This window comes from Acidovorax kalamii, assembly GCF_002245625.1.
GTDB classification, from domain to species: domain Bacteria; phylum Pseudomonadota; class Gammaproteobacteria; order Burkholderiales; family Burkholderiaceae_C; genus Acidovorax; species Acidovorax kalamii.
The window spans coordinates 113,892-169,634 of record NZ_NOIG01000011.1 but is presented as its reverse complement, the minus strand read 5'-3'; the positions used below and the strand labels follow the sequence as shown (position 1 = coordinate 169,634).

Genomic DNA, 55,743 nt, shown 5'->3' with positions numbered 1-55,743 from the left:
GCTGCGGCACCGGCAGATTTACCGACTGGTCGTCCATGGGTCCGCACACTGTTTCTGGCGTGCCACAGATGTCAATCACCAACTGGGTGATGCGCTCGATGTGCTCCACCGTCAGGCTCGGGTCCACACCGCGCTCAAAGCGGTGCCCAGCATCAGTCGAGAAGTTGAAACGGCGCGAGCGCCCTGCCACGGCTTTGGGCCACCAGAAGGCCGCCTCGATATAGATGTGCTTGGTGTCGTCGGACACGGCGGTGGCGTCGCCGCCCATGATGCCTGCGAGCGACTCGACCTGCTGCTCGTCAGCGATCACGCCGACCTTGTCGTCCACGGTGATGGTGTTGCCGTTGAGCAGCTTGAGCTGCTCACCCGGCTTGCCCCAGCGCACGTCCAGGCCGCCGTGGATCTTGTCAAGATCAAAAATGTGCGACGGCCGGCCCAGTTCGAACATCACATAGTTGGAGATGTCCACCAGCGGCGACACGCCACGCTGGCCGCAGCGCGCCAGGCGGTCCAGCATCCACTGGGGCGTGGCGGCGCGCGTGTTCACATTGCGCACGATGCGGCCCGAAAAGCGGCCACACAGGTCGGGCGCGCTCACCTTGACGGCGAGCTTGTCGGACAGTTTTGCCGCCACTGCGGGGAACGAAGGCTGCTGCAGCGGCACGCCGGTGAGGGCCGACACTTCGCGCGCAATGCCGTACACACTGAGGCAGTGCGCCAGGTTGGGCGTGAGCTTGAGCGTGAACAGCGTGTCGTCCAGGTTCAGGTGGGTGCGGATGTCCTGGCCCACGGGCGCAGCGGCATCAAGCTCCAGCAGACCACCATGGTCCTCAGACAGCTTGAGTTCGCGGGCCGAGCACAGCATGCCCTGGCTTTCTACGCCGCGCAGCTTGCCGACCTTGATGAGAAATGGCTTGCCATCGTCGCCAGGCGGCAGCTCGGCGCCCACCAGCGCGCAAGGCACCTTGATGCCCACGCGGGCGTTGGGCGCGCCGCACACGATGTTGAGCAAGGCGCCCTGCCCCACATCCACCTGGCACACGCGCAGGCGGTCGGCATCTGGGTGCTGCACGGCTTCTTTGATCTCACCCACCACGATCTTGGTGAAGGGCGGCGCCACGGGGCGCAGCTCTTCCACCTCCAGGCCGGCCATGGTCAGCGTCTCGGCCAGCTCGGCCGTCGAAAGGGGTGGGTTGCAGAACTCGCGCAACCAGGATTCAGGAAATTGCATAGTCGGACTCTTGTTCTAAAGGATCGGCGCGCTGCCGCCTGGCGTGCGCGCGTCGCTAAATCGGCGGGCTTTACTGAAACTGCGACAGGAAGCGGATGTCGCCGTCAAAGAACAAGCGCAGGTCATTCACGCCGTAGCGCAGCATGGTCAGGCGGTCGGGGCCCATGCCGAAGGCAAAGCCGATGTACTTTTCCGGATCGAGGCCCATGTTGCGCACCACGTTCGGGTGCACCTGGCCGGAGCCCGCCACCTCCAGCCAACGACCGGCCAGCGGGCCGGTCTGGAACTGGATGTCGATCTCGGCGCTGGGCTCGGTGAAGGGGAAGAAGCTCGGGCGGAAGCGCAGCACTAGGTCGTCGCTCTCGAAGAAGGTGCGGCAGAAGGCCGTGAAGATCACCTTCAGGTCCTTGAAGCTCACGTTCTCCCCCACCCACAAGCCTTCACACTGGTGGAACATGGGCGAGTGCGTGGCATCGCTGTCCACACGGTAGGTGCGGCCGGGGGCAATCACCCGGATCTCGGGCATGGTCTGGCCCGCGTCGAGCAGCGCACGGTGTTTTTTCACGTGCTGCACCGCGTGGCGGATCTGCATGGGGCTGGTGTGGGTGCGCAGCAGGTTGGGCGCCTCTGGCGTGCCGCCTTCCACGTAAAAAGTGTCGTGCATGGAACGCGCAGGATGGTCTTCCGGCGTGTTCAATGCGGTGAAGTTGAACCAGTCGGTTTCGATCTCGGGCCCTTCGGCCACATCAAAACCCATAGAGCCAAAGATGCCCTGGATGCGCTCGAGCGTGAGGGAAACCGGGTGCAAACCGCCCTGCCCGCGCTGGCGGCCCGGCAGGCTCACATCCAGCGCTTCGGCCTTGAGCTGCACCTGCAACTCCGCGTCGGCCAGCGCCTGGCGGCGTGCCGTAAGCGCCGCCTCGATGGCCTGCTTGGCCAGGTTGATGGCTGCGCCACGAGACTTCTTTTCCTCGACGGAAAGCTGCGCCATGCCCTTCATGAGCTCCGTCACACGGCCCGACTTGCCCAGGAACTGCGCCTTGGCATTTTCCAGATCAGCGGGAGTGGCGCTTTGGGCAAACAGTTGCGTCGCGCTTTCAACCAGGGAATCCAACTCGTTCATATCGACTCTTGAAAATGAACAAGGGCTAGTGCCTTTTCAAGCCCTAGCCCTTGCTGTTATTGCGCAAGCAGCTATCAGAACGATAGCCGCTCATCGTGAACTCAAGCAGCCAGCTTGGCCTTGACTTGCTCCACGATGCTGCCAAAGGCAGCCTTGTCGTGCACTGCGAGGTCGGCCAGCATCTTGCGGTCGATCTCGATGGAAGCCTTCTTCAGGCCGTTGGCGAACTGGCTGTAGGTCAGACCCAGTTCACGGGCAGCGGCATTGATACGGGCGATCCACAGTTGGCGGAACACGCGCTTCTTGGTGCGGCGGTCACGGTAGGCATATTGCCCAGCCTTCATTACCGCCTGTTTGGCGATACGGAAGACGTTACCGCGGCGACCACGGAAGCCCTTGGCAAGGGCGAGAACTTTCTTGTGACGGGCACGGGCCGTTACACCACGTTTGACGCGAGGCATGTATGTACTCCTTGTTCGTCAGTTATTAAAGGCCAGCGCTGGGCAGCATTTGTGCGATCGAGCCCATGTTGGTCTCATGCACATTCACTGCACCACGCAGGTGGCGCTTGTTCTTGGTGGTCTTCTTGGTCAAGATGTGACGCTTGAAGGCTTGACCGCGCTTGACGGTACCACCGGGACGAACGCGGAAACGTTTTTTCGCGCTGCTCTTGGTCTTCATTTTGGGCATGTGAATGCTCCTTCTTCGTTGTGCTCGTGAGGCGTTTGCAAACCGATCTGCAAACTTGTTGGCCCCGAGCCACTTTTTCGAAAGGCTCTCGCCTTTCGTTTGGCAGTGCTTGCACACCACCTTCAAGCACTACACCCTTTCAGGCGCAGCGCTCAAATCTCGACAATCACCCCACTACCGATCAGGCAGCAGCACCAGGCGCTGGCGCACCTTCTGCGGCAGGCTTGGCAGCAGGCTTCTTGCGGCCTGGTGCAATCATCATGATCATCTGGCGGCCTTCCAGCTTGGGAAACTGCTCGATGATGATGCTGTCAGCCAGTTCGTCACGAATCCGGTTCAGCAAAGCCAGACCGAGTTCCTGGTGCGTGATCTCGCGGCCGCGGAAACGCAGCGTGATCTTGCATTTGTCGCCATCCGCCAGAAAACGGCGGATATTGCGCATCTTGATGTTGTAGTCGCCATCGTCTGTTCCGGGACGGAACTTGACTTCCTTGATCTCAATGACCGTCTGCTTGGCTTTGGCTTCCGCCGCACGCTTTTGCTCTTGGTACTTGAACTTGCCGTAGTCCATGAGGCGGCACACTGGCGGATTAGCCGTAGCGGCAATTTCCACCAGATCCACATCCAGCTCGCCCGCCATGCGCAGGGCTTCCATCAGGCTGACAACACCCAAAGGCTCGTTGTCAGGCCCGGACAGGCGGACTTCCGGGGCCATGATTTCACGGTTCAGGCGATGCTTGCGCTCTTCCCGGTGGCGACGATCACGAAATTCAGTAGCGATGGCTATCTTCCTTGAATCAAAACACTACAATTTTTGTAGCAACAACCGCACAATTGGCATGCGCCAAAGCATGTTTTAAAGCAAAAATCAGGCTTTGGTGGCGATGTCTTGGGCGATCAGCTCAGCGAACGCTTCAACAGACATCACGCCGAGGTCACGATTGCCCCGGCCGCGCACTGCGACGGCTCCTGCGGCCTTCTCCTTGTCGCCCGCGACAAGGATGTACGGCAGCTTTTGCAACGAATGCTCACGTATTTTATACGTAATCTTCTCGTTGCGCAGATCGACCGCCACTCTAAGGTCTTGATTCGGCAGTGCTTTTTGCAGTTTTGCTGCAATTTCGCGACAGTAATCGGCCTGCGCATCGGTGATGTTGAGCACCGCCACCTGCACCGGCGCGAGCCACACAGGGAAGGCGCCGGCGTAGTGTTCGATCAGCATGCCGATGAAGCGCTCCATGCTGCCCACCGTCGCGCGGTGCAGCATCAGGGGGCGCTTGCGGCTGCCGTCTTCGGCCACGTACTCGGCGTCCAGGCGCTCAGGCAGGTTGGGGTCGATCTGCATCGTGCCGCACTGCCACTGGCGGCCCAGCGCGTCCTTGAGCGTGTACTCGATCTTGGGACCGTAGAAGGCACCCTCACCTTCCGCGATTTCGAATTCGCAGCCCGAATAGCGCAGGCCATCCATCAGCGCCTTTTCGGCACGGTCCCAGGCTTCTTCAGTGCCGATGCGCGCCTCTGGCCGCGTCGCCACCTTGTAAATGATGTCCGTGAAGCCGAAGTCCTTGTACACCTTCTGCACCAGCGCCGTGTAGTTGGCGCATTCTTCCTGCACCTGCTCTTCGGTGCAGAAGATGTGGCCGTCGTCCTGCGTGAAACCGCGCACGCGCATGATGCCGTGCAGGCCGCCCGTGGGTTCGTTGCGGTGGCAGGCGCCAAACTCACCGTAGCGCAACGGCAGGTCGCGGTAGCTCTTGATGCCCTGCTTGTAGATCAGGATGTGGCCGGGGCAGTTCATCGGCTTGAGTGCGTAGTCGCGCTTTTCCGACTCGGTCGTGAACATGTTGTCGCGGTACTTGTCCCAGTGGCCCGTCTTCTCCCACAGGCTCTTGTCCAGGATCTGCGGCCCCTTCACTTCCTGGTAGCCGTTGTTGCGGTACACGCGGCGCATGTACTGCTCCACCTCCTGCCACAGCGCCCAGCCCTTGGGGTGCCAGAACACGGTGCCGGGCGAGTGCTCGTCCATATGGAACAGGTCCAGTTCACGCCCCAGCTTGCGGTGGTCGCGCTTTTCGGCCTCTTCCAGCATCGTGAGGTACTGTTGCAACTCGTCCTTCGTGGACCAGGCAGTGCCATAGATGCGCTGCAGCATCTCGTTGCGGTGATCACCGCGCCAGTAGGCGCCCGCCACCTTCATGAGCTTGAAGAACTTGAGCTTGCCCGTGCTGGGCACGTGGGGGCCACGGCACAGGTCTTCGAAGTTGCCTTCACGGTACAGACTCACATCCTCGTTGCTCGGGATGCTGGCGATGATCTCGGCCTTGTAGTGCTCGCCCAGGCTCTTGAAATAGGCCACGGCCTCGTCGCGCGGCAGCACGCGGCGCACCACAGGCTCGTCCTTGGCCGCCAGTTCGGTCATGCGCTTTTCGATGGCCACCAGGTCTTCGGGCGTGAAGGGGCGCTTGTACGAGAAGTCATAGAAAAAGCCGTTCTCGATCACGGGCCCGATGGTCACCTGGGCCTCTGGAAACAGCTCCTTGACAGCATAGGCCAGCAAGTGGGCCGTGGAGTGACGGATGACCTCCAGCCCATCGGCATCCTTGGCCGTGACGATGGACAGCGGGCTGTCGGCCGTGATCTGGTAGCTGGTGTCCACCACCTTGTCGCCGATCTTGCCAGCCAGGGCTGCCTTGGCCAGACCAGAACCAATAGAGGCCGCCACCTCGGCCACCGTGACAGGGCCCGGGAATTCGCGCTGCGAGCCATCAGGAAGCGTGATGTGAATCATGGGAGTAACTCTTTCTTTTCAATCAGTGCAATGGGTGCGGGCACGCGCCAGGCCCAGAAAACAAAAAAGCGCGGAACAGGTCCGCGCTTTTTGGAGGTGTGTGCAATCTCGTGCAGGCGCGAACAGCCAGCCTTAACGGCCGGTCAACATCTCCGATGTAGTTCGCGGTGTCATAACCAGATTGCCTTTCTCGCTCTTGTGCAGTGAATTTGTTGGCATTTTAACCTTGCCACCAACAAAAAAGCCCGAAGCAGGTGCTTCGGGCCTTCAATCGGTGCATTTTGCGCCACACGCAGGCAGCGCATCTGCCCCTCAGATCAGTGGAACTGCTCTTCTTCGGTCGAACCCGTCAGCGCCTTCACGCTGGACGATCCGCCCTGGATCACCGTGGTCACGTCGTCGAAGTAGCCTGCGCCCACTTCCTGCTGGTGCGACACGAAGGTGTAGCCCTTTTCGCGTGCTGCGAACTCGGGTTCCTGCACCATTTCGGTGTAGTGCTTCATGCCTTCGCCGCGGGCGTATGCATGGGCGAACTGGAAGGTGTTAAACCAGTTGATGTGGATACCGGCCAGCGTGATGAACTGGTACTTGTAGCCCAGCGCCGACAGGTCTTCCTGGAACGAAGCGATCTGCTTATCGTTGAGGTTCTTCTTCCAGTTGAAGGATGGCGAGCAGTTGTACGACAGCAGCTTGCCAGGGCAGGCGGCGTGCACGGCTTGTGCGAATTCACGGGCGAAGCCGATATCTGGCACGCCGGTTTCGCACCACACCAGATCGGCGTAGGGGGCGTAGGCCACACCACGGCTGATGGCTTGTTCCAGACCGTTCTTCACGCGGTAGAAGCCTTCTTGCGTGCGCTCACCGGTCAGGAAGGGCTTGTCGTTGGCGTCGTGGTCGGACGTGATCAGGTTGGCTGCTTCAGCGTCGGTGCGGGCCAGAACGATGGTGGACACCCCCATCACGTCAGCGGCAAAACGTGCAGCGATCAGCTTTTCGCAGGCTTCTTGCGTAGGCACCAGCACCTTGCCACCCATGTGGCCGCACTTCTTCACAGCAGCCAGTTGGTCTTCAAAGTGAACGCCAGCAGCGCCTGCCTGGATCATGTTCTTCATCAGTTCGAACGCGTTCAGCACGCCGCCGAAGCCGGCTTCTGCATCGGCCACGATGGGCAGGAAGTAGTCGATGAATTCCTTGTCGCCAGGGTTGATGCCACGGCCCCACTGGATTTCGTCGGCGCGCTTGAAGGTGTTGTTGATGCGGCGAACCATGGTGGGCACCGAGTCATACGCATACAGCGACTGGTCGGGGTACATGGTTTCGGACGTGTTGCCGTCGGCGGCCACTTGCCAGCCCGACAGGTACACGGCTTCGAGGCCAGCCTTGGCTTGCTGCATGGCTTGACCGGCAGAGATGGCGCCGAAAGCGTTCACGTAGCCCTTCTTGGCACCGCCGTTGATCTTGTCCCACAGCTTTTCGGCACCGCGCTTGGCCAGGGTGTGCTCGATGGGGAGCGAGCCGCGCAGGCGCACCACGTCGGCAGCGCTGTAACCGCGCTTCACACCCTTCCAGCGGGGGTTGGTCGCCCAGTCTTTTTCCAGGGCGGCAATTTGCTGTTCGCGGCTCAGTTGTTCGTTGAGGGATTGGGGCATGAGATCACTCCAGGGGTTGGTTGAAAACGCCGGGCTGCTGTGTGCCGCCCTTGAAGACAACTTTAAGTCTTCTATAAGACCTGCGCAAGCTCTTATGTCTTATAGAAGAGATAAATTTTCTCCTTCCAAAACAACAACTTAACCATGAGATTTCTCAATACAGAAATTGATTTCTCATATCGAGAAAAATTGCGGCAATGCAACATCTATTGCATTTTGCATTGAGAAAAATAACTTTCACATTACGGGAAACTTATTGGCCTTCACGATCCACCGCCTGGAGCCAGTCGCCAGAGGCAATCACCGGGGCCGCCGCCACGTACGGTGGATTGATTTCGTACACCAGGCACGCCAGCGGCCGCCCCTCGACCAGCGCCACCACCTCCCGCCGGATGTATTCATCGCCCGGTTGGCCCGCCACGCCCTCAATGGCATCCAGGATGGCCTCCAGCGCTGGCTCGATGGCATAGACCTCACCCACCACCCACCGCTCACCTCCCAGCAACATGCCCGGGTAGGCCCCCAGGTGGTACAGCACCCCGGCCACTTGTGAAGGCCCTACATAGCGGGGCGAGGGCTTGAGCCGCGTGATGTCGTTGCTGCCGCCACGGCGCAGCGTGCCGTAGACAAAAACGCAGCGGGGCTGCCGGGCGGGCGTGGATTCGTCGGGCATGATGCGCACTCTTTTTTGAGGACTTACGCCAACAAGGCTGCAAAGCAGGCCTCGCCCAGTGGCGAGCGCTGTGCTTGAACCCATTTGCGTAAGCCGTTTTTTTGAACAGCGCCCAGTCTAGTGAACACGCCCAACCGCCCCTTCGCCTATCTGTGCCTGGCACTCAGCATGTCGCTGGTGGGCAGCTACGTGGCGCTGTCCAAGCCGCTGGCGGCCGTGCTGCCGGTGTTTTTGCTGGCCTGGATGCGTTTTGGCATCGGCGGTGTGGCCATGCTGCACTGGCTCAAGAAACCGGCGGATGAGCCCCCGCTGACACCGCAAACCCGACGGCTGCTGTTCCTGGAGTCGTTCCTGGGCAACTTCCTGTTCACCATCTGCATGATTTATGGCGTGAGCCTGACCGATGCGGTGTCGGCTGGTGTGACCATGGCCGCTATCCCGGCGGCCGTGGCGCTGATGGGCTGGGCGTTCCTGCGCGAGCGGGTGGCGCCACGCACCTGGCTGGCGGTGGTCTGCGCCGTGGCAGGCATTGCGCTGTTTTCACTATCAAAACCAGAGCACTCAGCCCATGCGGGACAGGCGGTAGCAGCCAAAAATCCTCAAAACCTGGCCTGGCTGGGGCAGTTGCTGCTGGTGGGGGCCGTGGTCTGCGAGGCGGCCTACACCGTGATCGGCAAAAAACTCACGGGCAGCCTGGGGCCCAAACGCATCACCGCGCTCATCAACCTGTGGGGCTTTGTGCTGACCACACCGTTCGGGCTGTACCTCGCGCTGGGCTTCGACTTCGGCGCCGTCGGCTGGGGCACCTGGGCGCTGCTGCTGTTCTATGCCCTGGCGGCCTGCATGTGGACCGTCTGGCTCTGGATGACGGGGCTCAAGGCGGTGCCTGCGGCACAGGGCGGTGTGTTCTCGGTGCTGCTGCCGGTGAGTGCGGCCCTGGTGGGTGTGCTGGTATTGGGAGAGTCACTCTCGGGCATGCAGTTGTTTGCCTTCGCGATTGCGCTGGCCAGTGTGCTGATGGCCACCCTGCCCTCACGCGCTGCCCTGCGCGTGGGCCGGGGCGATCACCCCGACCGATCCTGACCCGCGCAACGACCGTCAAGCCGTCAGCGCCTGCGCGCTGACAACGATGCCGTCGGCATCGGCATACAGCCAGTCACCCGGCCGCACCCACACGCCCTGGATCGACACCGCCACATCGCGTTGGCCTTCGCCCCGCCGCTCGGTGGGCAGAGGCATGAGCGCCAGCGCCCGGATGCCCACGGCGGCGGCGTTCAGCTCGGCCACGTCGCGCACGCAGCCATCCACCACCACACCCGCCCAGCCATTGCGCGCCGCTGCGGCCGCCAGGTTGCCCCCCACCAGCGCGCGGCGCAGCGAGCCCCCGCCATCCACCACCAGCACGCGGCCCTCGCCCGGCGACTCCACGGCGGCTTTGACCAGGGAGTTGTCTTCGTGGCATTTGACGGTGGTGACCGGACCCGCAAACACCAGCTTGCCGCCATAGCTCTGAAAAACGGGCGGCAAGACGCGGAAAGCGCCGCTCACATCCGCCTTGTGCACGTCGCAGAAGTCACAGGTGGAGAAGGGAGGGTTGGAAGCTGCGGACATAGGGACAAATTCTTTCAAAGAGTGGGGCAGTGAAACGGGCCAAGCCAGGATTGTCCGCGCAACACAAGCCCTTGCAGCGACAGCCCCATACAGGCCCATGCCAGGCAAACCAGCCGCAGGCTTTTGTCAAGGCTGGCGCTGCCCTGCGGCGAATTGCTGCGCGCTGCGCGGCGCCACCGCTACAAATCGAGGCAAAAAAAGCCGTTTCTCCCTTGGAAACGCGTTTTTTTCCCATTAGCATCGCTCTGCCAGTGGGAAAGCGTCGTTTTCGCTGGTGAAAATTTACTTCCAACAAGGAAAACCCAACATGGCAACTGCAAAAAAAGCTCCGGCAACCACAGCCCCAGCAGCCAAGAAGGCCGCTGCCCCCGCCAAGAAGCGCACCCCCAACGCCGCCTTCATGAAGGCGCTCACGCCCAGCCCCGCGCTGGCCGCCGTGGTGGGCTCGGCACCGCTGCCACGCACGGAGATCATCAGCAAGCTGTGGGTCTACATCAAGGCCAACAACCTGCAGGACGCCACCAACAAGCGCAACATCAACGCCGATGCCAAGCTCAAGGAGCTGTTCGGCAAGCCCCAGGTGTCCATGTTTGAACTGGCTGGCCTGATTGGCAAGCACGTCAAGTAAACCGACGCACTGCACCCGCAGCATCCGAAAAAAGCCGGCTCAGCCGGCTTTTTTCATTTCCGCCGCCCTGAAAGTGTGGCATGCGAACATCAACACAAATGAGAATGACCCGCATTTGATGTAACATAAAGCAGCACGACGACGCACAGCCATATTGACCTAGCCACTGCCTCTCGCTGCATTTGGCGCTCCGCGCGCCATCCGCACATCGTCCCCCCTGCACCCCATCGATGGAGGCCATCTTGGCAAAATCACGCGCACAGCGCCGCAGCTCCGCGCTGCGTAAAACCGCATCTCCCACGTCCTTCGCCCCCGTCTCCTCGTCCGACAAGGCCCTGCTGCCCCTGGGCGCCCTGATGCTGGCCGCCTCCATGGGCGCCATGGCACAGACCGCCACCAAGGAAGCCACCCTGTCCACCGTGACGGTGAAAGAAGCTGCCGAAGTGCAAGGCAAGGACACCCTGCTGCTCAAGAAGACCACGGTCGGCAAGGGCAACCAGGACATCAAGGACATCCCCCAGTCCGTGACGGTATTCACCGAAAAGCAGATGAACGACCGCAACATGGACGACTTCCGCGAGGTGCTGCGCAACACCGCGGGCGTGACCTTCCAGTCGGGCGAAACGGGTGAAGAAGACGTGCGCCTGCGCGGCTTCTCGCTGGGCCAGGCGGGCGACATCTATGTGGACGGCATGAAGGACGCTCCGCTGATCGAGCGCGACACCTTCAACCTGGACCGCGTCGAAGTGCTCAAGGGCTCGGCATCGATGCTGTTCGGCAAGGGCTCGACCGGCGGTGTGGTCAACCAGGTCAACAAGGCCCCGTTGCTCATCGACCAGCACGAAGCCTCCTACACCTACGGCACCGGCCAATACCACCGCGCCACGGGCGACTTCAACTTCAAGACCGGCGAAAACGCGGCCTTCCGCCTGAACGCCATGGTGCAGGAGTTCGACAACTACGGCGCCAAGCAGGACAAGCGCGGCATTGCGCCCACGTTCGCCTGGGGCATCGGCACGCGCGATGAGTTCTCCATCGGCCTGTACTACCTCGAATCCAAGGGCCGCCCGCTGTACAACCACCCCTGGCGCGTGGTGGACGGCAAGATCAACACGCCGCTGGAAGCCCGCAACTACTATGGCCTGGCCAGCGACCACAACAACACCTCGGCACAGCATGTCACGCTGGGCCACATCCACCGTTTTGACAACAACGGCGAGCTGAACACGCGCCTGCGCTACGGCACCTACGAGCGCGACCTGCTGGCCAGCACCATCGGTTTCCAGAACAGCGCCATCACGCTCGACCAGATCAACGGCAACACCGTGCTGACCCGTGGCTCCAAGGGCCGCCTGGGCGAGAGCGACGTGCTGCAGGTGCAAAGCGACTACAGCAACACCTTCAACTGGGGCGGCAAGAAGCACGCCGTGCTGGCGGGCGTCGATTACTTCGACGACGATGCCAAGCGCAACCAGAACTACCCCAACACCACCACCCGCCCCACCACCACCGTCGGCTCGCCCAACGATGGCGCCTGGGTGGCCGATGGCCGCGCGCCCGTGCAGTGGAACACCTTCAAGTCGCGCAACCTCGGCCTGTACTTCCAGGACACGATGGCGCTGAACGACACCCTGAAGCTGGTGGGTGGCCTGCGTTATGACAACTTCAAGGCCTCCTACAAGAACGCCACCGGCGCACTGAGCAACTCGCGCTCCGACAGCCTGGTCAGCCCCCGCGTGGGCCTGCTGTTCCAGCCCAGCGAGCTAGTCTCGTACTACGCGTCGTTCGGCACTTCGTACAACACCTCGGGTGACACCTACCAGTTCGGCAACCCCGGCGCCAACACGGCCCGCACCGCCAACACCGACCCAGAGAAGAGCCGCAATTTCGAGATCGGCAGCAAGTTCGAGCTGTTCGAGCGCCGCGCGCTGCTGGGTGTGGCCGTGTTCCGCAGCGAGAAGTACAACGAGCGCAACACCGACCCCGACACCGCTGCCCAGCAAGAGCTGCTGTCCGGCAAGCGCCACGCCACCGGCATGGAATTCAACCTGGCAGGCCGTCTTACGCCCCAGTGGGAAGTGTTCGCCAACCACACCTGGATTCCTTCGGCCAAGATCGACCGCAGCAACGTGGCACTGGCCGCCAACGGTGGTGGCGCGCAGGTGCAGGGCGACCGCCCCGGCCTCACGCCCAAGCACAGCGGCAGCGTGTGGAGCACCTACGCCGTCACGTCCAAGCTGCGCGTGGGCGCTGGCCTGACCTACCGCAGCAAGCAGAACCCCGAGGGTTCGCGTGCGGTGTACGCCAGCGGCTTTGCCGTGATGGACGCCATGGCCGAGTACGCGTTTGACGACAAGACCACGCTCAAGCTGAACGTGAGCAACCTGTTCGACCGCACCTACGCCGACGGCCTGTACCGTGGCTTCTACACGCCGGGTGCACCCCGCGCCGTGCAGGTGTCCATCAAGACGCGCTTCTGACATTCGATGCGCTGATGCGCTGATGTTCTGACGAAACGACGCCGCCCCTTCACTGGGGCGGCGTCACAATCGGCCTCCATGTTCCTGCACATCCCCCACGTTCTCACCGCCGAAGAAGTCGCTTTCTTCCGGCAGCAGCTCTGGGCCCCCGATGCCCCCTGGGTGGACGGCGCCCGCAGCGCAGGCGGCCAGGCCGTGCACCAGAAGAACAACCTGCAGCTGGCACAGGGCAGCGAGCTGTCGGCCCAGCTGCAGGGCCTGGTCAAGGCCGCCCTGGCACGCAACGCACTGTTCTTCTCAGCCGCCCTGCCCCGGCGCATCTACAACCCGTTGTTCAACCGCTACGGCGATGGCGCCAACTTCTACGGCAAGCATGTGGACAGCGCCGTCATGCACTCCGCAGCCGACAACGCCTGGGTGCGCAGCGACCTGTCGTGCACGCTGTTCCTCACCCCGGCGGACGAATACGACGGCGGCGAACTGGTGGCCACCGAAGCCTGGGGCGAAAAACGCATCAAGCTGCCGGCGGGCGACATGGTTTTGTACCCCAGCAGCACCGTGCACCAGGTGTCGCCCGTCACACGCGGGCAGCGCATCAGCAGCTTCTTCTGGGTCGAAAGCATGGTGCGCGGACTGGAGCAGCGGCAGCTGCTGTTCGACATGGACATGTCGCTGCTGCGGCTGCGCCAGAGCGTGGGCGAGACGGAGCCGTCGGTCATTGCGCTCTCGGGCACGTACCACAACCTGCTGCGCATGTGGGCCGACGTGTGAGCCCCCTCCCTTGGCACCCAGGCAGCACGGCCCCTTCGCGCCGTGGCCCCCTGCCTTGCCAGATTTACTCCTATTTCAATAGCACCTTGCGCATACTGAACGCGCGCAAGGTGCTTTTTTCATTGGTATGACTGACACCCCCGCCCGCCACCGGCTGCCGCCCGAGATCGCCAGCCTGGCAGACCACGAACTGCATGCGCGCCAGCAGCTGGACGACAACGCCTGGGCCTACTTCAGCGGCGGCGCGGGCGACGAGATCACGCTGCGCGCCAACCGCAGCGCCTGGGATGCGCTGCCCCTGTGGCCCCGCGTGCTGCGGCCGCTGGCGGGCGGGCACACCCGGGTGCAGCTGCTGGGGCGCACGCTGGCCCACCCCATCCTGCTGGCCCCGGTCGCCTTCCAGCGCCTGGCCCACCCCGATGGCGAACTGGCCATGGCCTATGCGGCGGCCGCGCTGGGCGCGGGTGTGGTGCTCAGCACCCAGGCCAGCGTATCGCTCGAAGCCGTTGCCGAGGCCGTGCACCCCGACCCGGGGCGCGGCCCGCTGTGGTTCCAGCTCTACCTCCAGCATGACCGAGGCTTTACCCAGGCGTTGGTGCAACGGGCCGAGGCGGCGGGCTACGAAGCCCTGGTGCTCACGGTGGATGCGCCCACCAGCGGCGTGCGCGACCGCGAGCGGCGCGCAGGCTTTCGGCTGCCGCCCGGCGTGGGCCCGGTCAACCTGGCGGGCCTGCCCCCATCGGCACCACCCGACCTGCGCCCCGGACAGAGCGCGCTGTTTGACGGCCTGCTGCACCAGGCGCCCACCTGGGACGACGTGGCCTGGCTGCAGTCCATCACCCGCCTGCCTGTGCTGCTCAAGGGCGTGCTGCACCCGGCCGACGCGCGCCAGGCCGTGGCAGCGGGCGCGGCAGGCCTGATCGTCTCCAACCACGGCGGCCGCACGCTGGACACCGCCCCTGCCACTGCCACCGCCCTGCCCCGCGTGGTGCAGGCCGTGGGCGGGGCGGTGCCGGTGCTGGTGGACGGCGGCATCCGGCGCGGCACCGATGTGCTCAAGGCCATGGCGCTGGGCGCATCGGCCGTGCTGGTGGGGCGCCCCGCCGTGTGGGGACTGGCCAATGCCGGGGCCGCAGGCGTGGCCCATGTGCTGCGCCTGCTGCGCGACGAACTGGAGGTTGCCATGGCACTCACCGGCTGCGCCACGCTGGCGGACGCCACCCCAGCGCTGCTGGATGCCGCAGAAGACCCGGCCTTGCGCTCCGGCAGGTAACAGCCACCGATGGCCGGAGTTGGCGGCCGGTGAGGGGTGCGGACGCCGACCAAAGCCCTTCCCCCTGTCGGCAGGAATGATTTATTGCAAATGCGATAGATTCGTATTTATAATACAGCCATCCCTTCAACAGCCAGCCACACTGCCTGCTCCCCATGATCGTCTGTGTTTGCCGCCGGGTTTCCGACCGTGAGATTGCCCGCCATGCGCGCGCTGGCATGAGCTTCGATGAAATCCAGTTCGAGCTGGGCGTGGCCACCCAATGCGGTTGCTGCGAAAGCTGCGCCCGCGATGTGGTGGCGCAGTGCAGTGTTTCGAATCCTGTGGCCGCCCTGCACAATGACGTGGCACCGCAGCCGATCCAGCTTGCCAGCTCCATCCTGGAAAGCAAGTCATGGAACTCCTCTCAACACTCGCTGGCAGCCTGATCCTCGTGGCAGGCTCTGCCTGGTGGATCTTCCGCAAGTAATATCGGTCTTTTAGGCACCTGGCGCCTGATACACAGGCGCGGGTTGCTATCATTTTTATGTCTCACCCTGATCGTTTTGCCACTCCCGGGGGTGTCAGCCGCAACACCGTGATCGTGGGCTCCGTGATTGCCCTGCACGTGGTAGGCATCTGGGCCCTGCAGTCGGGCCTGCTGCGCCGCGCGGCCGAGGTCATCGTGCCGGCCGAGCTGCTGAGCGAATTCATCGCCCCGCCCGCGCCCCCCAAGGTCACACCGCCGCCCCCGGCGCCGCCACCACCACCGCGCCCGGCCCCCAAGGTCGCGCCGCGCCCGGCCCCCATGCCCGTGGCGATTGCCGACCCGACTCCCGCGCCCAATGCGCCCACGGGCATCACCACGCCCCAGCCGCCCGCGCCCCCCATCGAGGCACCTGTTGCCCCCCCGGCGCCGCCCGCCCCACCGGCACCGCCTGCACCGCCCAAGATCGAACTGCCCTCCAGCGACGCCGCCTACCTCAACAACCCCAAGCCCAGCTACCCCGCCATCAGCAAGCGCATGGGCGAGCAGGGCAAGGTGGTGCTGCGCGTGCTGATCGGCACCGACGGCACGCCGCAGAAGGTGGAAGTCAACAAGTCCAGCGGCTTCGACCGCCTGGACCGACAGGCCCAGGAGGCCGTCATGCGCTGGCGCTTTGTGCCCGGCAAACGCAACGGCGTGCCCGAGACCATGTGGAACCTGGTCCCGGTCAACTTCGTTCTCGAATAACCAGTTCACAGTTTCAGATCACCGCTTCAGGGAGTTTTTTCATGGAATCGCAATTCGGCATCGCCAACGTATGGATTCAGGGCGACTTCGTCACCCGCGCCGTCGCCATCATCCTGCTGGCCATGTCGCTGGCCTCGTGGGTCGTCATCCTCATCAAGGCGCTGGACATCATCAAGTTCAAGAAGCACACCCGTGCCGCCCAGGACTTCTGGCACAGCGAAGACTTTGCTGCGGGCCTGACCAAGCTGGGCGCTGACCCCACCAACCCCTTCCGCCACCTAGCCCTGGAAGGCCGTGAAGCCACCGCCCACCACCGCAATACCAAGGCCCACCTGCACGACAGCCTGGACGTGAGCGACTGGGTCACACGCTGCCTGCGCAACTGCATCGACGAATTCACCGCCCGCCTGCAGTCGGGCCTGGCCATCCTGGCCTCGGTGGGCTCCACGGCCCCCTTCATCGGCCTGTTCGGCACCGTGTGGGGCATCTACCATGCGCTGGTGGCCATCGGCACGTCCGGCCAGTCCACCATCGACAAGGTGGCCGGGCCTATCGGGGAGGCACTGATCATGACGGCTCTGGGTCTGGCGGTGGCCATCCCTGCCGTGCTGGGCTACAACGCGCTGGTGCGCGGCAACAAGTCCATCCTGGGTGGCCTCAACAGCTTTGCACACGACCTGCACGCCTACTTCGTGACCGGTGCCCGCGTGAATGCCGGTGGCGAACAGGCCAAGGTGCTGCCCATCAAGAAAGGCAACTAAGCCATGGCTTTCGGAACGCAAGACGATGCCGATGACGTGATGAACGAGATCAACATGACGCCCCTGGTGGACGTCATGCTGGTGCTGCTCATCATCTTCATCATCACCGTGCCGGTGATGAAACACTCGGTCAACGTGGACCTGCCGCGCGCCACCAACCAGCCCGAGAACATCAAGCCCGAGACCGTGCGCCTGTCAGTGGCGGCCGATGGCAAGTTCTACTGGAACGAATCGCAGGTGACGGAAGAAGAACTCTTCCCCCGCCTGCAGGCCGAGGCCGCCAAGGAGCCCCAGCCGGACCTGCACATCCGGGGCGACAAGAACGTGCGCTACGAATACGTGGCCCAGGCCATGGCCGCCGCGCAGCGCGCCGGGGTGCGCAAGATCGGGTTTGTGACCGACCCGCAGTAGATAGCAACAGCCCCGCTTCTCGTTGCTCCAGCCCGGCCAGCCTTGCTTGCCGGGCTTTTTTACTGCTCGCCGCCGTGTCCCACCGCGCCTGTGCCAACGGGGCTGCACAAGCTGGATCAGCGCCAATCCCACCCGACAAAAAAAGAACAAAAAGAAACACGCAATTGGCTTGACTCGCAATTGCGAATCGTTATCATTAGCAAAACGCAATGCAATGACACAGGAAAAAACCTCCATGCAAGCCACCTTGACCGCCGCCTCGCTCCTGCGTTCCGCCGCATCCGACAAAGCGGCTTCGCTCGCCGCCCCGGCTGAGGGCGCCCACAGCGCCGAGTCCGTATCGGCGGCGGTAGACAGCAGCGCCCTGCTGCAAGGCCAGAAAGCCGTGGCCATCAGCCACAACGGCTCGGTGTACCGCCTGCAGGCCACCAAGCTGGGCAAGCTGATCCTGACCAAGTAACGCAGCCCCCAGCCCCCCATCCCCCTCGGCAGCACAGCCAGACCGCTGCCAGCCCCCAACAGTTTCATCGTGGGGCGACTCCCGGGCTTGCCACAAGCTCGCAAGGGTCGTTTTTGCCAGCCAACGGGTTCGCCCGCGTAGCCAGGCTTTTTTTCTCCCCCGATGGCGATTCCTGCTCCTCGCCTGCCGCTCCCAGAACCCGCAGCGGCTGCACACAAAAAAACCGGCTCTTCAGCCGGTTTTTTTGTGTGCGACGGGCTGGATATGCCCATCCGTCCACGCCACCCTTACAGGCCCAGGGCTGCAATCCCGGCGCGGGCAATCTGCGCGTCTTCGGTGGACTTCACACCGCTCACACCCACGGCACCCAAGCATTGGCCGTCCTTCATGATCGGCACACCGCCTTCGAGCAGGCCGTCGATGGTGGGCGCGCTCAGGAAGGACGTGCGGCCGCCGTTGATGACGTCTTCATACACCTTGCTCTCGCGGCGGCCCAGCGCGGCCGTGCGGGCCTTGGAGGGGGCAATGTGCGAAGACACGGCCGCGGCACCGTCCAGGCGCTGCAGCCACAGCAGATGGCCGCCATCGTCCACGATGGCGATGGTCACGGGCCAGCTGTTCTTGAGGGCCTCGGCTTCGGCGGCGGCGGCGATGGCCTTGACGTCGGCCAGTTCGAGTTCATGCTTGGTTTTCATGGAGGTATCCGGATAGGAAAAAGAAGAAGGAAAAATCGCGCGGGCCCGCCCTGTTGGAGCGCCCGGACCGAGGGAGCCGCAAGCATAGCGGCATCACGCGGCGCGCTCACCCCCATGCAGGGTGAAAGTACCCTTACCAAAAGTAGGTGACCGGATGCGGTTATTGCGCGGCCAAAAACCGGCAACGCCTAAAATTTGGGGCGTCTGCGTTGTGCAGGCCAACAAGGAGAGACACAAGATGATGAACGACCAAGTCACCACCCTGGGCCACTCTGCGGGCTATGGCATCTCGCAGGAAGAGCGCCACAAGGTGCTGCGCAATACCTACTGGCTGCTGGCCCTGAGCATGATCCCCACGGTGCTGGGCGCCTGGATCGGCGTGGCCACCGGCATCACCCAGTCGCTGCGTGGCGGCGTGGGCCTGATCGTGTTCCTGGGCGGCGCGTTCGCCTTCATGTTCGCAATCGAAAAGACCAAGCGCTCGGCCGCTGGCGTGCCCGTGCTGCTCGCCTTCACCTTCTTCATGGGCTTGATGCTCTCGCGCCTGATCGGCATGGTGCTGGGTTTCAAGAATGGCACCGACCTGATCATGACGGCGTTTGCCGGCACCGCAGGCGTGTTTGTGGTCATGGCCAGCCTGGCCAGCGTGATCAAGCGCGACCTCTCGGGCATGGGCAAGTGGCTGATGGTGGGCGCGCTGGTGCTCATGGTCGGCGGCATCATCAACGTGTTTGTGGGCTCCACCGTGGGCATGATGGTGATCTCGATGCTGGCCATCGGCATCTTCAGCGCCTACATGCTGTATGACCTCAAGCAGATCCTCGATGGCGGCGAAACCAACTACATCAGCGCCACGCTGGCCCTATACCTGGACATCTTCAACGTGTTCCAGAGCCTGTTGGCCCTGCTGGGCATCATGGGCGGCGAGCGCGAGTAAGCCGCGCAGGCTGCGGCCCCACCCAAAGAACAAAAGGCTCCCTCGGGAGCCTTTTGCTTTTTTGTTGAGCCCGCACCAAGGTCAAGCCTCAATAGCGGCGCAGTCCTGCCGATAATGCAATTACATGTATGTCAACCAGCCCTCCACCCCGCTGCGCCTGCTGGCTGCCACAGCCCTGGTGCTGTTGCTGAGCGGCTGCGACAAGATCCCCGGCCTGGGCCCTGACCCCCGTGTTGCGCAGCGCGACGCCGAAGCCAAAGCCATCGGCGGTGCCTGCCGCCACGCGCTGCGCGGCCTGGAAGACTGCTACACCCTCAATCCCAAGGCTGCCAAGGCCTCGGTGTTTGCAGGCTGGAAAGAGATGGACGCCTATATGCGCGAGAACAAGATCGAGGGCACCCCCTCGGTATTGACCAAGGCCGAGAAGCCCGAGCCGCGCAAGGGCGGTAGCAGCAGCAACACCGAGATCGAAACCGAAACCCGCGACCCCGCAGCCAGCCGCAGCCGCAGCTGAGCGGCCGGAGTCACCCGGGGGCCAGGCCAGCCCCTTTCATTCCCGTCTTCTTCCCTTGGCTGCCAGCGGGCGTGCGCGCCAGGGCCCCAAGCCCCAGCCGCGGCGCCCCGCCCTTACGCCCGCTCGAACACCGCCATGCTCTCCACGTGTGCGGTGTGCGGGAACATGTTGACCATGCCTGCAGCCGTGCACTTGTAGCCCGCCAGATGCACCAGCAGGCCCGCATCGCGCGCCAGGGTGGCAGGGTTGCAGCTCACGTAAACGATGCGCTTTGGCGGTGTCCAGCCCTCGGCCCCGGCGGGCAGCGGGCCCGCCCCTTCGGCGCCAATGCGCGACTGCTCGATGTCGGCCAATGCCTTGGCCAGTGCAAAGGCGCCTTCGCGCGGCGGGTCCACCAGCCACTTGTCGGCAGCGCCATCCGCCACCAGCATCTCGGGGGTCATCTCAAACAGGTTGCGCGCTACAAATTCAGTAGCTGAAAGCGCTTTATGGCCGAGCGCAAGAGCCTGATTCAATGCATAGTTTTCGCGCGAGCGTGCCACTAGGGCCTCGCTGCCCTCGATGCCCAGCACCTCACGGGCCTGTGTGGCCAGCGGCAGCGTGAAGTTGCCCAGGCCGCAGAACCAGTCGATCACGCGCTCGTGCGGCTGCACATCCAGCAGGCGCAGCGCCCGGGTCACCAGCACCTGGTTGATGTGCGGATTCACCTGGGTGAAGTCGGTCGGCTTGAAGGGCATGGTGATGCCGAAATCCGGCAGCGCATACGACAGCTGCTCGCCGCCCTCGTCCAGCAGTTTCACTGTGTCGGGGCCCTTGGGCTGCAGCCACCATTGCACGCCATGCTCGGCGCCAAAGGCACGCAGCCGCGCAAGGTCGTCGGCGCTCAGCGGCTCCAGGTGGCGCAGCACCATGGCGGTCACGTTGTCGCCGCAGGCCAGTTCGATCTGCGGACAGGTGTCGCGCGCGTCCAGGCTGGCGATCAGCGCGCGCAACGGCATCAGCATCGCATCCACATGCGGGGGCAAGATCTTGCAGGTCTGCATGTCGGCGATGTAGCGGCTCTTGCGCTCATGGAAGCCCACCAGCACCTGGCCCTTCTTGATCACATGGCGCACGGCCAGGCGGGCACGGAAGCGGTAACCCCAGGCGGGCCCTTCGATGGGGCGCATCACCGTCTCGGCCTTGACCTTGCCCAGGTGCCAGAGGTTGTCCTCCAGCACCCGCTGCTTGACAGCCACCTGGGCACCGACGTGCAAATGCTGCATCTTGCAGCCACCGCAGGCACCGGCATGCAGGCCAAAATGGGGGCAACCAGGGCGCACGCGCTGCGACGATTCGCGGTGAATCGCCACCAGACTGGCCTGCTCCCAGTTGTTCTTCTTGCGGTGGGTGTTGGCGGTGACCAGCTCGGACGTGAGGGCACCATCGATAAAGACGACCTTGCCATCGGGCTTGCGGGCAACGCCCTGGGCATCGAGGTCCATGGACTGCACCTGCAGCCAGCCCTCGGGCAAGTCAGTGGCGTCCTGGGCCACGGGTTCAAACGAGGGGGATAATTCTTTCGGTTCGCTCATCCCCCGATTGTCTCAGGCCCGGGACTCGAGCCCCCCCCGGGGGCCCTCGCAACAAGCGCAGGGGTTCAGCCCCGGTCTGCACGCGCGGGGCGCACGCCGCCTGGCGCCGATGCTGCCGAGGCCAGCGGCAGCTTGTTGATGGTGAGTTCGCAGCCAAAATCGTCGGGAGAAAAGACCAGCGTGCCCCCCGGAGCGACTCGGGGCAGGGTTTCGTGGATCTGGCGTGACATATCGACCGGTGGCTCGGGGGCGCGGTAGACGATGTCCTTGTCGGGGCCGTACACCACATAGCACCCGGCGGCGGCCGACTGGCTGAACAGGGCGGCCAACAGGGCGGCGGCAGCGGTTGGAATGGCTCGCATGGTTCTTCTCCTCAGTCTGACGGTTGCTGCAGCGCATTATGCGGGCTTTGCCCTGCAGAGCCAATCGACCCCGGACGGCGGCCTGCCAGACCTCCTGCCCTCTTAGCGCAGGTGCAGATGGTTGGTGTGCTTGACCTCTTCCATCACCGCATAGGTACGCGTCTCGCGCACGCCCGGCAGTTGCCACAGCACGTTCCCCGCAAACACGCGGTAGGCATTCATGTCGGCCGAGCGGGTTTTGAGCAGGTAGTCGAACCCGCCCGCCACCATGTGGCATTCCATGATCTCGGGGTGCACCTGCACAGCGGCCTTGAATTGGTCGAACACGTTGGGCGTGGTGCGGTCCAGCAGCACCTCCACAAACACCAGCATGCCCGCACCCAGCTTCAGGGGGTTCAGCCGCGCCTCGTAGCCCAGGATAAAACCATCGCGCGTGAGGCGCTGCACCCGCGCCAGAACGGCGGTGGGCGACAAGGCCACGGCCTCGGCCAGCTTGAGGTTGGCAATACGGCCATCCTCCTGCAGGATTGACAGGATCTTGCGGTCAATGCGGTCCAGATCAGTTTCTGTTTGCATGTTGATTAGCGATTTATTCGGTACTGCAAACCATTTTCGAACATTTATTCACCCACAACACAAGGATCATCGCCAGTAACGCACCCAAACCCTCGTTTGGCCCTCCAAACCACCGAAAGACACCGCCATGACGCAGCAGCTCAACGCTCAGCCCTCCGCTCCGTTCGCCGACTTCGCCCCCCGCACGCCGCTGAACAACTCGTTGCGCGCCGCCATCACCGCCGCCTACCGCCGCCCCGAGCCCGAGGCCCTGGCCCCGCTGCTGGCCCAGGCCCGCCTGCCTGCTGACCAGGCGGCGCCGGCCCAGCAACTGGCGCTGCGTATTGCCAAGGCGCTGCGCGAACGCAAGGCCAGCGCCGGGCGCGCAGGCATCGTCCAGGGCCTGTTGCAGGAGTTCTCGCTGTCGTCACAAGAAGGCGTGGCGCTGATGTGCCTAGCCGAGGCGCTGCTGCGCATCCCCGACAAGGCCACACGCGACGCACTCATCCGCGACAAGATCAGCCACGGCCAGTGGGATACCCACCTGGGCAAGAGCCCCTCGCTGTTCGTCAACGCCGCCACCTGGGGCCTGCTGATTACCGGCAAGCTGGTGGCCACGCACAGCGAAGGCAGCCTGGGTAACTCGCTCAGCCGCCTGATCGGCAAGGGCGGCGAGCCGCTGATCCGCAAGAGTGTGGACATGGCCATGCGCATGATGGGCGAGCAGTTTGTGACCGGCGAGACCATTGACGAAGCCCTGCGCAACGCCCGCACGATGGAGGCTGAGGGCTTTCGCTATTCGTACGACATGCTGGGTGAGGCCGCGCTGACCAGCGAAGACGCCAAGCTCTACTACCAGTCCTACGAGCAGGCCATCCACGCGATTGGCAAGGCCTCGGCCGGGCGTGGCATCTACGAGGGCCCAGGCATCTCCATCAAGCTCTCGGCCCTGCACCCGCGCTACAGCCGCGCACAGTTTGGCCGGGTGATGGACGAGCTGTACCCGCAGGTGCTGCGCCTCACGGCGCTTGCCAAGCAGTACGACATTGGCCTGAACATCGACGCGGAGGAAACCGACCGGCTGGAGCTGTCGCTGGACCTGCTGGAGCGCCTGTGCCACGAGCCGACCCTGGCGGGCTGGAACGGCATTGGTTTTGTCATTCAGGCCTACCAAAAGCGCTGCCCCTTCGTGATCGACTACGTGGTGGATTTGGCGCGCCGCACCCAGCGTCGCCTGATGGTGCGCCTAGTCAAGGGCGCTTACTGGGACAGCGAAATCAAGCGCGCCCAGGTCGATGGCCTGGAGGACTACCCCGTCTACACCCGCAAGGTGCACACCGACATTTCGTACATCGCCTGCGCCAAGAAGCTGCTGGGCGCGCCCGAGGCCGTGTACCCCCAGTTCGCCACCCACAACGCCGAGACGGTGGCCACCATCTACCAACTGGCAGGCAGCAACTACTACGCCGGGCAGTACGAGTTTCAGTGCCTGCACGGCATGGGCGAGCCGCTGTATGAGCAGGTGGTGGGCGCCGTCACTGCGGGCAAGCTCGGCCGCCCCTGCCGCATCTACGCCCCCGTGGGCACGCATGAGACGCTGCTGGCCTACCTGGTGCGCCGCCTGCTGGAAAACGGCGCCAACACCTCGTTTGTGAACCGCATTGCCGATGAAACGATTGCGCTGGATGAGCTGGTGAAAAGCCCCGTGCAGCTAGTGGACCAACAAGCCGCCACCGAAGGCACCGCTGGCCTGCCCCACCCGCGCATTGCCACGCCCCAGTGCCTGTACCGCGCCCACCGCGCCAACTCGCGCGGGCTGGACCTGTCGAACGAGAACACGCTGACCGAACTGACCGCCGCCCTGCAAGCCACGGCGGCCCATGCCTGGACGGCGACTCCCTTGCTGGGCACCGATGCCCCTGCAGGTCCCAACCAGCCCGTGCGCAACCCCGCCGACCACAGCGACGTGGTGGGTAACGTGCAAGAGGCCACCACTGCCGACGTGGACCAGGCCCTGGCCCACGCCGAGGCCGCAGCAGCCCCGTGGGCCGCCACGCCACCCGCCGAGCGCGCCGCGACCCTGCTGCGCACGGCCGACTTGCTGGAAGAGCGCATCCAGCCCCTCATGGGCCTGCTGATGCGCGAAGCGGGCAAAAGCGCCAGCAACGCCGTGGCCGAAGTGCGCGAGGCCGTGGACTTCTTGCGCTACTACGCCGCGCAGGTGCAAAGCACCTTCGACAACGCTACCCACATCCCGCTGGGCCCGGTGGCCTGCATCAGCCCCTGGAACTTCCCGCTCGCCATCTTCATGGGCCAAGTGGCCGCAGCACTGGCCGCAGGCAATCCGGTGCTGGCCAAGCCGGCCGAGCAAACCCCGCTGATCGCAGCTGAGGCCGTGCGCGTGCTGTGGCAGGCCGGTGTGCCGCGCGCTGCTGTGCAGCTGCTGCCCGGCCAGGGCGAGACCGTGGGCGCGCGCCTGATTGGCGATGAGCGCGTGATGGGCGTGATGTTTACCGGCTCCACAGAAGTCGCGCGCATCCTGCAGCGCACTGTGGCCGGGCGGTTGGATGCAGCAGGCCGCCCCATCCCGCTGATCGCAGAGACCGGCGGGCAGAACGCGATGATCGTGGACTCATCCGCCTTGGTGGAACAGGTGGTGGGCGACGCCGTGTCGTCCGCCTTTGACAGCGCAGGCCAGCGCTGCTCCGCGCTGCGTGTGCTGTGCGTGCAGGAAGAAGCCGCCGACCGCGTGGTCGAGATGCTGCAAGGCGCCATGGGCGAACTGCGCGTCGGCAACCCCGCCGAGTTGCGTGTGGACGTGGGCCCCGTCATTGATGCCGAGGCACAGGCAGGCATCGCCCAGCACATCGACAAATTCAAGGCCCAAGGCCACCGCGTGTTCCAGCACCCGAATCACGTTTCTGCAGTCAGCGCACCGGGCACCTTTGTGCCCCCTACCCTGATCGAACTGAACCACATCGGCGAGCTGCAGCGCGAAGTGTTCGGCCCGGTACTGCACCTGGTGCGCTACGCCCGCAACGACCTGGATCGCCTGCTCGACCAGATCAATGCCACCGGCTACGGCCTGACGCAGGGCGTGCACACCCGCATCGACGAAACCATTGCCCGCGTGGTCAACCGCGCCCATGCGGGCAACGTATACGTGAACCGGAATATGGTCGGCGCCGTGGTGGGCGTGCAGCCGTTTGGCGGCGAAGGCCTGTCGGGCACGGGGCCCAAGGCTGGCGGACCGTTGTACCTGCTGCGCCTGCTGTCGCAGCGCCCGGCCGATACGCTGGCGCGCACCTTTGCCGAGGCCGACCGCACCAGCCCACCCGACACCGAGCGGCGCGAACGTCAGCTGGCCCCGCTGGGCTCCTTGCAGCATTGGGCGCACAACCAGGGCAACCTGGCCCTGGCAGGCCACTGCCAGCGTTTTGCGCAAGAAACGCAGAGCGGCACCGCCCGCACCCTGCCCGGCCCCACGGGCGAGCGCAACGTCTACACCCTGGCTCCCCGCGCCCGTGTGCTGTGCCTGGCCCCCAACGCGGACGACCTGCTGGTGCAGACGGCGGCCGTGCTCGCCAGCGGCGGCACAGCCCTGTGGCCCAGCACCCAAGCAGGACTGCGCACAACGCTGCCCACCCACGTGCAGGCTCAGGTCACGCTGCAAGACAACGCCGTGAGCGATGGCTCCGTGGCCTTGGACTCCGTGCTGCACCATGGCGACGCTGAATCCCTGCGGACGGTGTGCGCCGCACTCGCCCGCCGCCCCGGCCCCATCGTGGGCGTGACCGCACTGCAGCCCGGCGCCACCGACATCCCGCTGGAGCGCCTGTTGATCGAACGTGCGCTGAGCGTGAACACAGCAGCAGCTGGCGGAAACGCAAGCCTGATGACGATTGGATAAGGGCCAGTTGCCGGGCTACCAACCGAGGAAAGAATTTTTGAATCCAATGGGCTGCTAGCGCCGGTTCATCATGCGCCAGCAGCTATCGATTCAATAGCAATCAAGATGCCGATGCCAACGGCAGATTGAGCAACAGGTTCTGCGGCTTGATGCGCACCACGCCCTCGGCGTTGGTGGCCAGCCCCAGGTACACCGGCTTGCCTGCCACATCGGCCCGCATCTCGGCCGGGTTGGCAAAGGTCAGCGTGAACAGGCTCACCAGGCGCTGCATGCGCTCGGCCTCCACCGGGCGGTCCTGGTACAGGTCGTTGAGGATGGCAGTGGACTCCACATCCAGCCCCACATGCCAGCGCCAGGCGCTGTCGGTGACCTGGTGCACAGGCTCGATCAACACCTGCACACCCAGCAGGTGGGCGACCCAGCGCTCCAGCACCCGCGCCAACGCCTTCAGGCCCGATCGGGCTCGGGTCATCTTGAAGGTCAGGCCATGGCTCAGGTCCTGTGTCAGCTCGTGGGTCAGGTCGAGCAGAAAGTGGTGGCGGTCGCTCTCCTGCCAATATTGCGCCGCGTTGTCGGCCGACAGCACTTTGACCTGCGCCGTGGGCTGCAGTGCGCCGCTTTGCAGCAACAAGCGTCCCACCTCGCCCAGACCCGCAGTCTCGTTAAGCATGTCGAGCGTCTCCCGGTCGCCGGCCAGCATTTGCCCGTCTTGCAAGGTGATGCGCTGGGGCCGAAACAGCATCTCTGCAGCGCGGGCTTCGAAGGCGTCGTTACAGTCATCCAGCACATTGCGCAGCAGGGCCTGTACCACCGCGTCAATGAACACGGTGGGCACGTTCACCGCTCCACTGCGCATGAGTTGTAAGTAGTACACCTCCAGCGTGCCCGCGGCCAGCAGGCCATCGCGAAAGCGGAGGAATACGGTGTAGTTTTCGCGGGCGTCCGCGTCCTGCAAAGCAGCCAGCTCCGCAGAGGCAACCACCCGCGCGGGCGACACCTTCAGCGATTCATGCAGTGCGATCTCAGCAGCGCACGACTCCGGCACCAGCGCCAGCTCTGGTCGGGCCAGCAGCCAACGCAGGTATCCATCGGAGGGAGCCAGCCAGCCACGAACATCGTGCTCCAGTGTTTGGAAACCACAATGGGGCCAGAAATCGTGAAGTGTTGTCATGAAGAAACGAGAAGTCGAATGGCTTCAGGGGAAGGTAGCCGCGGAAGCTTTCGGACGACGATGCCGGACTGCGAGTGCGCATGGGCATCCACATGCTTCGCAACATCACCAATCAAGAAAGGCCTGCTGCCGTGCCTGCAAGGACCAGCGCGCGAGCACATCATGCCTGCTCAGGCCGTAGAGGCTGTCTACCAAGGCAAACTGCGTCACGGTCCACGCCACGGGAGCAACCACCATTGGGTCAATGCGTTCGTGCTTGTAGTGCAAAGTCATGTGCGGGTGGAAATGGCTGCGGATCTGAGTTTCTGCAAACCCCATGCGGCGCATCGTGTTGCCAAGCGCATGTTGAAATCCTCGCAATTCACGCGCAGCGCCCGCTTGTGGCGCCAACTCGACGGTGCCGAAAGTCCCCTTTTCAAAGCCGCCCCGGGACTGCAGCACGTCGAGGCGGACCCCAAACGGTTCGTAGTCCATGGCGCTACCCGCCGCCAGCGCCAAGTCGATTACCTCTCGGGGGATGCTGTTCAGAAAGCGCCCCAGGTAATGGAGCGTGATGTGCAGCCGATCCAAGGACATTGGCTCGCCTCTGCCCGCCCCACAGGGTCCTTGGAGGCGCTGCAGTAACCTCTTGGCCGTCTCGGCGGCAAGCGGCGTAGGGAAAAGAAAATAGTAGAGATCGTGAAGCTGGGACATGGCACACAAAGCTCCGGAAGATCCGTCGCATTGTGCGTCAATACTGTTTAAATAACCAGTATTTTGATTTACACCCCACTCACTCCCACTCAATCGTCGCTGGCGGCTTGCTGCTCACGTCGTACGTCACGCGGTTGATGCCACGCACTTCGTTGATGATGCGGCCCGACACCTTCTTGAGCAGCGCGTACGGCAGCTCGGCCCAGTCGGCGGTCATGAAGTCGCTGGTCTGCACGGCGCGCAGTGCCACCACGTAGTCATACGTGCGGCCATCGCCCATCACGCCCACGCTCTTGACGGGGAGGAACACGGTGAAGGCCTGGCTGGTGAGGTCGTACCAAGTCTTTTGCGTGGCTTCGTCGCGGAAGTTGCGCAGCTCTTCGATAAAGATCGCGTCGGCACGGCGCAGCAGGTCGGCGTATTCCTTCTTCACCTCGCCCAGAATGCGCACGCCCAGGCCGGGGCCGGGGAAGGGGTGGCGGTAGACCATGTCGGGCGGCAGGCCCAAGGCCACGCCCAGTTCGCGCACTTCGTCCTTGAACAGATCGCGCAGAGGTTCCAGCAGCTTCAGGCCCAGCTGCTCGGGCAGGCCGCCCACGTTGTGGTGGCTCTTGATGGTGACGGCCTTCTTGCTCTTGGCGCCGCCGGATTCGATCACGTCGGGGTAGATCGTGCCCTGGGCCAGGAAGGTGGCGCCCTTGTGGCCGCCGGTGCCCGCCTTGAGCTTGGCGGCTTCGGCCTTGAACACGTCCACAAACAGGCCGCCGATGATCTTGCGCTTTTGCTCAGGTTCGCTCACCCCGGCCAGCTTGCCCAAGAACAGCTCGCTAGCGTCCACGCGGATGACCTTGGCGTGCAGCTTGCCCTCGAACATGTCCATGACCATGTCGCCTTCGTTCAGGCGCAGCAGGCCGTGGTCCACGAACACGCAGGTGAGCTGGTCGCCGATGGCGCGGTGAATCAGCGCCGCAGCCACGGACGAATCCACACCACCCGACAGGCCGAGGATCACTTCCTCATCGCCCACCTGTTCGCGGATTTTCTGCACGGCTTCTTCGATGTAGTCGCCCATGACCCAGTCGGCACGGGTGCCGCAGATGCCCAGCACAAAACGCTCCAGCAAGGCGCGGCCCTGAACGGTGTGCGTGACTTCGGGGTGGAACTGCACGGCGTAGTAGTGGCGGCTTTCGTCGGCCATGCCAGCAATGGGGCACGAGGGTGTAGAGCACATCACTTTGAAGCCCGGGGGCAGCGCCGTGACCTTGTCGCCGTGGCTCATCCACACCTTGAGCATGCCGTGGCCCTCGGGCGTGGCGAAGTCTTCGATGCCCTTGAGCAGCTCGGTGTGGCTATGGGCGCGCACTTCGGCGTAGCCGAATTCACGGGTGTTGGAGCCCTCGACCTTGCCGCCCAGCTGCTGGGCCATGGTCTGCATGCCGTAGCAGATGCCCAGCACGGGGATGCCCAGCTCAAACACTGCATTCGGCGCCTTGTCGTCCACCTCGTACACGCTGGCGTGGCTGCCCGACAGGATCACGCCCTTGAGCGAACCGTCCTTGGCGTAGTCACGGATCCACTCGTCGGTCACGTCGCAGGGGTGCACTTCGCAATACACATGGGCCTCGCGCACACGGCGGGCGATGAGCTGGGTGACTTGCGAGCCGAAATCGAGGATGAGGATTTTCTGGTGTTGCATGGTGGTGGTCCGTCAGAGGCTGGAGAGATCAAGAAGCGGGACGCCGCTGCGCTGGGCGGCAGCGATCTGCTGGGGGTCGAAAGTGGCCAGCGGCAAGCGCAGCGAACGCGCCAGCCACAGGTAGGCCGCATCAAAGGTGGGCAGGCCGGTGTCGAGCGCCACGTCCATCACGGCCTTGTGCTGTGCGGGAGCCAGGTCGTGCAGCTCCACACGGTGGCGAATCGCTTCGAGCACGCCCCACAGGCCTTCAACCGATGCGGATGGAATGCGGCCGCTGTGCACGCCGCTGCTGATGAGGTTGCTGCATTCCCACTGCCAGAGGTTAGGCGCCTGCGGCTCAACCTCGTCGCGGCGGATCAGGGTGTAGAGGCGGCGGGTGTGTTCGCTGGCTGTGTCGGGCAGCAGCCAGGCGGCGGTGACGGAGGCGTCGAGGACGAAGGCGGTCATGCAGCGCTCCGGCCTTTGCGGCGCAAAGCATCCGGCGCTTCGCCTGCGGGGCGCAAAGTATCGGGGGAGTTCGCCCCGACTGCGGGGCGCACCGTGGCATGCAGCGCATCGATCTGGCCCAGCTCGCGGGCGATCTGCTCGTCGGTGATCACGGGGCGACGACGCACAGGCAGCATGCGCACCACCTCTTTGCCGTGGCGGGTGATGCGCACTTCCTCGCCCTGCTCGACTAGTTCGATCAGGGCGGAGAACCGGCTCTTGGCTTCGTAAATGCCGACAGACTGCATGGAAACGCGGACCCCAAAAATGAAAAGTCTGGCCTGAACAATTAATTCAGACCAGACTATATCACTCTGACCAGATTTTTCCAATCAGGCCAGATTGGATCAACAACGATCAATCAGTCAGCGCGGTAGTTCGGCGCTTCCTTGGTGATCTGTACGTCATGCACATGGCTTTCGCGGATACCGGCGGTGGTGATCTCGACGAACTCGGCCTTGTTGTTCATCTCTTCGATGGTCGCGCAACCGCAGTAGCCCATGGAGGCACGCACGCCACCTGCCATCTGGTAGACGATGGAAACCATCGAGCCCTTGTAGGGCACGCGGCCTTCGATGCCTTCGGGCACCAGTTTGTCGGCATTGGGGTTGCCGGTGCTCGATTCCTGGAAGTAGCGGTCGGCGCTGCCCTGTTGCATGGCGCCAATCGAGCCCATGCCACGGTAGCTCTTGTAGCTGCGACCCTGAAACAGGATCACTTCGCCGGGCGCTTCTTCAGTGCCCGCAAACATGCCACCCATCATCACGGTGCCAGCGCCAGCAGCCAGGGCCTTGGCGATGTCGCCGCTGTAGCGGATACCGCCGTCGGCAATCAGCGGCACGCCGGTGCCCTTGAGCGCGGTGGCAACGTTGTCGATGGCCATGATCTGGGGCACGCCCACACCCGCCACGATGCGGGTGGTGCAGATGGAGCCGGGGCCGATACCGACCTTGACGGCATCCGCACCAGCCTCGACCAGCGCCAGCGCTGCCGCACCGGTGGCGATGTTGCCGCCGATCACATCGATCTGCGGGTAGTTCTGCTTGACCCAGCGCACGCGGTCGATCACGCCCTTGCTGTGGCCGTGGGCGGTGTCCACCACGATGGCGTCCACACCGGCCTTGACCAGGGCTTCGACGCGTTCCTCGGTGCCCTCGCCCACGCCCACGGCAGCGCCCACACGCAGGCGGCCTGCAGCGTCGCGCGCCGCATTGGGAAAGCTGGTTTGTTTGGTGATGTCCTTCACCGTGATCAGCCCCTTGAGTTCAAAGGCGTCGTTCACGACCAGGATGCGTTCGAGCTTGTGCTTGTTGAGCAGCGCCTTGGCCTGTGCAGGCGTGGTGCCCTCTTTTTCGTTGACCGTGATGAGCTTCTCGCGCGGGGTCATGATCTGGTGGACCTTGACGTCGTAGCGGGTCTCGAAGCGCAGGTCACGGCCCGTGACGATGCCGACCACCTTGCCGCCGTCGCACACAGGGAAGCCCGAAATGCCCAGTTGCTCGGACAGCTGCAGCACCTGCAGCACCGTGTGCTCGGGGGTGATGACCACAGGGTCGCGCAACACACCGGATTCGTAGCGCTTGACCTTGGCCACGTGGGCGGCCTGCTCTTGCGCCGTGAGGTTTTTGTGCACGATACCAATGCCGCCCTCCTGGGCAATGGCAATGGCCAGACGCGCCTCGGTCACGGTGTCCATGGCGGCGGACACGAGCGGCAGGTTCAGCTGGATGTTGCGGGAGAGTTTCGTCGCGAGGGACGTGTCCTTGGGCAGGACCTGGGAGTACGCTGGCACCAGCAACACATCGTCGAAGGTGAGCGCTTTTCCAAGAAGGCGCATGAGAAAGCTCCAAAAAACGGATTGTACCCGTGCCGCGTATGACGCACTGCCGATACGCCCGTTCGCCCCGCCCCCAGCCCACTCCATTCCAGCCTCACCCGGCCCGGCGGGCTGCGCCGCCGGCATGGCGGCGCCATGGTGCCGCCACGCAGCACAGCAACCCAAAGTGGCCGTCCATCCCGCTGTACTGGCGGGTGGCGGGCCACACGGCTAAACTTGTTCGCATGAAAATGCACAAGACTCTCCTGCTGGCCGTGGCCTGCACCTGGGCCATGGGCGCGGCAGCGCAGTGGCAGTGGATCGACAAGGACGGGCGCAAGGTCTTCAGCGACCGCCCCCCTCCGGCAGATATCCAGGAAAAAAACATCCTGAAGCAACCCGGGGGCAGCCTCCCTGCCCGCCCGGTCCCCGCCCCGGCGGCCGGCACCGCCACTGGCGATGCGCCCACAGCAACGGCGCCTGCCACTGCAGCCGCGGCGGCCCCCAAGCCAGCTGCCAGTGCCGCAGGCAGCGGCAAGGACAAGGAGCTGGAAGAGAAAAAGGCCCAGGCCGAAGCCGCTGAAGCCGCCAAGAAAAAAGCGGAAGACGAGAAGATCGCGAAAGCCAAGGCAGAGAACTGCACCCGCGCCCGTGCCGCAAAAGCCGCGTTCGATGCAGGCAAACCCATCACCCAGACCAATGCCCAGGGCGAGCGCATTTTCCTGGACGGCCCCGCCCGCGCGGCAGAGGCCAAGCGCATCGATGGCATCGTCGCCTCGGACTGCGCGCGCTGAGCCGCATCGCTCAGCAGGTTCTGTCTCAATACCCCGACTTGCCCCCGGGGCGCTGGCGGGCGAACAGGCCGGTGGAGCGCGCGCCCTGGCGCGCGAAACGCTCCCGGCGCGCCACCTTGGGGTCCACTTTCAAGGGGCGGTAAACCTCCACACGGTCTCCGCGCTGCAGTGGCGCGTCCAGTGCCGCAGCCCGTCCCCACACCCCGACAAATGGTGCACCCATTTCTGTCATTTCTGCAGCCCCCGCCGGTGCTGGTGACGGCAACGGCGCAGCTCCAATGGCTCGCAGGGCATCGGCCACCGAGGCCCCATGGGGCAGATCCAACGTCCATTCGCGAGTCTCGCGTGGTGCCACACACACCACCACCGTGATCTGCATCGCGGGGAGTGCCTCGCCCGGTTCCCCGGTACTCACCTCAGCCATACACCTGTTCCGCCCGCTTCACAAAAGCGTCCACCATGCTGCCCGCGATGCGGTCAAATACCGGCCCCACCAGCGCCGCCAGGGCCGCACTGTCAAAGCCATAGTTCAGGAGCAGTTCCACCTTGCAGGCGCGCTGCTGGCCGTCACCCACGGGGTGGAAATGCCAGTCTCCGTCCAGGCGCGAAAACGGGCCCTTGACCAGATGCATCTGCACGCGGCGCCCAGCCTCGTGCGTGTTGCGCGTCACAAAAGTCTGGCGAATGCCGCCAAGCGCAATACCCACCTCGGCGGTCATGCCGTCCTCGGTCTGCTCGAGCACAGCAGAGCGATCGCACCAGGGCAAGAACTGCGGGTAGTGCTCCACCCCGGTGACCAGGGCAAACATTTCTTCGGGGCTGTACCAGATGAGGACGGACTTTTGAACGGTTTTCATGCAGACACTGCTTGCGCGGGGCCACGCAAGCGGGGGAGAAATTAGAATCGCTGCTCGCGAGACGACAACATTGTAGGGAGGCCTTTTATCTCCCCGTTTGCGCCGCATCTAAACCCAATGGCCAAGAAACCTGATCCCACGTCCCGCATTGCTGACAACAAGAAAGCGGCCTACAACTATTTTTTTGAAGAGCGCCACGAGGCGGGCATGGTGCTGCACGGCTGGGAGGTGAAGGCGCTGCGCGAAGGCAAGGTGCAACTGACCGATGGCTATGTGCTCATCCGCGACGGCGAACTGTTCCTGCTGGGCTGCCTGATCCACCCGCTCAAGACCGCCTCGACGCATGTGAACCCCGAGTCTGCACGCACCAAGAAGCTGCTGCTCAAGAAGGACGACATCAAGCGGCTGATCGGCAAGGTCGAGCAGAAAGGCTTCACCCTGGTCCCGCTGAACCTGCACTGGAAGAACGGTTTCGTGAAGTGCGAGATCGCGCTGGCCAAGGGCAAGGCCGAGCACGACAAACGCGACACCATCAAGGACCGCGAAGGCAAGCGCGAGGTCGAGCGCGCGATGAAAAGCCACAACCGGTAACCCGCGCAGCGTGGCGGGTCTGTAGCCGAGCGCAGCAGCATCAGCCCGTCATCTCTCGCCCCCGGCCATGTGGCCATGGCTTGGCCGCCCTGTTGCAAGCAGCGGCTCTGAGGGCATCAGAAACCGCGCCCCCTCAGGGCTACCAAGCCCTCTGCCCTCAGACCAGCGCTGCCAGCGGGTGGGAATGTGCCGGCCAGGGGCTGGCAAAAAACGGTGCCACCATCTCAGGCGTCACGTCTTCGATGCGTGCTGGGTTCCACTTCGGCGCGTGGTCCTTGTCCACCGCCAGGGCGCGGATGCCCTCCACGGTCTCGCTCTGGCCGGGGCGCAGGTAGAAGCAATGACGCACCATGTCGCGTTCCATGCGCAGGTCGTCGGCCAGGCCCATGCCGCGCGCGCGGCGGATCTGTTCCAGCACCACGTTCAGCATCAGCGGCGAGCGCTTGCGCAAGGTGGCTGCCGTGGCATGCGCCCAGTCGCTGTCTGCGGACTCCAGGGCCGACACGATCTCACCCACGGTGGGCAGCGCAAAATATTGGTCAATTTGGCCCTTTGCACCTGACAGCATTGACTCAATTGCTATAAATTTTGAAGCAACATAGTCTTTGATGGCGGCGCCGCTGGCAAAGGTTTGCGTCGCCAGGGCGTCCCACACGGCCGCCTGCTGGTCGGCGGGCAGGCAGCCATCGGCCAGTTGACTGTCGATGGCATCACCGGCACCGATGGTGTCGCCCGTCAGGGCCAGCCATTCGCCCACGCGGCCCGGGCAGCGGCTGAGGAAGTAGCCGCCCCCCACGTCAGGGAACAGGCCAATGGCCGTTTCGGGCATGGCCATCTTGGTGCGCTCGGTCACCACGCGCAGGGCTGCACCCTGGCTGATGCCCATGCCGCCGCCCATCACGATGCCGTCCATAAAGGCAATGTAGGGCTTGGCGTAGTTGTGGATCAGGTGGTTGAGGGCGTACTCCTCGGTAAAGAAGTCTTCGAGCTGCGGGTTGCCCTGGCTGCCCGCCTGGTGCAGAAAGCGGATATCGCCGCCCGCGCAGAAAGCGCCAAACGGGCCTTCCTTGTTGCTGCCACGAATGGCCACCGCCAGCACCCGCGCATCGTTCTGCCATGCCAGCAGGATGCCCATCAGGTCACGCACCATGCCGAGCGACAGGGCATTGAGCGCCCGTGGACGATTCAGGGTGATGAAGCCCACCTGGCCACGCACTTCGCTCAACACTTCAGACACAACCGTCTCCGTCATTTTTGTTCCTTCCAACCCAACAGTTCATTGAAAACCAGCGCACCGATGACCAGTGCGCCGCCAGTCAGCACGGCGGGGGCAGGCTTCTCGCCCGCCCCCAGCCATGCCAGCAGGATGCCGAAAATCACTTCCAGCAAACCCAGCAGCGCCATTTCTGGCGCCTTGAGCACCCTGCCGCAGCGCACCGCCAGCACGCAGGGAATCGCCAATTGCACCACGCCCAGCAAGGCCAGCAGCCCCAGGTCGGATAAAGATGCCTGAAACGGCAACGCCAGCGGCAAGGTGGCTACCACCGAGATCACCGCCCCCACCAGCACCGCCGGCACCAAGTCCACCGCATGGCCATGGCGCTGCGAGTGCTGCACCACCGTCCAGTTGACCGCTGCCGCCACCGGCACGCACAGGGCCACCAGTGTGCCCAGCAACGGCAGGCCTGCCATTTGCGAACCGTACATCCAGCCAATGCCCAGCCCTGCCACCGCAATGGCAGCCCAGGTGCGCGGAGCAATGTGGTGGCCGATGAACACGCGCGCGAACAGCGCCGTGAGCAAGGGGCCCACCGACATGGTCACCAGCACGTTGGCCACTGGCATCAGCACCAGCGCCACCATGAACGCCGTGAACATCACGCTCCAACACACGCCCGAAATCCACAGCGCGCGCCCGCCATGGCGCATGGAGGCAAACACCGCCCGACCCTGCAGCATGGGCAGGATGACCAGCAGCGCCAGCAGCGTGAACAAGCTGCGCCAGAAGGTCACCTCAAAGCTCGCCGCGTGCTCCAGGTGGCGCGTGACCACACCGGCGATGGACCACATCAGGGTCACGGCCACCATCAGCACCACGGCGCGGGAGTGTGTGAGTTTCAACATGGGCTCAAGATTGCAGACGGAAAAAAGGCCACTGCGCTGCAGTGGCCCTTTTCGGATACGGTCAGTCTATCGATCCATCGATGGACCGACCCACCGATCCATCAGGAACGGGCAGCGCGCTTGCGCTCGTTTTCGGTCAGGTGGCGCTTGCGCAGGCGCACGGACTTGGGCGTGATCTCGACCAGTTCGTCGTCCTCGATGAATTCCACGCCGTATTCGAGCGTAAGGTCGATCGGGGGCGTGATCTTGATCGCGTCTTCCTTGCCGGACACGCGGAAGTTGGTCAGCTGCTTGGTACGCGTGGCGTTCACCACCAGGTCGTTGTCACGGCTGTGGATGCCGACGATCATGCCTTCGTACACGGGATCGTTGGCCTTCACGAACATGCGGCCACGGTCGTCCAGCTTGCCCAGGGCGTAGGTGAAGATTTCACCGTCGTCCATGGAGATCAGCACACCGTTCTTGCGGCCGCCGATGTCACCCTTGTGCGGCTCGTAGCTGTCGAAGATGTTGCTGATGAGGCCCGAACCGCGCGTCAGGTTCAGGAATTCGTTGGTGAAACCGATCAGGCCACGGGCCGGGATGCGGTATTCCAGGCGCACGCGGCCACGGCCGTCCGACTCCATGTTCACCAGCTCGCCCTTGCGCTCGCCCAGGGCTTGCATCACGCCGCCTTGGTGGCCTTCTTCGATGTCAGCCGTCACCAGCTCGATAGGCTCGTGCTTGACGCCATCGATGTCCTTGAACACCACGCGGGGCTTGGACACGGCCAGCTCGTAGCCTTCGCGGCGCATGTTTTCGAGCAGGATGGTCAGGTGCAATTCGCCCCGGCCCATCACTTCGAACACGCCTTCTTCGTCGGTCTCCTTCACGCGCAAGGCCACGTTGTGCTGCAGTTCCTTTTGCAGGCGGTCCCAGATCTGGCGGCTGGTCACGAACTTGCCTTCACGGCCGGCCAGGGGCGAGGTGTTCACGCAGAAGTTCATGGTCAGCGTGGGCTCGTCCACCTTCAGCATGGGCAGCGGCGCGGGGTTGGCGGGGTCGGTCACGGTCACGCCGATGCCGATGTCTTCAATGCCGTTGATCAGCACGATGTCGCCCGGGCCTGCCAGGGGGGTCTGCATGCGGTCCAGACCCTGGAAGGTCAGCACCTGGTTCACGCGGCCCTTGGTGGTCTTGCCATTGGGCCCTTCCATGACCAGCACGTCCTGTGCGGGCTTGAGCGTGCCTTGGCTGATGCGGCCGACACCGATGCGGCCCACGAAGCTGGAGAAATCCAGCGCCGAGATCTGCAGCTGCAGGGGGGCGTCAGGGTTGCCGGAGTTCGGTGGCACGTGCTTGAGGATGGTGTCGAACAGGGCCGACATGTCGGGGCCCCACTGCTCGCCGGGCGCGCCTTCTTCCAGCGACGACCAGCCGTTGATGCCCGATGCGTACACGACGGGGAAGTCGAGCTGCTCGTCGGTGGCACCCAGCTTGTCGAACAGGTCGAACGCAGCGTTCACCACCTTGTCGGGGTTGGCACCGGGCTTGTCCACCTTGTTCACCACCAGGATGGGGCGCAGGCCCAGGGCCAGGGCCTTCTTGGTCACGAAACGCGTCTGGGGCATGGGGCCCTCTTGCGCGTCGATCAGCAGCACCACGCTGTCCACCATGGACAGCGCACGCTCCACTTCACCGCCGAAGTCCGCGTGACCAGGGGTGTCCACGATGTTGATGTGCGTGCCCTTCCAGCTCACGGCGCAGTTCTTGGCCAGGATGGTGATGCCACGCTCTTTTTCAATCGCGTTGTTGTCCATCACGGTATCGACGACCTTTTCGTGGTCGGCAAAGGTGCCGGACTGGCGCAGCAGCTGGTCCACCATGGTGGTTTTGCCATGGTCAACGTGGGCAATGATGGCGATGTTGCGGATCTGTTTAGTCATAGTTTTTCCAATGTGCCGCTGGTTTGCACGTGCGGCTTGCTTTCCAAGATTTGTTGAATTTCCAGCGGACTCAGGAGCCGGCCCGGCACCAGTTCCCCGCCAGCAATATGGCCTACCCCCAGCAGCGCCGGGGGGCTTTCTCCAAACACCGCCACCGCGCTGGCATCCGGCCAGGCCCCACGGCGGCGCACGCCCGACAGGAAACGAGCGGCATTGTCGCTGTCCAGCGTGACACGTGTGTGCCCGGCCAGCAAGGACTCGGGGGCCTCCAGGCTGGCAATGCGTTCGGCCTCGGGCATGGCCTCCAGCTGCGCCAGCGTGACGCAGCGCTCCACACCGATGCCACCAGTGTCGATCCGGCGCAGAAAACTGAGGTGCGCCCCGAAGCCCAGTGCAGCACCAATGTCCTCACCCAGGGTGCGGATGTAGGTGCCTTTGCTGCAAGTCACTACCATTTTGATAGCGAATAGCGCTTGATCAGTGCGCGTGAGTGCCAGTTTTAATGCATGAATGACCACATCGCGCGGCTCACGCTCCACTGTGACACCGGCACGCGCGTACTCGTACAGCGCCTTGCCGTCCTTCTTGAGCGCGCTGTGCATGGGTGGCACCTGGCGGATGGAGCCGGTGAACTGCTGCTGCACGGCAGCTAGGCGGTCGGGGGTGAGCTGGGCAGGATCCACCTCGCGACGCTCCAGCACCTCGCCCTCGGCGTCGCCGGTGGTGGTGGTGATGCCCAGCACGGCAATCGCCTCGTACGTCTTGGCGGCTTCGAGCTGCAGCTGGCTGAACTTGGTGGCTGCACCAAAACACAGGGGCAATACACCCGTGGCGAGCGGATCAAGCGTGCCGGTGTGGCCCGCTTTTTCGGCGCGCAGCAGCCATTTCACCTTTTGCAAGGCGTCATTGCTGGACAGGCCCAGGGGTTTGTCGAGCAGCAGCACTCCGTGCACCGGGCGCCGCTGCACCCGGATGCGGGGAGCGCGCTCGGTCATGTTTCCTCGTCGTCTTTGGAGCGGGAAGCCACGGCGCGCGCAATCAGCGCATTCATGTCGGCGGCACGTTCGGAGGTGCGGTCGAACACGAAGTGCAACGTGGGCACCGTGTGGATATGAAGGCGCTTGAACAGGCCGTTGCGCAAGAAGCCAGCCGCCTGGTTGAGCGCCGCCTGGGTTTCCACCGGGTCACCCGTCAGCAGGCTGAAGAACACCTTGGCGTGGGCGTAGTCGGGGGTCACCTCCACGCCCTGCAGCGTCACCATGCCCACGCGCGGGTCTTTCAACTCGCGCGCGATCAGCTCCGTCAGATCGCGCTGGATCTGGTCGGCCACCTTGAAGGCGCGGTTGGGAGTGGCGGATTTCTTCGCAGCCATGTCGTAGTCGTCGCTCTCGTCGTCGCCTCGCCTTACAGCGTGCGTGCGATTTCCTTGATTTCAAAGAACTCGAGTTGGTCGCCTTCCTTGATGTCGTTGTAGTTGCGCAGCTTGATACCGCACTCGAAGCCTTCCTTGACTTCCTTGACATCGTCCTTGAGGCGGCGCACAGACTCCACTTCGCCGGTGTAGATGACCACGTTGTCGCGCAGCAGGCGGAACTTGCAATTGCGCGTGACCTGGCCGGAGGTGACGTACGAACCCGCCACCGTGCCGATCTTGGAAGCCACGAACACGGTGCGGATCTCCGCCGTACCGATCGCTTCTTCGCGCTGCTCGGGGGCCAGCATGCCGGACATGGCCGCCTTCAACTCATCCACGGCGTCGTAAATGATGTTGTAGTAATGCAGGTTCACGTCGCTCGACTCGGCCAGCTTGCGCGCACCGGCGTCGGCACGCACGTTGAAGCCGATCACGATGGCCTTGGAGGCAATCGCCAGATTCACGTCGGACTCGCTGATGCCGCCCACGCCAGCGTAGACCAGCTGCACGCGGATTTCCTCGGTGGAAAGCTTGAGCAGCGAGGCTGCCAGCGCTTCCTGCGAGCCCTGCACGTCCGCCTTGATGATGATGGGCAGGGTCTGCACCTCGCCTGCGGTCATCTCGGAGAACACGTTCTCCAGCTTGGCTGCCTGCTGCTTGGCCAGCTTGGTGTTGCGGAACTTGCCTGCACGGTAGGTCGCGATTTCGCGCGCACGGCGCTCGTCGGACAGCACCATGAACTCGTCGCCGGCCTGGGGCACATCCGACAGACCCTGGATTTCCACCGGGATCGACGGACCGGCCGTCTTGGCGGGCTTGCCGTTTTCGTCCAGCATGGCGCGCACGCGGCCCGAGGTCTGGCCCGCCAGCACCACATCGCCCACCTTCAGCGTACCGGACTGCACCAGCACCGTGGCCACCGGGCCGCGGCCCTTGTCGAGCTGGGCTTCGATCACGAGACCCTTGGCCAGGGATTCCACCGGGGCCTTGAGTTCAAGCACTTCGGCCTGCAACAGCACCTGCTCCAGCAGGTCGTCGATGCCCATGCCGGTCTTGGACGACACAGCCACAAAGGGCGAATCGCCGCCATACTCTTCAGGCACCACCTCTTCAACCACCAGCTCCTGCTTGACGCGGTCGGGGTTGGCATCAGGCTTGTCAGCCTTGGTGATGGCCACCACGATAGGAACACCCGCCGCCTTGGCGTGCTTGATGGCTTCCTTCGTTTGTGGCATCACGCCGTCATCGGCAGCAACCACCAGGATCACGATGTCGGTAGCCTGAGCGCCACGGGCACGCATGGCCGTGAAGGCCTCGTGACCGGGGGTATCGAGGAAGGACACCATGCCGCGTGGCGTTTCCACGTGGTAGGCACCGATGTGCTGCGTGATACCGCCCGCTTCGCCCGCCGCCACCTTGGCGCGGCGGATGTAGTCCAGCAGCGAGGTCTTGCCGTGGTCCACGTGGCCCATGACGGTGACCACCGGAGCGCGTGGCAACAGTTCGGCGTCCTTCTGGCCCGAATCGTCGTCGGTGAAGGCTTCGGGGTCATCCAGCGCAGCCACCACGGCCTTGTGGCCCAGCTCTTCCACCACGATCATCGCGGTGTCCTGGTCCAGCGGCTGGTTGATGGTGACCATCTGGCCCATCTTCATCAGCGCCTTGATGACTTCGGACGCCTTGATCGACATCTTGTGCGCCAGCTCCGCCACCGTGATGGTTTCGGGCACATGCACTTCAATGATGCGCGCCTCGACCGGTGCCGACTGCTGGTGATCGTCGCGCTGGTCGCGGCCGTCGCCACGGCGGCCACGCGGGCCACCACGCCAGTTGTTGCGGCCCACGCCACCGCTGCTGTCGCCGCGGGTCTTGATTTCCTTCTTCTTGGCCGTGTCATTGGCCCAGCTGGAGGACAGCTTGGCCGACTTGACTTCCTTGCCCGAACCCGGGGCAGCACCGGCACCGGCCGGGGCTGCAGCCCCTGCGCGCGGGCCACCCGTGCCAACGGCGGGCTTGTGCAGCGTGCCTTTCTTGGCGTCACCCACCGCTGCAGGCTTGGCTGCGGGCTTGGGTTCTTCGGGCTTCTTGGCGACCATGACCGCCTTCTTGGGCGTGGCCATCATGGCGCGGATGGCTTCTGCCTCAGCCAGGGCCTTGCGGCGGCGCTCCTCCAGATCGCGGGCACGGGCAGACTCTTCGTCCGCACGGGCCTTGGCTTCTGCCTGTGCCTTTTCGCGGGCTTCGGTCTGCGCAGCAGCGCGCGCAGCAGCCTCGGCTGCCTGCTCACGGGTAGCCTCTTGCTTCACGGCGGAGGCTTGGGCCTTCTTTTCGGCTTCCTGGGCGGCATAGGCGGCGGCGCGCTCTTCGGCTTCGCGTTCACGCTTCTCGCGGGCTTCGCGCTCGGCACGCTTCTCGGCCAGTTCGGCTTCCTGGCGGCGGATCAGCTCGGCCTGGCGGCGGGCTTCCTCTTCGCGGCGGGCCAGTTCCAGGTCTTCGCTCGACACAGCGGCTTCTTCGACAACCGCAGTTGCAGTCTCGGCAGCCGCTTCAGCGCCTTCATCCCGCTGGATGAACGTGCGCTTCTTGCGCACTTCCACCTGGATGGTGCGCGCCTTGCCCGTGGCGTCGGCTTGCTTGATCTCGCTGGTGGACTTCTTCACCAGGGTGATCTTCTTGCGGTCGGCAGAAGCCGTGCCATGGCTGGCTTGCAGGTACGCAAGCAGCTTCTGCTTGTCCGACTCGGTCAGTGCGTCGGAGGGGGCAGCCTTGCCCACGCCCGCAGCCTTGAGCTGGTCGAGCAGGGTTTCAGGCGATTTTTTGAGTTCTGTTGCGAACTCGGCGACAGTGTTACTGGACATATGTGGTTCGTGCCTCCCTGACCCTTACTCTTGTTGCCCCGCGAACCAATGTTCGCGCGCCTTCATGATCAAGGCTTTGGCGTCCTCTGCAGACTGTCCGGTCAGGTCGGTCAGCTCATCAATGGCCAGGTCGGCCAGGTCGTCACGTGTATGCACACCACCGTCAGCCAGCTTGGCAATCAGTTCGGGGGTGAGGCCTTCAAGGTCGCGCAGGTCCTGGGAGACCTCTTCCACGCTTTCCTCGCGGGCGATTTCCATGGTCAGGAGCGCATCCTTGGCACGGGCACGCAGCTCGTTGACGGTGTCTTCGTCGAAGCTTTCGATCTCCAGCATTTCCTGCAGGGGCACATAGGCCACCTCTTCCAGGCTGTTGAAGCCTTCGGAGATCAGGATGTCGGCGATTTCCTCGTCCACATCCAGCTTTTCCATGAACAGCTTGCGGGCCGTGTCGGTCTCGTTGGCCTGCTTCTGCGCGCTTTCGGCGGCGTCCATGATGTTGATTTTCCAGCCGGTGAGGTCAGACGCCAGACGCACGTTCTGGCCACCACGGCCGATGGCGATGGCGAGGTTCTCCTCGTCCACGACCACGTCCATGGCGTGTTTTTCTTCATCGACCACGATGGAGGACACGTTGGCCGGGGCGAGCGCACCGATCACGAACTGCGCCGGGTCTTCGGACCACAGCACGATGTCCACGCGCTCGCCAGCGAGTTCGTTGGTCACTGCATTCACGCGGGTGCCACGCACACCCACGCAGGTGCCGATGGGGTCCACGCGCTTGTCGTGCGACAGCACGGCGATCTTGGCGCGCGAGCCGGGGTCGCGGGCGCAGGACTTGATCTCCAGCAGGCCCTGCTCGATCTCGGGCACTTCCTGGCGGAAGAGTTCGATCATGAACTCGGGCGCCGAGCGCGACAGGATGATGGGCGCGCCGCGCAGGGTCAGGTCCACCTCCATGATCATGGCCCGCACGCGGTCGCCGCTGCGCAGGTTTTCCTTGGGGATCATCTCGGAGCGGCGCAGACGGCCTTCCACACGGCCGGATTCGACAATGATGTCGCCCTTGTCCATGCGCTTGACGGTGCCCGTGAAGATCTTCTCGCCGCGCGACATGAAGTCGTTGAGCAGCATTTCGCGTTCGGCGTCGCGAATCTTCTGCAGGATGACCTGCTTGGCCGCCATCGCGCCGATGCGGCCGATGGGCACGGACTCGACACCTTCCTCGATGTACTCGCCCACCTCGATGTCGGGGATGCGCTCCTGCGCGTCCATCAGCAGCTCTTCGGCCTCGGGGTTTTGCAGGCCCGCGTCATCGGGCACCACCAGCCAGCGGCGGAAAGTCTCGTAGTTGCCGCTGTCGCGATCGATCGACACGCGGATGTCCACCTCGCCCTGGTACAGCTTCTTGGTAGCCTGGGCCAGGGCCGACTCCACGGCGCCCAAGACCACATCACGCTCCACGTTCTTCTCGCGCGAAATGGCCTCAACCAACATCAACAATTCGCGATTCATGCGACGACTCTCCTGTTTCAATCACCCGAAGATGGAAGGCTGCACACAGCAGCCACCCACCCCAATCCATTCAGCAACTCAGGCAGCTGCCGACCCGGCCTTGCCCGCACGCCCCTTGAAGTCCACGATGGGCGCCAGGCGCGCATCCCGCAGCTCGTCCAGGGTAAAGCCCAGCGCCTGCAAAGGGGCGGGCACACGTTTCTTGCTCACTTTTTGACCTGGCTTGACCGGCGGCTCGTCGCTCCAGACGATTTGCCAGCCACCCGCCTCGGCGCGCTCCAGCGTGCCGCGAAATTTCTTGCGGGTGGCATTGACCTGCCCCCCGCCTGCAGCGCCAATGGGCGCCTTCAAGGTGATGTCGATGACCGCGCCTTCAAAACGCACAAAGTCCTGCTCGTGGCGCAAGGGGCGGTCGATGCCGGGGGACGACACTTCGAGGCGCTTGTATTCGACACCGTCCACTTCCAGCGCAAACTGAAGCTGGCGGGTGACCTTCTCGCAATCCTCGACGGTGACGAACTGCTCCAGCACGGGGGCGGGCGCATCGGCGGCCGGTGGCGTCCAAGGCAAATCGATGGTGACGCGCAGCAAACCACCGGCGGAGCGTTCGATCTCCACCAGGTCATAGTCCAGGCCCGTCACAATTTGTTCAACGACTTGCTGTAGTGCCACTTATTTCAGTTCCATCCCGGAAAAACAAAAAACCCGATAACCCCCGGAGACTTCTCCGGCAGCTTCGAGCTCGAAAAGCAATCGACCAAAAAAAACGGGCGGTTGGTACCCGCCCGTTTGGTCGTGAGGCTCTTATTGTAACGCGTAAAGCATTGATTTGCAAAGACAGCGCATGCGGCGAGCCCCATATGCTGTTGTTAACACGCCAGCGCCGCGGCCTGGTGACTTAGGTGACTCCACAAGCGCGCCCCGCCCGCCCAGCCATCTTCTCTTGCTACAACGACGATAGCGGCTGCAGCAGCTCGGCCAGATCGCTTTCGGTAAACAGCGGCTCCTTGCGGGCTGCGGCCTCGCTGTAGAGGCTGCCCGCGAGCTGCGCCTTGCGCTCCTGCAGGGCCAGGATGCGCTCCTCGATCGTGCCCTGCGCCACCAGCTTGACCACCCACACGCTCTGCGTCTGGCCGATGCGGTGGGCACGGTCGGTGGCCTGGTTTTCCACCGCCGGGTTCCACCAGGGGTCGAAATGGATCACGGTGTCGGCCTGCGGCAGGTTCAGCCCCACCCCGCCCGCCTTCAGGCTGATGAGGAACAGCGGCACCTGCCCGCTGGTGAACTGTTCGATGATCGCGTCGCGCTTGACGCTCTGTCCCGTGAGCTTGACCCAGGGCAAGCCGCGCTTCTTCAGCTCCGCCTCGATCAGCGTGAGCATGCTGGTGAACTGCGAAAACAGCAGAATGCGCCTCCCCTCGGCCAGCATCTCTGGCAACAGCGCCATCAACTGCTCCAGCTTGGCCGAGGTCTTGACCTTTTTGGCGGCATCCAGCGGCACCAGCGCCGGGTGGCAACACACCTGGCGCAGCTTGAGCAGCGCATCGAGGATGGTGATCTGCGATTTGGCCAGGCCCTTGGTCTGCAGCGCCTCGCGCACGGTTTTCTCCATGCCCAGGCGGATGGTTTCGTACAGGTCGGCCTGCGAGCCGCTCAGCTCCACCGGCATCACCGACTCCACCTTGGGCGGCAGTTCCGCCGCCACCAGCGCCTTGGTGCGCCGCAGCATGAAGGGCGTGACGCGGGCGCGCAGCTGCGCCAGGCGGGCCGTGTCGCCCTGTTTTTCGATGGGGTTGCGGAACAGTTCCTTGAAGCGCTGCTGGCTACCCAGGAACCCCGGCATCAGGAAGTGAAACAGGCTCCAGATTTCGCCCAGGTGGTTTTCCATGGGCGTGCCCGACAGGCACAGGCGGTGGCGCGCCTGCAGCTCGCCCACCACCTGCGCGGCGTGGGTGCTGGCATTCTTGATGTTCTGGGCCTCGTCCAGCACCACCAGGTGCCAGGGCTGTGCCAGCCAGCGCTCGCGGTCGCGCTGCAGCAGCGAATACGGGGCGATGACGATGTCGTGTTCGGCCACCGCATCGGCCACGGCGTGGCGGCCCGCGCCGTGCAGCACCAGGCAGCGCAGGCCGGGGCAAAAGCGCGCGGCCTCGCGCTGCCAGTTGCCCATCAGGCTCACGGGCGCAATGATGAGGGCGGGGTCGCTCAGGCGGCCCGCGTCTTTTTCGACCTGGATATGGGTCAGCGTCTGCAGCGTCTTGCCCAGGCCCATGTCGTCGGCCAGCACCCCGGCCAGCCCATGGGCACGCAGAAACTGCAGCCAGTTCAGCCCCTGCTGCTGGTACGGCCTCAGCGTGGCCTGCACGCCCGCTGGCACGGGCACGGCGGGCAATGCGCTGGCGCCCTGCAGCTGCGCCACCAGGCCGCGCAGCGCATCTGCGCCCTGCCACACCGCGCCCTCGCCCAAGGCCGCGCTGGTGCGCAGCGCGTCCAGACGCGAGAGCTTCAGGCTCTCGCCGCCGAAATCGTGCGCGCGGTCGCCCACCAACTCCAGCAGGGCGGCCATCCAGGGGCGCAGGGTGTCGGTGGGTAGGCGCACAAAACCCGTGCCGGTTTGCGACGGCAGGTAGACATGCGAGGGCAGCCGGGGCAGCCCCGTCGCAGGGTCCAACGGCTGGGCCGCAGCGGCGGCAATCAGCTCGGGCAGCCAGGGCAGAACGTTGTGGCGCACGCCGTGGATATCCATGCCCAGCGAGAGCGCAAACCAGGGCGATGTGGCCTCGTCCGCACCTCCTCCCCAGGGCTGCAGCGCCACGTCCAGCGCATCGGCATGGGTGATCCAGCCGTTCAACGTGGCTGCCAGCGTCAGTTCAAACCCCGCGTCGCGCAGCACCACAAAGCCGTTGTCGGCCCAGTGCATCCAGTCGTTTTGCGATTGCTCGCCAGGGATGCCGAACAGGCCATCATCCGTCCCCAGCAGGCCCAGGTCCATCAGGCGTTCGATGGCACCCAGCTCGGCCATCGCATCGCGCTGCAACAGCACCTGGCCGCCATCGGCGCCCGGCACCAGCACGCCCAGCTCCTGCCCGGCCCACCAGCCCACATGGCCCTGGTAGTCAAAACGCAGCTGGGCGGTGATGAGGCCGAGGTAAGGAACATCGGACTCGGCCACGGGCGCCAGATGCAGGCGCGCCACAGGCTTCACGCCTTGCACGCGTGTGAGGGGGCTCAGCACCGGCGGAAGCGGCAGCATGCCGCCCAGGCGGCTGGCCACATCCGCATGGTGCTTTTGCAACGCGGCGGTGCCCAGCGGGGGCGCCTGCAGCAACAGTTGCAGTTGTGCGGCGCTCAGGCCCTCGGCCAGCACGGGGCCACACAGGCCCTGGTCGGTGTCCAGGTACAGCGGCGGGTCGTTGGCGCACAGCGCGGCGCTGGCGCTGGACAGACGGGCCAGCAGGCGCCAGGTGCTGTCGCCGTCGGCCTGGGGGGCCGGGGTCTCGTTCCAGGCCCAGGCGATGGGCAGCGCATCGCCCCAACGCAGCGGCGCCCCCACTGTGGCACCGCCCGCGTCGGCAAACAGACGGCCCGTGGCGGCGGCCTGCTGCAGCGCCAGCAGGCCCACCGTGCCTTCCAGCACGCCCGACGGCGCGCCGCTGTAGGCCGAGTAGTAACCCAGGCTGCGCGGCATGGCACGCAGCAGTTGCAGCAGCTGGCGGTCGGCATCGGTGGCCCGGTCGTACACCGCCTGGCCGGGGCCGGGCTGGGTGCGGATGGTCTTGGGCTTGGCCCAGCCGCCGGTGAGCTTGGGGTAGGACACCACGGCCTCGATCTGCAGCTGCGGCGCGCCCGAGCGCAAGCGCCCCACGGTGGAGAGCAGATAGAGATAACACTCTGGCCGGTCGGCCCGCGCACCGGGCGCGGTTGGCGCCGCGTTGTCGGCGGCCAGGTCCCAGTCGTGCAGCCAGCGCACCAGGCGCGCCTCGGCCTCGGCGCGGGCCTGGGTGGCCACGCGGTCTTGCATGGCTTGCAGCGCCTGCACGGCCTGGGCCGACGGGGGCGCGGGCGCGGATGAGGGTGCGAATGAGGCTGCGGACGCCGGGCCCGAGCGCAGGTGCGCCGCCTTCAGCGTCAGCGCTACCGCATGTTTGCAGTCTTCCCCGACCGGGCAGCTGCATTCGCCCGACCACGCGCTGACCTGGCCGTTGGGCGCCAGCTGCAGCTCCACCGACAGCCCATATGGCTCGGGCTGGGTGCCCTGCACCTCGCCATGGAGGGTGAAGGCGCTGTCGCCACGTTCCTCGATGTCGATGTGGACCACCGCCGCCTGGCGAAAAAGGTCCATGCCCCGTGACCAGGCGCCTTTTTCGCACCAGGCCTGCAGCGAGTTGATGGGAAACCAGGGTGCGGAGGGGGAAGACACAAAGTTCAAGGAAAAAAATGCCTCTTGCGCGCGACCATCAAGCGCGATTAGCTATCAAAACAGGAGCAAACAACCCGCAGCGCCTCAGCGCCCGCGGGCGGCCCGCACGCGCTCGAACACGCCCTGGGCCTCCTGCCCTGCCCCGGCACTGCTGCCAGGCGTGGCCGCCTGCAGGCTGGCCAGCAGCCGCGCCAGCACCGGCGCCTGGGGCAGCAAGGGGCCCAGGAACAGCGCACGCTCGCCATCGGCGATCAGCAGCGTGGGGAATGTTTCCACGTCCAGGTCGCCCGCCAGATCGGATTCGTCCTCGATGTCCACCCATTCAAACCGCACGTCCGGGTGCACGCGGGCCAGTTCGTCGAACAAGGGGCGGTAGATGCCGCAGGTGCCACACCAGGCCGCGCACAGGCACACGGCCCACCAGCCACCGGGCATGGCGGCCGCAGGGCTTGAGGGGGTGGACGGGGGCAGTGTGGCGGGGCTGGACATCAAACGGGCTCCTGGGGCTGGCGCAGCAGTCCGTCAACACCAGCGGACCCGCTACAAACCGCGCCGTTCCCGGGCGCGGTAAACCTCAATGGTACCCACCCCGGGCGCCCGGTTGCCCCAGCTGTTGCGCACCAAGGTGGTCACGGCTGCAATGTCTTCGTCGGACAACAACTGCTGGAACGGCGGCATGCCATGCGGGCGCGGGTTGCCCGCCGTGGCTGGCAGGTAGCCGCCTTGCAGCACCACGCGCACCAGGTTGGTGGGGTCGGCCAGCGTGACGGCGCGGTTGCCCGCCAGCGCGGGGAAGGCACCGGGCTCGCCCTGCCCCTGGTCGCCATGGCACTGGGCGCAGTGCTGTTCATACACCTTGGCGCCGCGCGCCAGGGCGTTGGCCGGTGGTGCGGCCCCGGCAGCAAGCGCCTTGTGCTCCTGCTGCGGCAGGCCCTGCAGGTACACCGCCATGGCGCGCGCATCGGCATCGCTCAGGTACTGCGTGCTGCGGAACACCACCTCGGCCATGGGGCCCAGCACCGAGCCCTGCGGGGCCACGCCGGTTTGCAGCAAGGCCACCACGTCGTCGGTTTTCCATTCTTTGACACCCGCCTCATGCGCCGCATTGAGCGCAGGCGCGTACCAGTTCTGCACCGGGATCAGCCCGCCCGTGAACGCCTTGGCGTCGGTGGTGGCACCCAGCGCGTTGCGCGGCGTATGGCAGGCGGTGCAGTGGCCCAGGCCGTTGACCAGGTAAGCGCCCCGGTTGTACTCGGCCGTTTGCGTGGCCTCGGGCCGGGGCGCTCCGGGCGTGAAGAACAGCGCCCGCCACACACCCAGCGCCGCCTGCGTGTTGTACGGAAACCGCAAGGCATGCGGCCGATTGGCGTCGGCAGCGGCGGGAATGCTCTGCAGATACGCAAAGATTGCGTCCGAATCCTCGCGCGTCACCTGCGTGTAGTTGGGGTACGGAAAGGCCGGGTACAGCAGCCGCCCGTCCTTACTGCGGCCATGGTGCATGGCGCGCCAGAACTCGGCCGATGTCCACGCGCCAATGCCGTGGGCCTTGTCGGGCGTGAGGTTGGAGCTGTGCACCACGCCAAACGGCGTCTCGATGCCGCGCCCGCCCGCAAACGGCGCCCCGCCCTGCGTGGTGTGGCAGGCCATGCAGTTGCCGACGCGGGCCAGGTATTCGCCGCGCTGCACCAGTGCGGGCGTGGATTGCAGGGTTTCGGTGGCGGGCAGTGGTTCTTCGCCCCGCAGGTTCAAGGTGACCACAGCGGCGGCGGCAATGCCCAGGGCCGCGAGTGCGCAAGAGATCGTCCAGAGGATGCGTTTCATCGTTGCGCCTCCTCAGCGTCCAGCCACCGGCACATCGGCCACGCCGCCGCAGCGGGCGGGCATGGCGGCAGGCAGGGTGCGCGCAGGCTTGCCGCCCGCCGCCACGGGCTGGGCCGCCAGCCAGGCAGATACAGCGCTCACCTCCTCGGGCGTGAGCTGGCGCGCAATGTCGGCCATGCAATCCGGCGCATGGGCGCGGCGCTGGCCGGTTTTCCAGGCGCCGAGCTGGCTGTTGAGGTAGTCGCGCGGCAGCCCCAGCAGGCCGGGGATGGACGGCGCCACGCCCGTCATGGCCGCGCCATGGCAGGCCACGCAGGCAGGGACGTTGCGGGCCACATCGCCCTGCTGCACCAGCCTGCGGCCCTGCTCCAGCACGGCGGGCGGGGCCTGGGGCGGCGGTGGGGGCGGGTACGGCAGGTCCAGCGCCGCAAAGTGTTCGGCCATCTCGCGCAGGTAGTCATCGGTCAGGTGCTCGATGAGGTAGGTCATCTGCGGGTAGCTGCGCCGTCCGTCGCGGAAGTTGAGCAGCTGGTTGGCCAGGTAACCCGCCGGTTTGCCCGCAATGCGCGGAAAGTAGCCGTCTGGCGTGGCGCGGCCCTCCTTGCCGTGGCACACGGTGCAGGCCAGCACACGCGGGGCCATGGCGGCGGCCGGTGCCGCAGTGGTGGGGGCGGGCTGTGCCGCCACCCCGGCAGCCAGGCCCGCAGACAGGAAGAACACAACAGCAAGGGGGCACAGCAGGCGATGCAAACGGTGCAGGCAATCAATCATGGGGATATGGGTGGGGCAACGGAGCACAGGGAGATTCCAAAGCAACTCTACGCGCACATCAAAAAACAGTACAGATTCAGTTTCCAGTTAAAAATACAGATCAGTTTGCCCTGCATCAACGCCTGCACCCGGTTTCTACGCCCATGAAACGCTACGAACGCCATGCCGACGCCATCGCCCAGCTCATCCACAGCGGCGCGCTGCGCCCGGGCGACCGCGTGCCCTCGGTGCGCGAGGCCAGCCGCACGCGGGGCATCAGCCCGTCCACCGTGTTCGAGGCCTACTACCTGCTGGAGGCCCAGGGCCTGATCCACGCTCGCCCGCGCTCGGGCTACTACGTCAGCGCCCGGCTGCCCGGCACGGCCGAGGCCCGCCCCGCCGAGCCCCTGCCCTCGCAGCCCGCCGCCACCTCCACCGGCGTGGCGATCAGCGACCTGGTGTTCGAAGTGCTGGGCCTGGCACGCGACCGCGACCTGGTGCCGCTGGGCTCGGCCTTCCCGGGGCTGGAGCTGTTTCCGCTGGAGCGCCTGGCGCGGTGCCTGGCCAGCGGCATGCGCAAGCTCGACCCGTGGAACATCGTGCAAAGCCTGCCGCCCGGCGACGAACGCCTGCGCCAGCAGATTGCGCTGCGCTACGGCGTGCACGGCACGGCGGTGGATGTGGAAGAAATCATCATCACCAACGGCGCGATGGAAGCGCTCAACCTCTGCCTTGAGGCCGTCACCCAGCCCGGCGATGTGGTGGTGGTCGAATCGCCCACCTTCTACGCCGCGCTGCAGGCGCTGGAGCGGCTGAACCTGCAGGCGCTGGAGATCGCCACCCACCCGCGCGACGGCATCGACCTGGCCGCGCTGGCCGAGGCGCTGGAGCGCCAGCCACCCCACCAGCCCATCAAGGCCTGCTGGCTCATGCCCAGCTTTCAGAACCCGCTGGGAAGCCTGATGCCCGAGGGAAAAAAACGCGAACTCGTCGCCCTGCTCGCCCACCACGGCGTGCCGCTGATCGAGGACGACGTATATGGCGAGCTGCACTTTGGCCCCCAGCGCCCGCCCCCAGCCAAGGCGTTTGATACCGAAGGGCTGGTGATGCACTGCAGCTCGTTCAGCAAAAGCCTGGCGCCCGGCTACCGCGTGGGCTGGGTGGCGGCGGGCCGCCAGGCCACGGCCGTGCAGCGACTCAAGCTGATGACCACGCTCTCTGCCGCCACGCCATCGCAGCAGGCGCTGTCGGAGTACCTGGCCCAGGGTGGGTATGACCGGCACCTGCGTGCCCTGCGCCGCAGCCTGGAACAACAACAGGCGATTGCGCTGGCAGCGGTGGCCCAGCACTTCCCGCGCGGCACGAGGGTGTCGCGGCCCGAGGGTGGGTACTTTTTGTGGGTGGAGCTGCCGCCCCCGGTCAACGCGCTGGAGCTGCACCGGCTGGCACTGCAGCAGGGCATCAGCCTGGCGCCCGGGCAGATCTTCTCGGCCGACCAGCGGTTTGCGCACTGCGTGCGCATCAACTACGGCCACCCCGCCCAGCACCGGCTGCAGGCCGCGCTGGCCACCGTGGGCCAACTGGCGACTAGATTGGCCATGGGCGCGGCAGAGCACCAGGCCTCACCCAATTGCTATTAAAACAATAGCCAAAAAAGTCATGATGGTCGAGCGCATAGGCCGATTTTCGCTACCCTAATTCACGGCCTGGCCTCATCCGCCCCACCCGCCCACGGCATCGCCGCCCACCGCGCCAGCCTTGCACCAGGCTGACACCCGCGCCCCGCGTTGGAAAGGCCCAACCTCGGGTTCTCCCGCAGCAGGCACAGCGCTTGCAACGGCATACTGGCGCCCGCCCGCACCCCGGGCAGTGCACCACGGCGGCCCACCCGCCCCGCCCTCCAACCCCTACGCCCAGCACCATGGCCGCACCCCAGCATGTTCCGTTTGTGACGGTGGAAGACGAAGACGACTGGGTGGTCTCGTTCGCACTCGGCCCCCGGGGCGCCGACCGCCTCACCCTGGTGCGCACCCCCCATCTCGAATTCATGCTGCGCCCCGAACAGCGCGGCGTATCGGTGGGCGCCGAAGCCGGCCAGCGCCCCGCCCTGCTCGTGGCCGTGCAGTGGGGCCACAAATGTGTGGACGTTGTGTCCACCGCCAAGCGCTATAGCCTGGACATCAGCAAGGTAGACAACACCACCCGCAACGCCGCGCTGCGCCTGCTGGGCAAGATGAATTTTGACCAGCGGTTTCAGCTGGCGGGGTTTTGACGGCTGCTCAATCCAGGTCCACGAACGGTCTTGAAGGCGGCATTCAACGCATCATCTTGAAATAGGCCGTAGTCACGGCCACCTGAGACTCATCCAGCGAAGTTGGCACCGCAGCACCGAATGCAACACGGTCATCAATGGACCAGTTCATACCCGTACTGTTGGTTGTGTCGGCAGCAGGTACTGTGCCGTTCGCCAGAGGCCCTTCGCGCAAGCTTCCAAAACGCGCATCGGTGCGGCCATCAATCTGCTGGTCTAACGAGCCCGCCAAGGAAAAGGTCACTCCACGAATCACCATCACGTTGCGTGGACGGAGCACGTAGTTGTTCACGGTATCGGCGGGTTCAGACCAATTAACGCTCTGAAAGCAGACACGCGCCTCTTGGGGGTTGCCATTGCTGTCGAGGTACACGTACCGGTCTTGTTGACCCTCTGTACGCCCTGTAGGTACGCGAATTCCTGCTGCCAAAAACTCATTGATCATTGTCGTACCGCACAACTCCGTGCCCGCCGGGGTGGCATTGCCATTCACGCGCCCCGTCGGATTGGACGGGTTGTCTCCAGGCGGGCGGCCCACGCCGTTGAAGTACGCCTCATAAGCGAGTTGCCACCCTTGGATGAAGTCCGTGGACAAACGCTGGTTGGCAGCGGACCGCTGCAGGTCCCGACCTACAGCCACAGCGCCGATCACAAGCCCGATAACGATCAAGACCACGCTCAACTCGATCAGTGAGAAGCCGCGCTGGCGGCGAGACAGGCGGCCGCCAGCGGTGAATGCAGAAATGGGGGTCATGGTGCGTAACTCGATAAGCTTGGGATTCAATGGCCGATCGCATCGGCGCGCAGCGCATTCTCGTTAAGGGTGCGCGACAAGTTGGTCATGGCCGTGGTGCGGGCCGCGAAGTCGCTGTGAACCTGCTCCGCCTCTGCTAACGACAAGGCGGCATCGATCACTGCGTAGGCCGCTGCCACGTCGCTAGCAACCGCCAGCCCGATACCGACAGCAGCCAAGGCAATCTGGAAGGCTCGCGCGCCCACGGACATCGTTGTGTCTGCCACTGCGGAAACCATCTCCTTCGCAGCGTCTAGCGATCCCGCCACCGCCGACGCTACGCCAGCGGCTGCAGCCGCCACATCCGCCCGTGCCAGCACCACAGCGATATAGAGCTGATCGCGGTAGTCATACATCGCCCGCTCCATCACAAGGGAGCCTGTGGCGACGTTGAAATGGGCATGAGAAACTGCAGACAGCGAAGCGCCGCAGCTCAACTCTGAAAACAATTCGTTGTGGCTTGCTGCCACCACGATGTCGTCATAGGTGTCGGTCACGGCCCGGCCCGGCGCCTCAAAGGTTGGGGTCGTGTTATCCGCCGTTGCGTTCGCGCCATCAAAAGCCGCACCATTCCCATCTGCGTCGAGCATTCCGGGAGCAGCAACTACAAACGCGGCTGCCCGCCGATTGGCTCCCACCTGCGTGGCCAGTCGTCCCGCAGCAGGCACGAGGCCATCACCGCCCCGGTTCAACGCCAAGCAGATGTCTATGAGATTGACGGCATTTTCAACTCCCAGGGGACATGGAGGCGCATTCGCCGCGTTGCATGCAGCATTCAGCGGCGTTGCATCGTCGCCGGAGTAGGTCGCGCCCAAAAGTCCCGCACCTGAGACGGGAATCGGAGGCGCGTTCGGATTCGGGGCATCGGCATTCTGTGGCTTGGGATCGGGTGTGCGCACCCTCAGCGGATTCATGCGATCCAGCCGTACCGCCAGATCCTCATCCAAAGATGCAGAGGCAGAGTCAGGAGCGCGAGAAACGCCGTACCGTAGCGCTCCGGCTTCTGGCCGAGGAAGATTGAGCGTGCGCCACGGGAAAAATCCCACCTGACGGTTGCTCGCGCAATCCTCTGCGCCGAGCGAGTTGGCAGCGGGGCAAGGCAAGCGGTAGTTGGCATGCAGAAAACCCAGCAGCGAATCACGAGCCTGCTTCTGTACATCCATCTGGGCAGTGGTCACACGTTGGCGCTCTGACAATTGCCAGAAGATCACCGCACCTGGCAGGATCAAGCCCAGCGCGAGGAGAACGACCGACAGTTCCACCAGGGTGAAACCCATCATATGGCGCTTCATGGATTGAGCCCCTTGCGGTCAAGCAGCACGGCGTAGTTCATTGCCTGTGCCAGCGTCTCGTACAAATGCACCACATAGGCGCGCACAGCGGCCTCCTTGTCGATGGAAGC

The 55,743-nt window shown here is 64.6% G+C and carries 53 protein-coding genes (2 of these 53 running past the window's edge); 17 read left to right on the top strand and 36 right to left on the bottom strand.

Going from position 1 to position 55,743, the window contains the following annotated elements; all coding sequences use genetic code 11:
• The 8 genes from pheT to CBY09_RS17550 form a co-directional block, all read right to left on the bottom strand.
• Positions 1–1,231, bottom strand: partial view of a phenylalanine--tRNA ligase subunit beta gene (gene pheT, locus CBY09_RS17585; protein WP_094290883.1) — the 5' portion only. It extends 1,217 nt beyond the left edge of the window; 1,231 of the gene's 2,448 nt are visible here — the first part of the coding sequence; the start codon lies at positions 1,229–1,231; the stop codon falls past the left edge of the window.
• A 70-nt stretch (positions 1,232–1,301) separates the two neighbouring features.
• Complete coding sequence (pheS, locus tag CBY09_RS17580) at positions 1,302–2,354, bottom strand: phenylalanine--tRNA ligase subunit alpha (RefSeq protein WP_094290882.1); 1,053 nt, start codon at positions 2,352–2,354, stop codon at positions 1,302–1,304.
• Between the two features lie 101 nt (positions 2,355–2,455).
• Complete coding sequence (rplT, locus tag CBY09_RS17575) at positions 2,456–2,815, bottom strand: 50S ribosomal protein L20 (protein ID WP_005795139.1); 360 nt, start codon at positions 2,813–2,815, stop codon at positions 2,456–2,458.
• A 25-nt stretch (positions 2,816–2,840) separates the two neighbouring features.
• Positions 2,841–3,044, bottom strand: coding sequence for a 50S ribosomal protein L35 (rpmI, locus tag CBY09_RS17570; protein WP_005795135.1), 204 nt, complete (start codon positions 3,042–3,044; stop codon positions 2,841–2,843).
• Between the two features lie 181 nt (positions 3,045–3,225).
• The gene (infC, locus tag CBY09_RS17565) at positions 3,226–3,831 is read right to left on the bottom strand and encodes a translation initiation factor IF-3 (protein ID WP_094290881.1); all 606 of its coding nucleotides are present in this window, start codon (positions 3,829–3,831) and stop codon (positions 3,226–3,228) included.
• An 81-nt stretch (positions 3,832–3,912) separates the two neighbouring features.
• A complete protein-coding gene (gene thrS / locus CBY09_RS17560; RefSeq protein ID WP_094290880.1) occupies positions 3,913–5,832 on the bottom strand; it encodes a threonine--tRNA ligase in 1,920 nt (639 codons plus the stop codon).
• Between the two features lie 317 nt (positions 5,833–6,149).
• Positions 6,150–7,481: an isocitrate lyase gene (aceA, locus tag CBY09_RS17555; RefSeq protein WP_094290879.1), complete on the bottom strand. Its 1,332-nt coding sequence runs from the start codon at positions 7,479–7,481 to the stop codon at positions 6,150–6,152.
• Positions 7,482–7,734: 253 nt separating this feature from the next.
• Positions 7,735–8,154, bottom strand: coding sequence for a gamma-glutamylcyclotransferase family protein (locus CBY09_RS17550; RefSeq protein ID WP_094291214.1), 420 nt, complete (start codon positions 8,152–8,154; stop codon positions 7,735–7,737).
• Between the two features lie 120 nt (positions 8,155–8,274).
• Between CBY09_RS17550 and CBY09_RS17545 the strand changes: the two genes are divergently transcribed.
• Entirely contained in the window at positions 8,275–9,237 is a 963-nt protein-coding gene (locus CBY09_RS17545) for a DMT family transporter (protein ID WP_094290878.1), read from the top strand.
• A 15-nt stretch (positions 9,238–9,252) separates the two neighbouring features.
• Here CBY09_RS17545 and rraA read toward each other — a convergent pair whose 3' ends face one another.
• A complete protein-coding gene (gene rraA / locus CBY09_RS17540) occupies positions 9,253–9,765 on the bottom strand; it encodes a ribonuclease E activity regulator RraA (RefSeq protein ID WP_094290877.1) in 513 nt (170 codons plus the stop codon).
• 307 nt (positions 9,766–10,072) lie between these two features.
• Between rraA and CBY09_RS17535 the strand changes: the two genes are divergently transcribed.
• From CBY09_RS17535 to hemP, 9 genes are all read left to right on the top strand, one after another.
• On the top strand, positions 10,073–10,393 hold the full coding sequence (locus CBY09_RS17535) for an SWIB/MDM2 domain-containing protein (RefSeq protein ID WP_015014555.1): 321 nt from the start codon (positions 10,073–10,075) through the stop codon (positions 10,391–10,393).
• A gap of 371 nt (positions 10,394–10,764) precedes the next feature.
• Complete coding sequence (locus CBY09_RS17530) at positions 10,765–12,873, top strand: TonB-dependent receptor (protein WP_420807464.1); 2,109 nt, start codon at positions 10,765–10,767, stop codon at positions 12,871–12,873.
• Between the two features lie 78 nt (positions 12,874–12,951).
• On the top strand, positions 12,952–13,644 hold the full coding sequence (locus CBY09_RS17525; protein ID WP_094290875.1) for a Fe2+-dependent dioxygenase: 693 nt from the start codon (positions 12,952–12,954) through the stop codon (positions 13,642–13,644).
• A gap of 127 nt (positions 13,645–13,771) precedes the next feature.
• Positions 13,772–14,917, top strand: a complete 1,146-nt coding sequence (locus CBY09_RS17520) for an alpha-hydroxy acid oxidase (RefSeq protein WP_094290874.1) — start codon at positions 13,772–13,774, stop codon at positions 14,915–14,917.
• 155 nt (positions 14,918–15,072) lie between these two features.
• Positions 15,073–15,345 (top strand): (2Fe-2S)-binding protein, encoded by a 273-nt coding sequence (locus tag CBY09_RS17515; RefSeq protein WP_063460707.1) that lies wholly within the window; start codon positions 15,073–15,075, stop codon positions 15,343–15,345.
• A gap of 98 nt (positions 15,346–15,443) precedes the next feature.
• Positions 15,444–16,130: an energy transducer TonB gene (locus tag CBY09_RS17510; RefSeq protein WP_094290873.1), complete on the top strand. Its 687-nt coding sequence runs from the start codon at positions 15,444–15,446 to the stop codon at positions 16,128–16,130.
• A gap of 41 nt (positions 16,131–16,171) precedes the next feature.
• On the top strand, positions 16,172–16,891 hold the full coding sequence (locus CBY09_RS17505) for a MotA/TolQ/ExbB proton channel family protein (protein WP_094290872.1): 720 nt from the start codon (positions 16,172–16,174) through the stop codon (positions 16,889–16,891).
• Between the two features lie 3 nt (positions 16,892–16,894).
• On the top strand, positions 16,895–17,302 hold the full coding sequence (locus CBY09_RS17500) for an ExbD/TolR family protein (RefSeq protein WP_094290871.1): 408 nt from the start codon (positions 16,895–16,897) through the stop codon (positions 17,300–17,302).
• 235 nt (positions 17,303–17,537) lie between these two features.
• Entirely contained in the window at positions 17,538–17,762 is a 225-nt protein-coding gene (gene hemP / locus CBY09_RS17495) for a hemin uptake protein HemP (protein ID WP_094291213.1), read from the top strand.
• A gap of 287 nt (positions 17,763–18,049) precedes the next feature.
• Here hemP and CBY09_RS17490 read toward each other — a convergent pair whose 3' ends face one another.
• The gene (locus CBY09_RS17490; RefSeq protein WP_094290870.1) at positions 18,050–18,457 is read right to left on the bottom strand and encodes a GlcG/HbpS family heme-binding protein; all 408 of its coding nucleotides are present in this window, start codon (positions 18,455–18,457) and stop codon (positions 18,050–18,052) included.
• A gap of 241 nt (positions 18,458–18,698) precedes the next feature.
• On the opposite strand from CBY09_RS17490, the gene CBY09_RS17485 reads away from it, so the two are divergent.
• Together CBY09_RS17485 and CBY09_RS17480 are read left to right on the top strand one after the other, a co-directional pair.
• The gene (locus CBY09_RS17485; RefSeq protein WP_094291212.1) at positions 18,699–19,394 is read left to right on the top strand and encodes a Bax inhibitor-1/YccA family protein; all 696 of its coding nucleotides are present in this window, start codon (positions 18,699–18,701) and stop codon (positions 19,392–19,394) included.
• 124 nt (positions 19,395–19,518) lie between these two features.
• Positions 19,519–19,908, top strand: a complete 390-nt coding sequence (locus CBY09_RS17480; protein WP_094290869.1) for a hypothetical protein — start codon at positions 19,519–19,521, stop codon at positions 19,906–19,908.
• A 113-nt stretch (positions 19,909–20,021) separates the two neighbouring features.
• On the opposite strand, the gene rlmD is transcribed toward CBY09_RS17480, so the two are convergent.
• The 3 genes from rlmD to CBY09_RS17465 all read right to left on the bottom strand — a co-directional run bounded on the left by rlmD (position 20,022) and on the right by CBY09_RS17465 (position 22,420).
• On the bottom strand, positions 20,022–21,482 hold the full coding sequence (rlmD, locus tag CBY09_RS17475) for a 23S rRNA (uracil(1939)-C(5))-methyltransferase RlmD (RefSeq protein ID WP_094290868.1): 1,461 nt from the start codon (positions 21,480–21,482) through the stop codon (positions 20,022–20,024).
• A gap of 65 nt (positions 21,483–21,547) precedes the next feature.
• Positions 21,548–21,844 carry a hypothetical protein gene (locus tag CBY09_RS17470; RefSeq protein ID WP_094290867.1) on the bottom strand — a complete coding sequence of 99 codons (297 nt, stop codon included), beginning with the start codon at positions 21,842–21,844 and terminating at the stop codon, positions 21,548–21,550.
• Between the two features lie 102 nt (positions 21,845–21,946).
• Complete coding sequence (locus tag CBY09_RS17465; protein ID WP_094290866.1) at positions 21,947–22,420, bottom strand: Lrp/AsnC ligand binding domain-containing protein; 474 nt, start codon at positions 22,418–22,420, stop codon at positions 21,947–21,949.
• A gap of 127 nt (positions 22,421–22,547) precedes the next feature.
• On the opposite strand from CBY09_RS17465, the gene putA reads away from it, so the two are divergent.
• Positions 22,548–26,309 carry a trifunctional transcriptional regulator/proline dehydrogenase/L-glutamate gamma-semialdehyde dehydrogenase gene (gene putA, locus CBY09_RS17460; protein ID WP_094290865.1) on the top strand — a complete coding sequence of 1,254 codons (3,762 nt, stop codon included), beginning with the start codon at positions 22,548–22,550 and terminating at the stop codon, positions 26,307–26,309.
• Positions 26,310–26,409: 100 nt separating this feature from the next.
• On the opposite strand, the gene CBY09_RS17455 is transcribed toward putA, so the two are convergent.
• The 6 genes from CBY09_RS17455 to guaB form a co-directional block, all read right to left on the bottom strand.
• The gene (locus CBY09_RS17455) at positions 26,410–27,480 is read right to left on the bottom strand and encodes a DUF6352 family protein (RefSeq protein ID WP_094290864.1); all 1,071 of its coding nucleotides are present in this window, start codon (positions 27,478–27,480) and stop codon (positions 26,410–26,412) included.
• A 105-nt stretch (positions 27,481–27,585) separates the two neighbouring features.
• The gene (locus CBY09_RS17450; RefSeq protein WP_094290863.1) at positions 27,586–28,173 is read right to left on the bottom strand and encodes a 2'-5' RNA ligase family protein; all 588 of its coding nucleotides are present in this window, start codon (positions 28,171–28,173) and stop codon (positions 27,586–27,588) included.
• Between the two features lie 79 nt (positions 28,174–28,252).
• Positions 28,253–29,869, bottom strand: coding sequence for a glutamine-hydrolyzing GMP synthase (gene guaA / locus CBY09_RS17445; protein ID WP_094290862.1), 1,617 nt, complete (start codon positions 29,867–29,869; stop codon positions 28,253–28,255).
• Between the two features lie 12 nt (positions 29,870–29,881).
• Positions 29,882–30,316, bottom strand: a complete 435-nt coding sequence (locus tag CBY09_RS17440; protein WP_094290861.1) for a type II toxin-antitoxin system VapC family toxin — start codon at positions 30,314–30,316, stop codon at positions 29,882–29,884.
• Positions 30,313–30,603 carry a type II toxin-antitoxin system Phd/YefM family antitoxin gene (locus tag CBY09_RS17435; protein WP_094290860.1) on the bottom strand — a complete coding sequence of 97 codons (291 nt, stop codon included), beginning with the start codon at positions 30,601–30,603 and terminating at the stop codon, positions 30,313–30,315. Before CBY09_RS17435 ends, CBY09_RS17440 begins: the two co-directional genes overlap by 4 nt.
• 113 nt (positions 30,604–30,716) lie before the next feature.
• The gene (gene guaB / locus CBY09_RS17430) at positions 30,717–32,192 is read right to left on the bottom strand and encodes an IMP dehydrogenase (protein WP_094290859.1); all 1,476 of its coding nucleotides are present in this window, start codon (positions 32,190–32,192) and stop codon (positions 30,717–30,719) included.
• A 224-nt stretch (positions 32,193–32,416) separates the two neighbouring features.
• On the opposite strand from guaB, the gene CBY09_RS17425 reads away from it, so the two are divergent.
• Positions 32,417–32,965 (top strand): DUF4124 domain-containing protein, encoded by a 549-nt coding sequence (locus CBY09_RS17425; protein ID WP_094290858.1) that lies wholly within the window; start codon positions 32,417–32,419, stop codon positions 32,963–32,965.
• A gap of 25 nt (positions 32,966–32,990) precedes the next feature.
• On the opposite strand, the gene CBY09_RS17420 is transcribed toward CBY09_RS17425, so the two are convergent.
• Together CBY09_RS17420 and CBY09_RS17415 are read right to left on the bottom strand one after the other, a co-directional pair.
• Positions 32,991–33,389, bottom strand: a complete 399-nt coding sequence (locus tag CBY09_RS17420) for an RnfH family protein (protein WP_420807459.1) — start codon at positions 33,387–33,389, stop codon at positions 32,991–32,993.
• Entirely contained in the window at positions 33,382–33,822 is a 441-nt protein-coding gene (locus tag CBY09_RS17415; protein ID WP_063460724.1) for a type II toxin-antitoxin system RatA family toxin, read from the bottom strand. The genes CBY09_RS17420 and CBY09_RS17415 overlap by 8 nt, the downstream gene beginning before the upstream one ends.
• Positions 33,823–33,939: 117 nt before the next feature.
• Here CBY09_RS17415 and smpB point away from each other — a divergent pair, with 117 nt between their 5' ends.
• Entirely contained in the window at positions 33,940–34,413 is a 474-nt protein-coding gene (smpB, locus tag CBY09_RS17410; protein ID WP_094290857.1) for an SsrA-binding protein SmpB, read from the top strand.
• 157 nt (positions 34,414–34,570) lie between these two features.
• Here the strand turns inward: smpB and CBY09_RS17405 are convergent, their stop codons facing one another.
• From CBY09_RS17405 to CBY09_RS17350, 12 genes are all read right to left on the bottom strand, one after another.
• Entirely contained in the window at positions 34,571–35,665 is a 1,095-nt protein-coding gene (locus CBY09_RS17405) for an enoyl-CoA hydratase/isomerase family protein (RefSeq protein WP_094290856.1), read from the bottom strand.
• Complete coding sequence (locus tag CBY09_RS17400; protein ID WP_094290855.1) at positions 35,662–36,537, bottom strand: DMT family transporter; 876 nt, start codon at positions 36,535–36,537, stop codon at positions 35,662–35,664. The genes CBY09_RS17405 and CBY09_RS17400 overlap by 4 nt, the downstream gene beginning before the upstream one ends.
• A 101-nt stretch (positions 36,538–36,638) precedes the next feature.
• The gene (gene typA, locus CBY09_RS17395) at positions 36,639–38,462 is read right to left on the bottom strand and encodes a translational GTPase TypA (protein WP_094290854.1); all 1,824 of its coding nucleotides are present in this window, start codon (positions 38,460–38,462) and stop codon (positions 36,639–36,641) included.
• Positions 38,459–39,457, bottom strand: a complete 999-nt coding sequence (truB, locus tag CBY09_RS17390) for a tRNA pseudouridine(55) synthase TruB (protein WP_094290853.1) — start codon at positions 39,455–39,457, stop codon at positions 38,459–38,461. Before truB ends, typA begins: the two co-directional genes overlap by 4 nt.
• Complete coding sequence (gene rbfA / locus CBY09_RS17385; RefSeq protein WP_094290852.1) at positions 39,454–39,834, bottom strand: 30S ribosome-binding factor RbfA; 381 nt, start codon at positions 39,832–39,834, stop codon at positions 39,454–39,456. The genes truB and rbfA overlap by 4 nt, the downstream gene beginning before the upstream one ends.
• Before the next feature lie 32 nt (positions 39,835–39,866).
• The gene (gene infB / locus CBY09_RS17380; RefSeq protein WP_094290851.1) at positions 39,867–42,734 is read right to left on the bottom strand and encodes a translation initiation factor IF-2; all 2,868 of its coding nucleotides are present in this window, start codon (positions 42,732–42,734) and stop codon (positions 39,867–39,869) included.
• A gap of 24 nt (positions 42,735–42,758) precedes the next feature.
• Positions 42,759–44,246: a transcription termination factor NusA gene (gene nusA / locus CBY09_RS17375; protein WP_094290850.1), complete on the bottom strand. Its 1,488-nt coding sequence runs from the start codon at positions 44,244–44,246 to the stop codon at positions 42,759–42,761.
• 78 nt (positions 44,247–44,324) lie between these two features.
• On the bottom strand, positions 44,325–44,918 hold the full coding sequence (gene rimP / locus CBY09_RS17370) for a ribosome maturation factor RimP (RefSeq protein ID WP_094290849.1): 594 nt from the start codon (positions 44,916–44,918) through the stop codon (positions 44,325–44,327).
• Positions 44,919–45,192: 274 nt separating this feature from the next.
• Positions 45,193–48,588 (bottom strand): DEAD/DEAH box helicase, encoded by a 3,396-nt coding sequence (locus tag CBY09_RS17365; RefSeq protein WP_094291210.1) that lies wholly within the window; start codon positions 48,586–48,588, stop codon positions 45,193–45,195.
• A 162-nt stretch (positions 48,589–48,750) separates the two neighbouring features.
• Positions 48,751–49,155, bottom strand: coding sequence for a thioredoxin family protein (locus CBY09_RS17360; protein WP_094290848.1), 405 nt, complete (start codon positions 49,153–49,155; stop codon positions 48,751–48,753).
• Positions 49,156–49,206: 51 nt separating this feature from the next.
• On the bottom strand, positions 49,207–50,487 hold the full coding sequence (locus CBY09_RS17355; protein WP_094290847.1) for a c-type cytochrome: 1,281 nt from the start codon (positions 50,485–50,487) through the stop codon (positions 49,207–49,209).
• A 12-nt stretch (positions 50,488–50,499) separates the two neighbouring features.
• Positions 50,500–51,258, bottom strand: coding sequence for a c-type cytochrome (locus CBY09_RS17350; RefSeq protein WP_094290846.1), 759 nt, complete (start codon positions 51,256–51,258; stop codon positions 50,500–50,502).
• Between the two features lie 143 nt (positions 51,259–51,401).
• Between CBY09_RS17350 and CBY09_RS17345 the strand changes: the two genes are divergently transcribed.
• Together CBY09_RS17345 and CBY09_RS17340 are read left to right on the top strand one after the other, a co-directional pair.
• Positions 51,402–52,877, top strand: a complete 1,476-nt coding sequence (locus CBY09_RS17345) for an aminotransferase-like domain-containing protein (protein WP_094290845.1) — start codon at positions 51,402–51,404, stop codon at positions 52,875–52,877.
• Positions 52,878–53,158: 281 nt separating this feature from the next.
• Positions 53,159–53,509, top strand: coding sequence for a hypothetical protein (locus tag CBY09_RS17340; RefSeq protein ID WP_094290844.1), 351 nt, complete (start codon positions 53,159–53,161; stop codon positions 53,507–53,509).
• 43 nt (positions 53,510–53,552) lie between these two features.
• Here CBY09_RS17340 and CBY09_RS17335 read toward each other — a convergent pair whose 3' ends face one another.
• The 3 genes in view from CBY09_RS17335 to CBY09_RS17325 are tightly spaced (at most 26 nt apart) and all read right to left on the bottom strand, a layout consistent with a single transcriptional unit that may run on beyond the window.
• On the bottom strand, positions 53,553–54,302 hold the full coding sequence (locus CBY09_RS17335) for a type II secretion system protein (RefSeq protein WP_094290843.1): 750 nt from the start codon (positions 54,300–54,302) through the stop codon (positions 53,553–53,555).
• Between the two features lie 26 nt (positions 54,303–54,328).
• On the bottom strand, positions 54,329–55,633 hold the full coding sequence (locus CBY09_RS17330; protein ID WP_094290842.1) for a type II secretion system protein: 1,305 nt from the start codon (positions 55,631–55,633) through the stop codon (positions 54,329–54,331).
• A protein-coding gene (locus CBY09_RS17325) for a type II secretion system protein (RefSeq protein WP_094290841.1) crosses the window boundary here: on the bottom strand, positions 55,630–55,743 show its final stretch. 1,122 nt of this gene lie beyond the right edge of the window; only the last 114 of its 1,236 coding nucleotides appear in the window; the start codon falls outside the window, past its right edge; its stop codon occupies positions 55,630–55,632. The genes CBY09_RS17330 and CBY09_RS17325 overlap by 4 nt, the downstream gene beginning before the upstream one ends.

What these genes read in the sequence shown, in the direction of transcription:
- hemP (WP_094291213.1), top strand. Translation starts at nt 17,538, where the DNA reads ATGCAAGCCACCTTGACCGCCGCCTCGCTCCTGCGTTCCGCCGCATCC.
- CBY09_RS17530 (WP_420807464.1), top strand. Translation starts at nt 10,765, where the DNA reads ATGGGCGCCATGGCACAGACCGCCACCAAGGAAGCCACCCTGTCCACC.
- CBY09_RS17365 (WP_094291210.1), bottom strand. Translation starts at nt 48,588, where the DNA reads ATGGACCTTTTTCGCCAGGCGGCGGTGGTCCACATCGACATCGAGGAA.
- CBY09_RS17455 (WP_094290864.1), bottom strand. Translation starts at nt 27,480, where the DNA reads ATGACAACACTTCACGATTTCTGGCCCCATTGTGGTTTCCAAACACTG.
- CBY09_RS17440 (WP_094290861.1), bottom strand. Translation starts at nt 30,316, where the DNA reads ATGACCGCCTTCGTCCTCGACGCCTCCGTCACCGCCGCCTGGCTGCTG.
- CBY09_RS17435 (WP_094290860.1), bottom strand. Translation starts at nt 30,603, where the DNA reads ATGCAGTCTGTCGGCATTTACGAAGCCAAGAGCCGGTTCTCCGCCCTG.
- CBY09_RS17400 (WP_094290855.1), bottom strand. Translation starts at nt 36,537, where the DNA reads ATGTTGAAACTCACACACTCCCGCGCCGTGGTGCTGATGGTGGCCGTG.
- CBY09_RS17345 (WP_094290845.1), top strand. Translation starts at nt 51,402, where the DNA reads ATGAAACGCTACGAACGCCATGCCGACGCCATCGCCCAGCTCATCCAC.
- CBY09_RS17420 (WP_420807459.1), bottom strand. Translation starts at nt 33,389, where the DNA reads ATGGCTGAGGTGAGTACCGGGGAACCGGGCGAGGCACTCCCCGCGATG.
- CBY09_RS17350 (WP_094290846.1), bottom strand. Translation starts at nt 51,258, where the DNA reads ATGATTGATTGCCTGCACCGTTTGCATCGCCTGCTGTGCCCCCTTGCT.
- rraA (WP_094290877.1), bottom strand. Translation starts at nt 9,765, where the DNA reads ATGTCCGCAGCTTCCAACCCTCCCTTCTCCACCTGTGACTTCTGCGAC.
- CBY09_RS17425 (WP_094290858.1), top strand. Translation starts at nt 32,417, where the DNA reads ATGAAAATGCACAAGACTCTCCTGCTGGCCGTGGCCTGCACCTGGGCC.
- CBY09_RS17415 (WP_063460724.1), bottom strand. Translation starts at nt 33,822, where the DNA reads ATGAAAACCGTTCAAAAGTCCGTCCTCATCTGGTACAGCCCCGAAGAA.
- typA (WP_094290854.1), bottom strand. Translation starts at nt 38,462, where the DNA reads ATGACTAAACAGATCCGCAACATCGCCATCATTGCCCACGTTGACCAT.
- CBY09_RS17360 (WP_094290848.1), bottom strand. Translation starts at nt 49,155, where the DNA reads ATGTCCAGCCCCGCCACACTGCCCCCGTCCACCCCCTCAAGCCCTGCG.
- smpB (WP_094290857.1), top strand. Translation starts at nt 33,940, where the DNA reads ATGGCCAAGAAACCTGATCCCACGTCCCGCATTGCTGACAACAAGAAA.
- CBY09_RS17520 (WP_094290874.1), top strand. Translation starts at nt 13,772, where the DNA reads ATGACTGACACCCCCGCCCGCCACCGGCTGCCGCCCGAGATCGCCAGC.
- CBY09_RS17465 (WP_094290866.1), bottom strand. Translation starts at nt 22,420, where the DNA reads ATGCAAACAGAAACTGATCTGGACCGCATTGACCGCAAGATCCTGTCA.
- rpmI (WP_005795135.1), bottom strand. Translation starts at nt 3,044, where the DNA reads ATGCCCAAAATGAAGACCAAGAGCAGCGCGAAAAAACGTTTCCGCGTT.
- CBY09_RS17330 (WP_094290842.1), bottom strand. Translation starts at nt 55,633, where the DNA reads ATGAAGCGCCATATGATGGGTTTCACCCTGGTGGAACTGTCGGTCGTT.
- rbfA (WP_094290852.1), bottom strand. Translation starts at nt 39,834, where the DNA reads ATGGCTGCGAAGAAATCCGCCACTCCCAACCGCGCCTTCAAGGTGGCC.
- aceA (WP_094290879.1), bottom strand. Translation starts at nt 7,481, where the DNA reads ATGCCCCAATCCCTCAACGAACAACTGAGCCGCGAACAGCAAATTGCC.
- CBY09_RS17480 (WP_094290869.1), top strand. Translation starts at nt 19,519, where the DNA reads ATGTATGTCAACCAGCCCTCCACCCCGCTGCGCCTGCTGGCTGCCACA.
- CBY09_RS17450 (WP_094290863.1), bottom strand. Translation starts at nt 28,173, where the DNA reads ATGTCCCAGCTTCACGATCTCTACTATTTTCTTTTCCCTACGCCGCTT.
- truB (WP_094290853.1), bottom strand. Translation starts at nt 39,457, where the DNA reads ATGACCGAGCGCGCTCCCCGCATCCGGGTGCAGCGGCGCCCGGTGCAC.
- CBY09_RS17470 (WP_094290867.1), bottom strand. Translation starts at nt 21,844, where the DNA reads ATGCGAGCCATTCCAACCGCTGCCGCCGCCCTGTTGGCCGCCCTGTTC.
- CBY09_RS17505 (WP_094290872.1), top strand. Translation starts at nt 16,172, where the DNA reads ATGGAATCGCAATTCGGCATCGCCAACGTATGGATTCAGGGCGACTTC.
- thrS (WP_094290880.1), bottom strand. Translation starts at nt 5,832, where the DNA reads ATGATTCACATCACGCTTCCTGATGGCTCGCAGCGCGAATTCCCGGGC.
- CBY09_RS17525 (WP_094290875.1), top strand. Translation starts at nt 12,952, where the DNA reads ATGTTCCTGCACATCCCCCACGTTCTCACCGCCGAAGAAGTCGCTTTC.
- CBY09_RS17490 (WP_094290870.1), bottom strand. Translation starts at nt 18,457, where the DNA reads ATGAAAACCAAGCATGAACTCGAACTGGCCGACGTCAAGGCCATCGCC.
- CBY09_RS17355 (WP_094290847.1), bottom strand. Translation starts at nt 50,487, where the DNA reads ATGAAACGCATCCTCTGGACGATCTCTTGCGCACTCGCGGCCCTGGGC.
- rplT (WP_005795139.1), bottom strand. Translation starts at nt 2,815, where the DNA reads ATGCCTCGCGTCAAACGTGGTGTAACGGCCCGTGCCCGTCACAAGAAA.
- pheS (WP_094290882.1), bottom strand. Translation starts at nt 2,354, where the DNA reads ATGAACGAGTTGGATTCCCTGGTTGAAAGCGCGACGCAACTGTTTGCC.
- CBY09_RS17335 (WP_094290843.1), bottom strand. Translation starts at nt 54,302, where the DNA reads ATGACCCCCATTTCTGCATTCACCGCTGGCGGCCGCCTGTCTCGCCGC.
- CBY09_RS17550 (WP_094291214.1), bottom strand. Translation starts at nt 8,154, where the DNA reads ATGCCCGACGAATCCACGCCCGCCCGGCAGCCCCGCTGCGTTTTTGTC.
- CBY09_RS17500 (WP_094290871.1), top strand. Translation starts at nt 16,895, where the DNA reads ATGGCTTTCGGAACGCAAGACGATGCCGATGACGTGATGAACGAGATC.
- guaB (WP_094290859.1), bottom strand. Translation starts at nt 32,192, where the DNA reads ATGCGCCTTCTTGGAAAAGCGCTCACCTTCGACGATGTGTTGCTGGTG.
- CBY09_RS17485 (WP_094291212.1), top strand. Translation starts at nt 18,699, where the DNA reads ATGAACGACCAAGTCACCACCCTGGGCCACTCTGCGGGCTATGGCATC.
- CBY09_RS17515 (WP_063460707.1), top strand. Translation starts at nt 15,073, where the DNA reads ATGATCGTCTGTGTTTGCCGCCGGGTTTCCGACCGTGAGATTGCCCGC.
- infB (WP_094290851.1), bottom strand. Translation starts at nt 42,734, where the DNA reads ATGTCCAGTAACACTGTCGCCGAGTTCGCAACAGAACTCAAAAAATCG.
- CBY09_RS17405 (WP_094290856.1), bottom strand. Translation starts at nt 35,665, where the DNA reads ATGACGGAGACGGTTGTGTCTGAAGTGTTGAGCGAAGTGCGTGGCCAG.
- CBY09_RS17340 (WP_094290844.1), top strand. Translation starts at nt 53,159, where the DNA reads ATGGCCGCACCCCAGCATGTTCCGTTTGTGACGGTGGAAGACGAAGAC.
- guaA (WP_094290862.1), bottom strand. Translation starts at nt 29,869, where the DNA reads ATGCAACACCAGAAAATCCTCATCCTCGATTTCGGCTCGCAAGTCACC.
- CBY09_RS17535 (WP_015014555.1), top strand. Translation starts at nt 10,073, where the DNA reads ATGGCAACTGCAAAAAAAGCTCCGGCAACCACAGCCCCAGCAGCCAAG.
- nusA (WP_094290850.1), bottom strand. Translation starts at nt 44,246, where the DNA reads ATGAATCGCGAATTGTTGATGTTGGTTGAGGCCATTTCGCGCGAGAAG.
- rlmD (WP_094290868.1), bottom strand. Translation starts at nt 21,482, where the DNA reads ATGAGCGAACCGAAAGAATTATCCCCCTCGTTTGAACCCGTGGCCCAG.
- putA (WP_094290865.1), top strand. Translation starts at nt 22,548, where the DNA reads ATGACGCAGCAGCTCAACGCTCAGCCCTCCGCTCCGTTCGCCGACTTC.
- CBY09_RS17510 (WP_094290873.1), top strand. Translation starts at nt 15,444, where the DNA reads ATGTCTCACCCTGATCGTTTTGCCACTCCCGGGGGTGTCAGCCGCAAC.